We start from the raw sequence: 57,671 nt of genomic DNA, 5'->3' as shown, positions 1-57,671 counted from the left end.
CCGGGACACCTACCTTCTTGACCATTTCTCGAGCACGTATCTTGTCCCCTATAGCGTTGATAGCTTTGGACCCTGGCCCTATGAACTTTATATCGCAGGTTTCACACATCTCGGCAAAATAAGCGTTTTCTGCCAAGAAACCGTATCCGGGGTGGATGGCATCAGCGTTAGTAATATTAGCAGCAGCCACAATATTGGGTATATTGAGGTAGCTCCGGGTGCTGCTGGCCCCCCCGATACACACGGCTTCGTCTGCCAACTTTACATGAAGTGAGTTACGGTCGGCTTCTGAATAGACTGCCACCGTCTTGATCCCCAGTTCTCGGCAAGCCCTGATTATCCTGACTGCGATTTCTCCCCGGTTTGCCACCAGCACCTTGGTGAACAATTCCATCACCTACTCCTTCGCTATCAAAAACATGGTCTGCCCGTATTCAACCGGGTGAGCATTATCTACCAGAATGTCCACTACTCGGCCTTTGACTTCGGACTTTATCTCGTTCATCAGTTTCATGGCTTCGACAATACACAAGGTCTGCCCCGGTTCGACCCTATCCCCTATCTCCACGAACGGCGGTGCGTCTGGAGCCGGTGCGCGGTAAAACGTTCCTACCATAGGGCTTACTACTGCGACCAGGTCCTCTTCCGGTTCTAGCTCCTCATATCTGGGGGTTTTTGCCGGTTCTCTATCTCTTGTCTCCCCTTCGCTAATCGGTTCGCGGGCAGGGGAACTGGCAGAACGGCTACTCTTGCGCAAAGTCAACTTGTACTCAGGCCCTTCCAACTCCAACTCTGCGATGCTGGTATCGTCGAACAACAGCATCAACTCCCGAATCTCATCGATGTCCATGTCTTGTCCCCCCTTGCCAGTCACTCTCTTTTGTGCTTTCCTTGTTGGTTGTCTGCCAGCAGGTTTCTCTGTTTCTCTCTGACTCGCATTCTTTTCGTTGAATAAAGGCTTTTCCTCAGTTTCGCTTTGAGTCTGTCCAGCCTGATCGCGGTAAGCGAAAAACTTGAGGGCTACTTGCGGGAACAAGGCATAACTGAGAACATCTTCCTCGTTCTTAGCCACGTCTTTGGTTTCTTTTAGAGCCTTTTCCCAGCCCGGTTCCAGCAAATCAGCAGGTCGAACAGTTATGACCTCTTCCTCGCCGATAATCTTCTTTCTTACTTCGGGTTCTATAGGCGCCGGGGACCGACCGTAAAGCCCCCTCACGTAATCCTTTACCTCCCCTGGGCACAGCTTGTACCTTTCACCCATCAAAACATTGAGCACCGCTTGTATACCCACTATCTGGCTGGTAGGAGTTACCAATGGCGGGTATCCCAAATCTTTTCTGACTTTTGGAATCTCCTCCAATACCTCGCCCAGGCGGTCGGCTGCTTTTTGCTCCTCCAACTGAGCCACAAAATTAGAAATCATGCCCCCCGGAACCTGGTGCTCAAAAACTTTCATATCCGCGATGCGGGTAACCCCCCGCTCAAAACCCTTTTGCTTTCGAATCTCCTCGAAATGGGAAGCGATTTCAAACAGATCGTGCAGGTCGAGTCCTGTATCCCACGGAGTGCCCTGCAGGGCCCTGACGATGGTCTCAACCGGAGGCTGAGAAGAACCGAAAGCCATAGGACCACTCGCAGCATCCACGACGTCCACCCCGGCCTCAGCTGCTTTCAGGCAAGCCCCTACTGCCAGTCCTCCTATGTAGTGGGTATGCAGCTGAATCGGCAACTCGACTTTTTCTTTGAGCAAGCTTACCAACTCGTAGGCCTGGTAAGGAGCGAGCAGGCCAGCCATATCCTTTATACAGACGGAGTCAGCTCCCATGTCTTTAAGCTTCAGAGCAGTCTCAACAAAATAGTCCATGGTATGAACGGGACTGATGGTGTATACCACGCAGGCCTGTACATGTTTGCCTGCTTTCTTTGCAGCCTTCATCGGAACGGCTAAGTTTCTGACATCGTTCAAAGCATCGAATATCCTGAATATGTCTATACCGTTTTCCGCCGCCTTCTCCACAAACTTCTCCACTATATCATCCGGGTAATGACTGTACCCGACCAGGGACTGCCCGCGCAGCAGCATCTGCAGCTGTGTTTTCTTGACGTACTTCCGAATAGTACGCAACCGTTCCCACGGATCCTCGTTGAGGTAGCGCAGGCAAACATCGAAAGTAGCTCCACCCCAAACTTCCAGCGAATGGTAGCCTATGTTGTCGAGCTGTTCCAAGACCGGTATCATGTCCTCAGTAGTCATCCTAGTGGCCCAGAGACTTTGGTGCGCGTCTCTCAGGCTGGTATCCGTTATTCTCAATCTCTTCATTTTAGACCTCCCCGGAACTGCAGTTGTAGGGGCTTGCTGGCTAAAAATTAACTCAGGCCTTGCCGACCTGAGTATTACGGGCTTCCATCCTACTCGTCCCCCGTACGTTTAGATGACCATCACTTGTTTATCCTCGGCTACGCGTTCAGGTAATCATACTGATGCAAAAATATTAAGTATATATAGGGCCTTAGCAACCTTCTTATATTATAGAGAGACCGAAAGTCAAATTCAACAGCTTGCCATGGTTTCGAGCAAGTATACACGCTTATCCACGCTTATCCCCAAAACGCAAATTGGGGACGGTTCTCATTTTGCACGTGCAAAACAGAAATGGTTCCGAATTTGGGTGGGAACTAGCGGAGATACAGGGAACGGTTACCATGGGTTAGATTCTCATTTAACTGAAGCCCTTGTGATAACGCATACGTGATCGGGGCGACACTGGATAACGCTGGCCACCTGTTTCTTTAATTCGTTTTCCTCATCCAGAGGAATGGCCGCTCCTTTGTAGGATACGATTACCGTAGTAAGAGAGGGTTGTACGATGACCACGCAATCCTCGTACCCCCTGGCTTTGACCAAGGCTTCCGCTTTCATCTCCCGGTCTATGGTCATAGATATCTCCACCAAACGGGCCGCAGCCTTTTCTCGGGATTTTTGGTCCAGGTTGGCGTTATTGAGCATTTCCCGTAGCAGTTCCACCTGCTGATCTCGGGTTCGTTCCCTTTCTAACCTGTACTCCGAGAAAAAACCCTGGTCTCGCCCCACCGTCACCGGCTTCTTCGTAGATACAGAACTAGTAACTGGAGTGGTCTCCTTCTCACGTTCGGGTACTGACCTCCCCGCCAGTATTACCCAACTGCAAATTGCCAGTAAGAAAAAACCTACCACCAGGTAAATAGCCTTTTTATCCAACTTAAGAACCATTGGTAGAATCCCCCCATTCGTGTTCCTCCGTTTTTTATTCTCGGGGTAAAACTAGCACCCGAGTAGCAGGAAGATCCAGCAAAGTCTCGACTGCTCTGGTGATTTGCTCTTTGACTGCCGGGTTCGCCGCCCCGTCAGCCACCACTAAAACCCCCTTCACCTGCGGAGCCTTCTTTTCCACGAGCAACGGTGATTGACTGCCCATAACTACCAAGTCTTGGGATGTATTGGTGTCTGTGGTCTTGCGTACCCCCCCGTCCTTGTCGGTTTCCTCGGACGATGTCTTCTGTTCTTTGGTGTTAACAGCGTACGAATTGACTCCTTCCGAAACCAAAGTCAGGCTGACCTCGACTTGCCCTGCACCTTCAATCTGCGATAAAATACCGGCCAGTTCCCGCTCCATATCTGCCTTAACCGATGTCCCTTTCCCCGAAGACAACGCGCTTTGCTCCGGCTTTGTCGTGCCCTGGCGACTGCTTGATACCGGCCACATCAGGAGTATTATCCCCAAGACTGCCAAACAAGCCAAGGCCCAACGTGACTTCAAGTAAGTTTGAATCTTGTTCCCCGAACCACCTAGAGGCAGATATCTCTTCTTCTCCTTAACTGCTTCTCCCGACATGTTAACCCCCCTCAAACTCCACTTTAACCTGTTCCGGTTCCAGCCCGTAGAGATTCTTAACGAGGTCTATGAGTTTTTGTTCAATGCCCTTTTTCTGTTCTCTGTCGCGTCCGCTGGCTATAAACGCGTCGACCTGGAATGTTTCCGACTTGTCCTGTTTTGGCTTGGAACCGACGATTAGGACCAGGTGAGATATTTTGCCTTGGTCATCCAGTTTGACCTCGGCCCGTAATGATTCAACCCCAGGAACCAAAGAAGCTATAGCAGCTACTTGTCCCTCGGTCTTGGCTTTTAGCTGGTTCGACGCCTCCTTTAACATCTTGTTTCGCAAAGCTTCCCCTTGATGTACTGCCATTTCCGTCTGCTTTTCTGGGTACTTTACCTCCCACGCTTCCATAGCCAAATCCTGGGTTTGGTTAACAAATTTCAAAGTCGGGTTTAGCACTGCTATGACCACGAAAAGGCCTATGGCAAACCTTACAAACGGGCGCAAGCTGCTAGAAGGTAACATGATTTCTAAGAAACCGGCCAGAAGAGCTATCGCCGCCAGGTTTCGCACCATGTCTGAAATAAGACTCAAGTCCAGCACCTCACTTGAGCAACAAAGGCTGGTTAGTGATACCGGCGAGCACCGTAATCATTATGAAAAACATTAAAGCGACGGCCACCACCGAGGCCAAGACCAATGTCAGGTGTTTAGCCATGATATCCAAGGCCTGGGCTGTCCTGGCATCACCCAGCGGCTCTACCAGAGCGGCCGACAGTTTGTAAATGAGAACGATGGCCCCTATCTTCAAAACCGGGAAGATGCAAATGCCGAAGACTATCACCAAACCGAAGATGGAAAGAGCGTGCTTCAAGATCGCCATATAGCCCAGCGTGTATTCCAGGGCCTCCGATAACAGTTTCCCGATTACAGGGAAGAAGCTGGTTGCAAACTGCGTGGTCTTGAGAGTTACTTCGTCCAATACTGCTCCGTAGACGGTTCTGAGTCCTAACAACCCTACGAAAACAGTCATGAACAGCCCTAACCCTACTATGGCCGCACTCGAAAGCAGTTTCCCCAGTTTCTGCACCTGCACTGTATCGGCTGCAGTGTCTACCAGGTGCAGCACTGCGGAAAAAACAACCAGCGGGAAGACCACATGCTGGATAGCACTGGCACACGCAGTGCAAGCAGTCATCATTAGAGGAAACAAGGCAGTAGAGGTGTTGATCCCTCCCATCCCCGCCACCAAAACCGTCATTTGTGGCAACACACTCACCATAAAATCGGACATATCCGTAACCGTTTGCTGTCCCAGGCCCAAGGCATAACGAAAAGATGCGATCCCTACCGCCATTAAAGCCATGAAGGCGGCCATATATGATATCCTGCTGGTTCCCTCTCCTCCGAAAGCCGCCTGAAAATTGACCAAAAGCGATGTAACCACGGACAAGACCATAAGCTTGCCCAGCAGTCCGGCGTTGGCAGCCACTTCTCCTAGAAAGAACCGCAGAAGGTTTCCCAAAACCTCTTTCACATTTAGCTCCCATTTGCCTTGAATAAAGTCGATGAACCACTGTTTCAACGACACCTTTTGTAAATAGGCTGATAACTCCCCGTCTATCTCGTTTTTGTACTTCTCCATTTCTCGGAGATCCAGACTATCTAAACCCTCCTCCCAGGTAACCGATGCTGCCTGCGATGAATCTCCGGCTAGCACGGGCCTGCTCCAACTTAGAAGAGCAAGTATTAACGTTACTCCGATAAGCCACAACTTCTTCACCTTTAGCACCGGGTCCCACCGCCTATCCGGGCATAATGTCCATAATGGATTCGAGTATCGCCACCAGAATCGGCAAAGCCAATACTGCAATGATCACTTTGGCCGCAAACTCGACTTTTTGGGCAACGGCTTGCTCACCGGCATCGCGGCAGATTACAGAGGCAAACTCGGCCAAATAAGCAACCCCCAAGATTTTGAGCACAGTCGAAACAAAAAAGAAATTGACTTCTGCCTTCCGAGAAAGCTGGCTCACCACCTGAACCACAGAAAAAAGCTTCCCTATAATCATAAAGAAGACAACGATACCAAAAGCAATACTAAGAAGAACCGCTATTTGTGGTTTTTCTTGGCGCAAAAACATCAGAAATACGGTGGTAACCAATGCTATCCCGACTAGCCGGGCAATCTCCATTAACCTTTTCCCCTCCGCTAACAAGCCGGTTTAGTACAACGGCTTAAAGGTCAAACACGGTCCTGACCATGGTGAACAGCTGGCTCAAAAGCTGGACCAGAATAATCAAGACAACTATCACCCCGGCCAGGGTGAGCATCTGGGCTTGCTCCTCTTTTTGCGCCTGTTTAAGAACTATACTCAGAACGGAAATGAGAATGCCAATGCCTGCAATCTTAAATATTATAGCGGTATCCACGAACACCCACCCCTTTACAGCAATAGAAGTACAACCAGGGTTCCCAGAAGAAACCCCCCGTAGGTCCATAGTTTTTTTTCTGTAGCCGCAGTCTTAAAAGCTGAATCTTCCAATTGTTTTATCTCTTCACCCAGCAGTTGGAAAGCTTTTTTTTGCTCTTCAGTATCGGACATTCCCAGGCGCGAAGCGAAAGATTGTAATAAGAACAGGTCAGTCTCGCTCAGATCCGAGTTTTCCTGAAGGGTCTTTATTCCCTCCAGCCACGCTTCTTCGGCGGTTACGCCTCCTCTACGTTCAAGGCATCCTGCAGCAACCGCCAGGAACTGACGGGTAGGAGGCTCTGCCAGTAGAGCCGTTTTCTGCAATGCGCGCGGAAGAGGGTTCTGCAGATAAGTAATCTCCTTTTCTAAAATTGCGAGAGCAAAACGGATTGACTTTAATTGCCTCACGCGGTTGTCCAGACTTTTGGCACCGGCCAAACCATAAGCCCCGCAGGCCAAAAACGTCAACAAACCTCCCACGATTTTTACCAGCATAGCAACCAACCCCTTAACACCTGCTGTCAAAATGTGGTATAATTTTCAACAATCTGTGTTAATCTGCGTTAATCCGTTGTCTATCCGTGGCCCGTTTTGGAAACAGAATTACCGCCTGAACTCGGGTTGCGATATACCGCCTCAACCGTACCCGGACCCTTTCTTCGAGACAAGACCACTAGTGCTTCGAACACACCGCTGGCTAATAGACCAGCCATGATCGGGCGGCGGCTTATATCTTCGAGGTCAGTACCGTGAGCGGTGGCAATAACCGATACTCCGGCGTTAACGCATTCTTGTAGAGCCTCCGCATCCGCCGGGCGTCCGATTTCGTCCACCACGACGAGGTGAGGCGAAAGCGATCTTACCGCCATCATCATCCCCAATGCTTTGGGACAACCATCCAGCACATCGGTGCGGTTTCCGACGTTGAGCTGTGGAATTCCCTGGTAACAGGCTGCTATTTCTGAACGCTCGTCGATCACGACCACGTTGAGATTGGCCGGCCCGTCCGAATACAACCTGGTCAAATCCCGCAACAAAGTGGTCTTGCCGCAGCGAGGCGGGGAAACAATAAGGGTATTTAATATCCTGCGCCCGGTTACAATCAAACGGCTTGCTATCGGCTCGGCGCAACCTACCATCTCTCGCGCCACCCTGAACGCCAGCCCCGAAAAATCCCGCATCGTTTTAATCTCTCCCTGGGCCAGCACCACTCTCCCCGCCAGACCAACCCGGTGTCCACCCCTCAAGGTGATAAACCCTCGCTTTAATTCTTCTTCCAGGGCATAGATCGAACTCTGGCTAACGGAGGCCAAGGTACGCTCCAGGTCTTCTTCTCCTACCGTGTATCCGAGGTTATACTGCTTGGTGAGTTCGCCTGTGACTTTGACAGCATACTCCTCATCTCCCAACCTGACCAGTAAAGGACGTTCAACCCTCAATCGTATCTCTTCCAATTTCCTTAGCCTTTCTGCGGGCAGCGCCCCTACTATCTCCTTTATCGGCCCCGACAAATATGGAATTATTTGTCCGCGTATCTTGTCCTCAATTTTCGCCAAGCACAACTCACCTCCCGTATTTAATACTTATTGGCTTAAGGGTGAAATTATGCCAAACAGAAGAAACACTGGAATACCTGGCTGGCACTGGCAATCAACAGCTACAGAAACACGGGCAAACTAAAACGGCTCTGCCAGTTTGAACCGACAGAGCCGTTTGAAATAGTGTTGGATCCCCCGGGGATTCACACTCCGTTGCCCGGCATATCCCCTGATTTCTTGCTATCCTTCCATGTTGCAATGTTGCCCGCATACCCTTTCTCCAGTTCATATATGTAGAGTAGCGAAGCTAAATAATCGCAAACTCCATTGACCGCATTTAGCTCCATCTCATTCATGGAACCGTGCAAACAAAGCCAGCCAATCTCTTGTCCCCTAGCCCTAAGAAGAAACATATGTATATCTTCTTGCCGGCAACTGTATCCCATACCCCTGACCAACTCCTCAAACCAGTACAAGCATTCATCGCTTGTTTTGGCCACGTCTTTGTCCGAAAGAGAATTCATAAAGCCCTGTACCATGTCATCGGTTGCGGCAAAACCTTCACTGGCTACTACTCTTACATTTGCGCCTTCCCATACCAGCAATAAACCTCTTCTCGCCTGCGACTCCGAAACTAGTACGCTGAGCATTCCCTTGAACACATTGTCCCAATCTTCTCTTTCGCTGTGTATCTTGGTAAGCAACATAAGAAAATACAATTTGTTGAGGAATTCACTCTGTTGTGCTGCCCTAAACATATCGACAGTATACCTTATGATACGCCCAAAACCAGCGGGAGGCACGAGGTCACTCAGGTAAAGCCGATGTTGCCACGAATAAGACCACATCTTCTCTTCCAGTTCCCAAGGCCTAGGAACCACAACTATCACCCCAGCAGCCTGCCTTGCCAAAGACATGATATACTGCTCGTAAGCCTTCACTTCATCTGAATCTTTATAACAACCGATAAAGATTTCGTCTATATCGACCTCATTTACCTGAGGATGATGCTCGACTACGCGCAATTCAGACTGTGAGGCCAAAGCTTTCAGTAAATCGTTGTTAACAACTCCTCGATTCTGCCATACTACAAGCCGCACCATCTCACCTCATCCTTATCCTGCGTTCCTCATCCATCCAGACCACCAGGCCCTCGCGAGGCTCATCTATTCTTACCGAATGTCTTCCAATTCCAATAAGAACGTTACCCAACACGCGCTCGCAGACAACCCTGCGATTCTCCGTTACATTAACCCTGGTCAAAGCCCCTACTTCAGAGCCCAGTTCTCTCACGTAGACGTCGTTAGCCGCGATTATCTGCCCTCCCCTGAATACCCCAGGCGTTCCCTTTACGGTAACCCGTTCAGCCGATGAGAGCAAGGTGTTGAAACACCCTTGGCCGTCTACAGTTATCGAGCCCGTAGCATAAACCTCGCTGTTCAAGGCATACCGAAGATAGACCTCGGATTTTCTCTTGATCCGGGATTCTGCGTTTGATATCCAGTCTTTTAGATTGTTTACCAATTCAGACACGTTATGATTGCCGGGAACAGCAACACTCGAAACCGGATGAAGCACCATATTTGTTATCGATTTGAACATGTTGACTTCAGTCTCTTCCAGACTAAGCCCCTTCTCTTCGCACACTTCGAGCAACTCTTTGGCCATGCGTGGGAGATCTCGCAGCTTCCTTTCCAGCAGTACTTCTACTATCCTCCCAGCTGCAACCGGTTGTTTTCCCCGCCATTGGAGGCGCAGGTTAATTTGACAAATAGCGTCTTCGACTATCTCCAGGTCATGGAGGATGCGTTTGGCCATAGGCAACACTTTGCTAAGCTCGGCCGTCTCGCCCCCAGCCTGTACCCTTGAGTTTACTACTGAATCCAGGCAAACCACCCCGTCTCTAGCCGTGACCCGAGCTTTTTCTACGATGCCCAAGACCTTGATCATACCTTCTGCGCTTACAGTCATGCCCGAAGTAACGTTGCCTTTAATCAAGACGTCGCCCGAAAACCTGATGTTACCCGTACTGATATCAACATCGCCTTCAATCAATAACAATGGCAAGACTTCGACCAGGTTTCCCGTGACCTTGGGCCTCCCGCTTATCGTTGCCACCAATCGGTCATCAACCTGCCTAACTCCTTTTCCAACTCTAAAATGAGCGGCTCTAGGCAATTTAACTCCTATCTCTTTCCCCGTCACCGTCATCCCCGGCTGCCCCTGAACCGGTTCTACTATTCTGGCCACTACCTCGCCCGCCTTTACCGACTCGAAAATGTTCAGTTCTCGAAAATCAACTTTTTGTTCATCCTTTGCTGCGGTTGTGTCTGTATGCCGCTCATAAACTAGATCAAGGTATCCGTCCTTACTAGGTACCGCAGGCCTGCCGAAAGCTACGGCCACACGCAGCCCATTAGCTTTAAGCACCGCTGTCCTCACTTTCTCCTCATCCACCCCGTATACTACTCCTTTTTCTCGCAGGGCCTGCAGCACTTCGTCGACAGACAGAGGAGGTAAAGGCTCTTCAAACTCTTCCACCGCTAGCTCGAGCTCAGCTGCCGGTTCCGCGTCCCGAAGCCTTCTAACCTTCCTGACTGGAGGATATACAGTAAGATAGGCACACAGACCGTCTTTAGAAATCTCGATCTCGTATAGTCTCTGATCTTCCGGGGCAATTACCTCACATACGATCTCGTCCTTGTCGGTTACTACGGTTCTCTTGGTATGCGTTATTCCGTTAATTCTCAGCTTGATTTGGGGGCACGGCGCAACAGTCGGATAACGCCCGTTACCCCTAGGAGGAATAACGACTATTGTTCCGTCCTTTACCCCTACCAAGCCGTCTCGGTCCTCTGTCGCCTCTCTTGCCAAATCAAGTACCAGGGCTTCTAGGACCCGCTCGTCGTCATCTATCCCGTCTCTTTCCTGGTCAATCATTTTTACCTTTATCACAGCCGGAGCACGACCGAAGCCGAGGAACCCACGACTTCCCTTATATATCACCTCGATTTCCATCCTATCCCGGGATATCTTCAAAGCACTCTCCGCCTTGGCGATAGCTTCAGCAACGTTGCTTCCCTCAAACCAATGTGTTTTTGTCATCTCCGGTCACCCTGCGGCAGCCGGCATACTTTAAAATCAGTTTTCGCTATATTCAGAACCATCCACCTCGCCCCGTGAGAACAATTAATGCCTGCTATCGTGCTAATTCCGGTAAGTGTCCGTTTTTTAAGACATATTCGACGTTGCTCGAAATTTCCCTGCTCGCTTTCAAATCCGTCCAATCCTGGTTCTCGAAAACCGGTTACGGTCGGGAAAACAGGAACAAGTAAACGTAAAGAACTTGTCCCATAAAAAAACAGACAATTACGACGTTTCAGCCAAAGTTTCCCTACTGTGCTCAAGTGACGACTTGCCGCATCTATCGCCGGGAAAGATTCTTGGTCACCATTGCTTGCAAAACAAAAGTACCACTACCCACAATGTAGTGGTACTTTCGGATCTAATCACTCATACTTCATACAGCTTTTCAAAGCTTCCCAACGTGAACCTGACTATCCTTCATCCGTACCCAGTTGGGAAAGTTCTAATTACCAGCAGATCCAGAATTCCGGCCGTCTGGACTCGGACTGTTCTCCCCCTCGATCCCGCTTTCCATCACCGAGGGTTCAAAGTCAAAGGAACCATCGTTGACGAAAACAACCTCGTTGCACTTGGGACATATGATCTCAATAACGTCGTCATCTTCCAAAACGTCGGCATCGAAGTACACCTCTTCTCCGCACTTCTTGCAGGTCATATAGATGCAATCGTCGCCGTATATGTCTTCTTCCAGCAGGTTCAGGTCATCATCAATGCTTTGGACATACTCCTTAAACTCTTCCATTTCCGTCCGCAAAACACAAATGTCGTCTATTACCCCCTCCAGCACGTCCAATATGCCGTTCATAATCTTGCCCTGCGGGCCAAGCTCGGCCACGTTTATGCCTTCGCTCAACCCTTTCAAATAGCTAATCCTTTCTGACAAGTTTTTCAAACACGATCCCCCTTCTCGCGCCTGATCTCTGCCTCCGGGACCAGGTCACAACTCATTTATATAGTATTATTCCGCTCCAAAGGGGGTTTTATTTCAAACGCGTTCAATATACTCTCCGGTTCTGGTGTCGATCCTGACTCGATCCCCGACGTTCACAAAAAGAGGAACCTGAACCGTGGCCCCGGTTTCGAGTACTGCTGACTTGGTCCCACCGGTGGCCGTATCGCCCTTGATTCCAGGCTCTGTTTCTACGACCTCTAATTCAACAAAGTTGGGCATTTCTACCCCCAAGATCTGTCCCTGATAAAGTAACACCTGAATTACCATCTGCTCCTTGAGGTACTTGATCCCGTCGCCAATTTGGTCCTTACTAAGCGATATCTGGTCGTAGCTTTGGGTATCCATAAAAATATAGTCCTCACCGTCGTTATACAAGTACTGCATTTCTCTCTTGTCTAGACGGGCTCGCGGCACCTTTTCTCCGGCTCGAAAAGTCCGCTCTATGACCGCTCCTGACCGGATGTTCTTCATCTTGGCCCTAACAAAAGCAGCTCCTTTGCCGGGCTTAACGTGCTGGAATTCTACCACCTGCCAAACATCGCCCTCTACTTCGATGGTCAATCCAGTCCTGAAATCATTAACAGAGATCAAGCCCTTCCCCTCCTACTGAATAATAAGCAACTTCTTTTCTGCTTTGGTCAAAACTTCACAACCTGTTTCTTTTACTATTACGACATCCTCAATCCTAACTCCTCCCCAACCGGGGATATAAACCCCCGGCTCAATCGTTACAACCATGTTCTCGGCCAGGATTTCCTCACTTTTCGAACTGACCGCCGGTTCCTCGTGCACTTCCAAGCCCAAACCGTGGCCGGTAGAATGGACAAAATGCGGCCCTAATCCGTGTTTTTCAAGATATGAACGGGCCGCTCTATCAACTTCTCGGCACGCTACGCCAGCCCTCACCGTCTCTATGGCCGCAACCTGGGCCTCCAAGACCCGATAATACACCTCGCGTAGGCGATTAGAAACCGTTTCAATAGCCACCGTGCGGGTGGTATCTCCAGCATAACCCGAGTAAAAACCACCAAAATCCAAGGTCAACATGTCGCCCGGTTCGATGCGTTTATCGGTAGGTTGACCGTGAGGTAGGGAAGCCCGGGGCCCGGAAACCGCGATGATATCGAAAGCTTCCTTTGTACAGCCTCCGCGGCGCAGAAGCCTCACCATTTCCCAAGCAATATCTCGTTCTGCCCAACCTGGCCCAATGTTAGCAATCAGGTTCTCGAATGCCCAGTCACCGATCCTGATAGCCTCGGCAATGTAAGCTATCTCCGACTCATCTTTCACCTTCCGCAACTCCTCGACTAGCCCGCTTTGCGGTTGTAGTCTATCGCCGATTTCTTTACGCAGTCGTAGGTACTGATCATAAGTAAGGTGCCGGCTCTCAAATCCAACCCGCCCGAGACCTCGAGCCAGCTCCCCTATCACCCGCAAGTAATCGGATTCTGCCTCGACTACCTCCCAACACCGGCACTCGACCGTCGCCTGCTCAGTATATCTTCGATCGGTTACTAAGTATACCCTGTCTCCGGTAACCAAAACTAAGCCGTCTGTACCAGTAAAACCGGAAAGGTAAAGACAGTTTTCCCTTTTGGTGACCACCATCGCTTCTATTCCTTGGCGTTCCATCAACCGTCTTAGCCGCTCTACCCTGCTCAAACCTTCTACAGCCACCCTCTGTCCGACACCCCCCATCCTGACCGATATTTTTACCTAACTATCTTATCCCACGCCGAAGAAACGAAACTCATCGTCTCGCCATATGATTTAGACGCTGATTTACGCAGATTTTTTAAAAAACATAATCATACGTGATTTCACTGCGAAAAGGGTAAACCATATAGTCTTAACCTAACATATTATGGCTATTATTGGTCCTAGCGCTACATACGGGCAAACAGACAAGCACCGGCCAACCTGAAGGGGTTTTTGCAGTGAAATCACCATATTATTCGGTTTTTTGAAGCCTCATACTATTGAGACTTTTACATAGTAATAATCGCTTCGAATTCTATCAGCGTAAATCAGCGTCAAATATCAAGTGTTAATCCGCGCCTCGTTCTCGCAGCAAAGAACATGCCGCCTCGACCGCTAAACGGTAACTCAAGGTTCCCAGCCCGAAGACACCCCCCAGGGCGACCGGTGCCACCAAAGACCGGTGGCGAAACTCTTCACGGGCGTAAGGATTGGTCAGGTGTACTTCGATAACCGGCAGCCGCACGGCCTTCAAGGCATCATGCAGGGCTATACTATAATGGGTCAAAGCCCCGGCATTCAGGATGAGAAAATCGGCTTTCCCTTTGGCTGCATGGATGCAATCTATAAGCTCGCCTTCGTGATTGGATTGGTAAAACTCTATGTTTACCCCCCATTTCCGGGCGACAGTCTCCAGCTCTCGGTTCAACTCTTCCAAAGTCACGTTTCCGTATAGCTCCGGCTCCCGGCTTCCTAAAAGGTTTAAGTTAGGCCCGTTTATCACCAGAATCGTCCGCATTATCTCATTCCCCCGCGATGCTCAAGCCCTTCACTCTCAAGGTGGGCGCTCCAATCCCGCCAAAGAAACGGAGGTCTTCTCCGACGCCCTCCACTCCCTGCAAAAACTCCTGTAAATTACCGGCAATAGTAATGCTTCGCACCGGTCTGGTCAGTTCCCCGTTTTCAATCAAGATGCCCGCAGCTCCGACTGAAAAATCTCCCGAAATCGGATTCGCGGTGTGTATTCCCATAACTTCGGTCACGAAGAGCCCTTGAGATACCTCTTTTATCAGCTGTTCGGGTCTGCTCACACCCGGAAGAACAAATAAATTGGTGATACCTACCCCGGGCAGGCTGCGAAACGATCCCCTGACCCCGTTCCCGGTCGACTTGGTATTCGCTTTATTGGCAGTGTAGGTATCGTACAAGAACCCTTTCAGTATTCCACGATCGATCAAGACCGTCCGTTGGGTGGCAACTCCTTCCCCGTCGAACGGGAAACTGGCTATTCCTTGCGGTGAAGTTCCGTCATCGACAAGAGTAAAATTGCCGGCAGCTACTGTTTGTCCGATTTTGCCAGCCAGGAAAGACTTGCCTTTCTGCACGGAATCCGCGTTGACCGAGTTAACCAGAACTCCTAGAAAGCTAGTAACAACGTAGGGTTCAAATATACACGGTACCGATCTAGAAGTTATCGTTTTCGCCCCCAGCATGCGCACCGCGTTATGCGCCGCTTCCCTTCCCACCCGGGCCGGATCTAGTTCTTTTACCCGCCTAGCAGCAGCATACCCAAAGCCGGTCTGGGCATCTCCCTCTTCTTCTGCCACCAGGTAAGCGTACAGGGTACAAAAAGCCCCCCTTTCAAAAGCTTTGATTCCGTTGGTATTAAAGACGGCTAGAGCAAACTCGGAATCTTCGTAAGCTGCTTTTTCAATGACCTTGATTCTGCGATCGTAAGCAAGTGCCGCCGATTCCAGATCCCGGGCCATCTGAATCTTCTCCTCAACGTTAACCCGGCGCACTTCGGGATCGTATACATTGAGCTCCGGGTACTGGTATCGTCCTGCCGGCAGGCTGTTGTTTTCATCGCTCGCGGTAAATTTAGAACTTTCGACAGCCCGGTCCAGAAGCTGGTTCAAAGCCTCTGGACCGAGATCCGTGCTGTAAGCGAACCCTACCCTGCCTTCTTTGATAACCCTAACTCCTATCCCTAATTCTTCTGCTTCTGCCAGGGTCTCGACTGTTCCTTGTGCCACCTCTATGCCCAGTTCCCGGTTATAGAACAGAAACGCCTCCGCCTCTACCCCTTTTTGTCTGGACATCTCCACGACCTGTTCTCCTGTCTTCACCAACTCGTCCCGCATCAGCGCACCACCTTTTTCTGCCTTAGACCTTTTTATAGGGCTGTTCCTCCAACCGTCAATTCACGGATACGAATGGTAGGTTGGGCATCGGAAACCGGTACCCCCTGCCCATCCTTACCGCACTGCCCGATGGCAAACTCTAGGTCTGATCCAACCATATCGATGTTATTGAGGGCCTCCGGCCCGTTGCCGATAAGCGTGGCCCCGCGAACCGGGTATTTTATCTCTCCGTTTTCGATGATATAACCTTCCTGAACCTCAAAAACAAAATCTCCGTTGGTAGTGTTTACCTGTCCGCCGCCCATTTTGCGGACTAAAAGACCTCGAGAAGTGCTCTTTACTATCGATTCGGGATCATCGCGGCCGGGGGCTATAAATGTGTTGGTCATGCGAGGGATCGGTTTGTATTGATACGACTCCCTGCGCCCGTTGCCGGTCGACTGGCGGTTCTCCTTTCTCGCGGTTAGCCGATCATACATGTATTCGACCAAAACCCCGCGGTCAATCAACACCTTGCGAACGGCTTTTACTCCTTCATCATCAAAGCAAAAACTGCCGTAGTTACCCGGCAAAGTAGCGTCGTCGATAACGCTGACGCATTCTGAAGCCACCTTTTGCCCTAATTTGCCCCGGTATACCGACAACCCTTTCTGCACCAAGTCGGCTTCCAATCCATGTCCACAAGCCTCATGCACCATCGTCCCACCGGCTTCGGAGGACATGACAACCGGCATCCTTCCCGCCGGGCATGGCCGTGCCTCTAGCATCAGCAAGGCACGCCGGGCTGCTTTTCGAGCCACCTCGGTTGCAGACTTTTCCTCAAGTAGTTCCCAGCCCTTGACCGCGCCCAGGGCTTCGTACCCGGTCTGAATCAGCCCGTTTCTCGCCGCCACTGCATTGACCACGAAACGCACCCTGGCAGTTTCGTCCTCCACCCAGTCACCTTCAGAGTTGACGATCAGTACCTTTCGTTCAATGTCGGCCAAACCGACCGTCACCTGTTTGACGTTGGAACCCAGCTCCCGTGCCGCTTCGTTGGCAGCCAGGACCTGCTCCATCTTGAAATCAAACCCCACTGCTGACGGACGTCGAACAATCGCCAGCCTAAAATCTGGCTTCAATACCTTAAAGTCAAGCGATACATCCGTCTTTTCGCTCGCGTTCTTCACCACGTGGGCTGCTACAGAAGCCGCGCTTATAAGGCTTCGTTCGCTCAGATCATTAGTAAAAGCGTAGGCGGTGTTGCCTTGGCTGATAACCCTAATCCCCGCTCCCTTCTCGCTCCCGCTATGCACGCGCTCGATCTTGTTGTCCTCGCAAAAAACGCTAGTAACCGCCCGGTTCTCAACATACAGTTCCGCAAACTCAACCCCACGGCTCATCACCGCCCGTAAGACCTTTTGCACCAGCTCTCGGTCAATCATGACGCCTCTTTGCTCCTCTCGTCGTATTGTAGACCCGTAGCCACAGATGAATATCGCTCATTAGACGCAGATTTACGCTGATTTTGTAATGTAATCTTCATAACTTATCCTTGTGATTCCGGTACTTAAGGCTGCTGAGGAAAAAGACTCCTATCCCTGGTATTTGGGGCCGTAACAGTCTTCAAACTTTTCTCATTTTCTAGTTTTTGCAAAGAAGGATCAAAATACACGACTATAGTACACTCGCACACCATAAGACCAGACTTTTCCTGTAGCATAGTCTCATCCGTCTGCTCTCCCTGGTCAGTGCTCCCCGGTGACGGCACCAGTTCCCGTTCAGCCACGCTTGGCGCAAGGTTCAGTCTTCGAGAATTAGCTTCCACTTGCTGGTACAGCCTGATTTTTTCGACCGACAAAAATCGTTTGCCCGTTTCCACACCTTGCAAAAACGACCACAAGTCTTCGTATTTTCCCTCTAGCCGGCATCTCAACGCGTAGCTGGGGAAGGGCTCCTCTTTACCAGAAACATGGGTTACACGTTCCACTTTCGACAGTCGGATGCCGCTAGCCCGTGCCAATTCAGTAAGGTACAGCAGTAACTCGTCCCTCCCTGGCTCATGAGGCACCTGGGCATCGTTCTCCCGGCCAAGTGCTGCTAATTGGGTTCTTGTAGCTTGAAGGCTTGACGGTTTGTCAGACCCGGCCTTTGTCTTTTCTAATTCTTTCTGCAGCCCGGCGTTGCATATCTCAATTTTTGCCGTCTCTTCCCGTAGCGGCTGGTAGAAACAATTATAGAATAAAATCCAAGACACTACTACTATTACCAGTACAGAAAATTCCTTGATCCTACTTATACCCATGCTCAGCGATCGCTCTCCCGAATAGAACTGCTCAGTTGCACCTGGATATGAAAACTCACTCCACCGTCCTCCGTTTCTTCGCACCTCACCAGCTCTGCTTCTTTAAAAAACGATTGTTCAGTAAGTCCTTTTAGAACCTGAGCAACGGCCGCATAGCCTGGCCCCAGTCCCTTCACAGCCACGCTATTTTCGTCGATTGAAAGCTCAGAAAGGCACGTGCCGGCAGGCAGCAGCTTTTCAACCCTAAGCAAAACCTTGGTCATCAATATGCGGCTCTCTTCCAGTTTCCTGATTTTTAAGGCCTTTCCCTTCACCACTTTTTGCGAGGCCGCTATATCGGGCACGACGAGCGAAACGTTTTCTTGGCGCCTAATGCTCTCCAATAAGAGTGCATTGCGCTCCTGGGCCTGCTGCCTGGTCTGGTAAATACTGTACCCCATCGCGATCATGACACCGTAAGCTACCACCACCATCAAAGCCGTCCAAAACCATGTGTTGGTCCATAAACGTGTTTTTAGCGGCGAAGCTAACAAGTTTATGCGCGCATCCGTCTCCACTTAACCCATTACCTCCCTCCACGCCATCCCCAGAGCGGGCAAGTATGATGGCCCAGGTAGAGCGACTGAGTCTGATATTGCCGGAAAACCCGTCAGCGACAATGCATCCGAAATCTGCCAGTAGGGTAACAGTGATTGGAGCTTTTCCCCCATCCCTTCTCTCTCGGCTCCGCCTCCGGTAATCACCACCCGAGTGGGCTCAACCATAACCTTCTGTACCTGAGCGTATTCGAGGGTTCTATGTATTTCCCTAGCTACATCCTCTACCACTGGCTGTCTTTGATACTCGACGTAACCCAGGGCTAAGCTCCTAACCAGTTGTAGCCTTCCATAAGCGAAATAGGCGAACTGAACTCCGCTCGCCCCTAAATCAACCAGCAAGGTCCCCCCGCTATCGCACTGAGAATGCAACAAGCGATAGGCAGACAACGGTTGAATCTCAACCACCACCGGGGTGAGACCAGCTTCCTGGAGGGTCTGATTCAAATCCAGTACTATCGATTTTTTCACTCCCACCGCCAGCACTTCTGTTTCCCGGCCGTCTGGAGATCGCCCATACACCGCCACATCCACGACCGCATCTTCCCTCGGCCAAGGAAGGGAATTCTTTATCTGTAAATTTGCCGCCTGCTTCAGCTCTCTGGTCCCCAGAGAAGGTAAAACCATGCATTTGATATAGCAAAACGAAGCGGGTACGGCCGTAACCACCCTGCGGCTCCTAATCCCTTTTTCCTCAAGCAGCCTCCGTATGGCCGCCGCAATCGCGCCCTTGTCCCTGATCAATCCCCGGTCGACTGTTCCGGGGGGAACCGGTCCCCTACCCCAAGCCTCTATGACGCACCTTCCCCCCGCTCTCTTCAACTGCACTACTTTTATACTTTCGCTCCCCAGGTCAAGCCCTACCCCGCTCGACCGACCCCTCAACCATTTCATTACCCTATACAGCGACCTCCTGGTACGATACCATGCTTCCGAGTACAGTGTCTTTTAAGACTTCGTTAGCCAACAAAACGCTTCTTCCCTCCCTGATAACAAACTCACCGTTGGTGTTGACCGTTACTTCATCGGCCGCGATCACGCCGTCAAAGGTCAGCGGTCCCTCTGCGGTTCCCACGTCAAAAGCTATCTTTGTGTTTGAATGGAGATAACCGCTAGGGATCAAAACCGCGTCTTGGTTAGCCGAGATTGACAAATCTTGGGCACAGATGATACTCAAACCGAAAGTGCTGTTCCCTTCTTCCTGTGCTGGGCAAACAGTAACCGATCCGGTCGAAACCAATAAGCTACCTTCACGACACGCCCTTATACTGTTGTCCAGGATCACGTCACCGTTAACTAGAACGTTGCTGCAAAATGCAAAATCATCCGCTGTCAATACCTTGGGCCCAGAATAAACCTGCCACTCGTCAGGGCACATCTGAGCTAGTTGCTTGAAAGTGTTTATGTCGATGTGCAAAACCGCGAATCCCGTGTATCTGTTTCCTACCTGCCGGTACATTCCTTCCGCCTGTTGAACGGCGGCATTTCCCTGCACGGTACAAAGACCGCTTCCGGATACAGCAACCCGTTTGGCTGAGAGCCCTACATAAGGGCTAATACCGAATTCCGCAGTCATAGTTTTTTTGGCCCCGTTATTCAGGACCGCCTGGGAGCGTGCTTCTATCATACCGTTTCCGTTGGGAGCGGTAATTACAACCGAAACCGTACCTTGGCCTAATTGCATGCCAAAACTGTGCTCGGTCAATATGGCTGAAACGTCGCGGGCCAACCCAGCTCGTGCTCTCTCTATTCCACAATCAGCCAACATTAAAGCCTGTTGCGAAGCCAGGTGATAGCTAGCCATCATTTTTTCACAAAACACGATGTTGGTAACCGCGCTTCCCAGAACCAGAAGGACTAAAACCAGGACCAGTGTAACCACAAGAACTGCCCCTTGGTCTCGAGAAAACCTGCACCCGGTCTTACCGCGACCCGACCTGCATCCCAACGCGGTTTCCCTGTGTTCAATTTCCAAGGTAAACCACCCTCATGACCTCATCCAAGCTGGTCAACCCTTCTCGCGCCTTCCTTATACCATCTTCCAGCAGGGTTGTCATTCCTTGTTCCCGGGCAGCGGTTTCCAGCTCTTCCTCTGTAAACGAATCGCTCATAACCATACCCCGCAAGTCGTGATTGAAGACCAGTACCTCCTGCACTGCCACCCTGCCTTGATAACCGGTCATACGGCAATAGTGACAACCCCGTCCCCGACGAAACCGCTTTCCTGTCAATTCCGGCATGCCGATCCTGACCGCAGTAAACTCATCCAAGAGGTATTCTTCGGCACACAGAGAACAAATCATCCGCACCAGCCTCTGGGCCACAACCCCTCTCAAGGAAGAACAAATGAGGTATGGCTCTATTCCCATGTCCAACAATCTCGTTATGCTGCCTACGGCGGTGTTGGTATGGAGGGTTGACAGTACCAGGTGACCGGTCATTGCCGCCTGAACCGCGAGGTGCGCAGTTTCGGTGTCCCTTATTTCCCCCACCATGATGATGTCCGGGTCCTGACGAAACACCGCCCTGAGACCATCGGAAAAAGTAAGCCCGATCCGCGGGTTCATCTGAATTTGGGTAATTCCCGCCAAAGAGTACTCGACCGGGTCCTCAAGGGTTATTATGCAGCGGTCTGGAGAGTTGAGGAAACGAAGCATCGTATAGAGCGTAGTGGTCTTTCCGCTCCCGGTCGGTCCGGTAACCAGCAAGATGCCGTGGGGACAAGCGAGTAGAGACATGAAACGTTCAAAGTTCGAGCTTTCCAACCTCAGCCCTTCAATATCGAGTATTCCGCGGGTCTGGTCTAAAACCCGCAATACCACTTGTTCACCGTATACGGTTGGAATAACAGCCACCCGAAGGTCAATACTGTGCCTCTCGATTTCTAACTTGATCCGTCCATCCTGGGGCAAGCGCTTTTCCGAAATGTCTAGATTGGCCATAACCTTGATGCGGGAGACCAAGGCCGGTCCTATGCTAACGGGCAAGTGTAAAACGTCGAAGAGCGAACCGTCTACTCTAAACCTTATCCTTATCGCTTCAACCTCAGGCTGAATATGAATGTCACTGGCCCGACACTGAAAGGCTTGAACAAAAAGCGAATCGAGAACCCGTACGACTGAAGTCTCATCCAAACGCGCTTCTTCTCGCCTCATCCTGCTGGAACTGGAGAACACGCACTGTCCTGCCGCCCAGGTCAAATCGCTCTGCCTAACTACCACTGGAACTACTTCCAAGCCCGTAGCATTCTGGACCTCTTCTATAGCCTTTTCATCCAGGGGATCTACCATGGCTAGAGTCAAATGTTGACCTTGGCGCGTTAAAGGAAGGATTTGATAATGCCAAATCAGGTAGGAGGGCAACATCCCCATCGCTTCAGCCTCTACCATGCGGGGATCTAAACGGGTGGTAGGAATGCCCAATGTCGCGGTTAAAGTATCCACAATTTCCTGTTCCGTAACATAACCTTTTCTTATCAGGATTGTTGACAAGGGTTCGCCGGTCTTGTTCTGTTCCTTCAAACTGGAAACGAGCTGACTGGCCGTGATCATTCCCGCTTCCCTTAGTACGTCACCCAAAGTTCTGCGGACCTGCATGACACCTTTCTCCTCACAGTCTAGGAATATTATACCAGTCCCGCAGCCGATTTGTAACCACAGATTTACACAGATTTTCACTGATAAACACTGATATTCGTTGATATATAACCACAGATTCACACAGATTCTGACTGATGGACACGGATGCTCCAGGCGTTTTACTCCTAGATCGGTGCTGTTCGCGTCCCAAGTACGCCCAACCATAAATACCCTGGTGCCAATTAACCAAGCTCAGTCACGTATCTGGATACGAAATCGCACCTTATTCTGCGATCGCAGGCGTGCTCAGAAGATTAATTCTTAAAAAATCAGTGGAAATCGGTGACAATCAGTGTGCATCTGTGGCTTGACTTTGATTACAGAGCACCTTCAGTATAAGTTCGTCGTCTATGTCATCCCTTACTACTGCACGACCGATTCCGCAGGGCAAGACCAACCGCAGTTTTCCGCCCCGGGTTTTCTTGTCACGGTACATGGCGTTCAAAATCGAACGGGAATCGAGTTGGGGTAACTTCACCGGCAGCCCCAACTCCACCAGCATACCGGTAACCCTTTCAACCTCTCCTGCCCCCATCAGCCCCAGATCTCGGGCAAGAGAACAAGCCAGTATCATGCCGATGGAAACCGCCTCGCCGTGCCGGTATGCACTGTATCCCGTCAAAGTCTCAACCGCATGGCCGAAAGTATGACCTAAGTTAAGGACGGCCCTTAGCCCCCGTTCGGTCTCGTCCTCCTCTACCACCATGGCCTTCAGTTCACAGCAGCGTTTGACTATGGATTCCATAACCTGTTCGTCTCGGTCTTTGATATCAGAAAGACGGTTTTCCAAAAAAACAAAGAAACTTTCATCGAGTATGATCCCGTATTTAACCACTTCAGCCATCCCCGCCGCAAACTCCCGTTCGGACAGAGAAGCAAGGGTATGCACATCCACGATGACCGTTCTCGGCTGGTGGAAGGCGCCGATCATGTTTTTGCCGGCCTGGTGGTTGACTGCCACTTTACCCCCGACGCTGCTATCGACCTGAGCCAACAAAGTAGTGGGTATCTGGACAAAATCTATGCCTCTTTGGTACACCGCAGCCACGAAACCGGCCAGATCTCCTACTACCCCGCCACCCAGTGCCACCAACAGGCTTTCCCGGTCAATTCCCCGGCGGATGGCTTCGCCGATTACTTCTTCGGCTTGACCCATAGTCTTGTATTCCTCTCCGTCCGGGATCAGTGTTGCTACCACCTTCAGCCCCGAGTCTTCGCAGCTTTTTATTACGGCCGCTCCATAAAGTGAAAAAACGGTCGGGTTGCTGACCAAGAACAGGTTCTCGCTTCGAGCTCCCTCTTTTATGATCTGCCCGCTTTGCTCTAACAGGTTTGCCCCGATGTGGATGTCATAGCTTCTCGCTCCTAAGTTAACACTAACCTTTGCCATAACAAAACTCCTTCAGATTCAGGATTATCTTATGAACTAGTTCTTCGATGCCGTGGGTACTGGTGTCCACCGTAATGTGAGCACACTGATAATATTTCTCCCTCTCTGCCATCATCGCCCGCAAACGCTCCAAGGTCAGTTCACGATCGATGAGGGGACGGTGATGCCGTTTTCTCATCACCCTCCTGAACACGTCTTCGGGACTTGCTTTTAAGCCTATGATCACCCCGTTCTCTCCCAACACCTTCATGTTCTCCGGATCTAAAGGCATGCCCCCGCCGCAGGATATGATGAGGCCTTCTCTTTGGGCAAGTTTGTGAGCCAGCAGTTTCTCTTCGGAACGAAAACGTTTTTCTCCGTGTTTTCTGAAAATCTCGGCCACTGTCATACCTGTAATCTTTTCGATTTCGCGATCCGTATCGACGAAAATCATTCCCAGCTTGCGGGCTAGGCGTTGCCCGATGGTCGACTTGCCGGTTCCCATGAACCCGATTAAAACGATGTTCTTTCCCATTTCCAAACCCTTCTCAAGTATTCAAGATAACGCTTGTAGCTGGTCTTGATTTCTTGCATGGTATCACCGCCGAACTTCTCCAAGAGAACCCCAGCTATGACCCATGCTGCTACCGCCTCCCCGATAACCGCAGCTGCCGGAACCGCACAGATATCGGACCTCTCCACCTGCGCTTGTTCCTCCTGCCAGGTACGTATGTTGACGCTAGTCAAAGGATTGTACAGAGTCGGTATGGGTTTCATATAACACCGGACCCAAACCGTTTCCCCGTTGCTTACCCCGCCCTCAATGCCCCCTGCTCGATTGGTAGAACGTCTAATACCTCCTTCAGCTTCATAGTAGATCTGATCGTGAACTTGGGAACCAAACCTCCCGGCAGCCGCCACCCCATCTCCTACCTCAACCGCCTTAACTGCCGGGATACTCATTAGTCCTCCTGCTAAGCGGCTGTCCAACCTCCGGTCCCACTGGGTATAACTGCCCAAGCCCGGCGGAATATTCAGCGCCCCTATCTCGAAACAGCCTCCGAGTGACTCTCCCCGGACACGGGCCGTGTCTATCTCGGCCATCATGGCCGCTGCCGCTTCCTCATCATAACAGTGAACGGGGGAAGCATCGATTTTCTCCATCAATTGCGGCAAGCTCTCGTGGTCGACCGGCATCGATTCTGCCCTCACCTGACCGATGGCCACTACCTGGCTGTAGATCATGATGTTCAGCTCTTCCAAAAGCCGGCGACAAACAGCCCCAACTGCCACCCGCATGGCCGTCTCCCTGGCGCTGGCCCTTTCTAGTACATTCCGCAAGTCCTCATGGCCGTATTTCATCCCACCGGCCAGGTCCGCGTGCCCGGGGCGAGGCCTGAATACTTGCCTTTCTCCGGTCCCCGGTCCGGAAGCTGACATGATCTGCTGCCAATTAGAATAATCCCGGTTTTCAACAATCAAAAAAACGGGGCTTCCCAGCGTCTTGCCATGCCTAACCCCAGAAAGAATCTTCACTGTATCGGTCTCGATAGCCATCCGTTTGCCCCGCCCGTGCCCTTTTTGCCGGCGGGATAACTGGCGGTTAATATAATCTTCGTTTATTTCCAGACCGGCAGGAAGCCCATCTATTATGCCCCCCAAAGCCGGTCCATGAGATTCTCCCGCAGTTAAAAACCTTAGCATGACCGCTGCCTCCCTACTTCTTTATGTATCCACCTCGAAAATACTTGGGCTCCATGAAAACTATAAACGCGTTCGGGTCTACCTCTTCTATTTTCTCTGACACCTGTTGGGCAAGATTTCGTTTCACAAAAATGTTAATAACCAGTTTGGGGCCCTCACGACCGCTTCCTTCCCATGTCGTGACTCCAAACCCCTGGTCTCGCAGGTATTCAACCAACCTATCATTGTTGTAATCGGTTATAACCTGTAGCCCCCTGTAGCCGAGCGCCAGTCTTTCCTCTATGACAATACCCACTAAAACGCCGCTGGCAAAACCTAAACAGTAGGCAATAAGCCGGGGAGGTTCATGCAGGCTGTTAATCACCTTGCCCAAAGCCACTACATATACCATTATTTCGAAAAACCCGATACCAGCTGCCAGGTACCGTTCTCCGCGAATAGTAAGGATCATGCGTACCGTTCCCAAAGAAACGTCGATGATCCGAGCAAAAAATATGAACATCAGATCAAATACCAAGGACACCCCCAGCACCGCCTTTATTTAGCAAGATTAGACGCTGATTAACGCAGATTACTATACATAACAATATAGATAAAAACTTCCCATTTCTCTCATCGCAATAACCGAGACAACTCCAACCACCCACTAACTCACTCCACCGGAGGCGTAGAAGACAGCCGAACCCGGCCCACCACGGGATTGACCACCACGTACAAGCGCTGACCACGGCGGTTCTCCAAAGCCACCGTACCCCCTGCTGTAGGAACTCCCAAGGGACTGAACTGGCACATAATCCAACCCCGAGGGTCCTTGGGAAAACTGACATAGAGAAATCTGACCCCTGAACTCAACATGTAGGTCTTGGTAGTAGGCTGGTAGACCCGGTAATACTGGTAGTCGGGGTAAAAGCGAACCTGGTTCGATTGCATGGTTGCCACTGCCCGGTGACGGGCCAACCGCAGCTGTCTGGATATTTCGATTGCATCTTTTCTTAGTTTTATGTAATCCGAAAGGACGCTAAACTTGGGAACGGCTATCAGTACCAGAACCCCGATAATTGCCAGAACGACCCCAAGTTCCAGTAAAGTAAAACCCCTGACCGTTGTCCTTATCCTACCCCTCTGCATTACCCTCGGTGAGTAAATGGATGACCACCTCGCGCATTACTTCCAAAGGAGCCGCAACGCCGGTTAGCAGCTGGAAAGCCAAAGCGCCTTGATGAACAAACATGCCTACCCCGTTTACAGTCTTAAGCCCCCGCATAGACGCCTCCATCAGCAACCGGGTCTGAATCGGATTATACACGATGTCGCACACAACCAATCCCGGATGGAACCACTCGGGGTCTAGAGGCGGCATTTCTCGGATCCAAGGGTACATCCCGATAGAGGTGGTATTGATCAACAGATCGGCCTCCTCAATCGCCTCTTGGAGGCAAGCCCTTTCCCAGCCGACTGCCTTAACGGGAACGTCACCGATGGCCTCTAACTCCCCGGCCAGAGCCTCGGCCCGGTCTACGCTCCGATTTATCAACACCAGCGACTCGACTTCAGCTTGAACCAGGTGGTAAGTAATAGCCCTAGCTGCACCCCCGGCTCCTAAAACCACCACCCTCTGTCCACCCGGCAACACCCCTTGCTCCTGTAATGAAGCCATAAAGCCGGCTCCATCGGTGTTGTACCCGACCAGCTTCCCTCCACAGTTTTTGACAACATTAGCGGCCCCACACCACCGCGCTTCTTCTGATAAATCATCGAGGTACCCGATGACAGCTTCTTTGAAGGGGATGGTGACGTTGACTCCATCGATCCCGAGGGCCCGTATGCCATCGACCGCCTCTTTCAGAGCATGGTTGTCCACCACGAAAGGCACATAAACGTAGTTCAGCCTGAGGTGCTCGAGAGCCCGGTTATGCATCTGCGGAGAAAGCGAGTGACCGAGAGGATTTCCGATTATCCCTAGCACCCTTGTGTCAGCCTTAACCTGCATTATAAACGTTCCACCTCTTAATAGACTATCATCAATCCGTCATGCTTCAACACCGAAAAAACCAGTAAACCACCACACCCAGGCCGCTTAGTGCCGGATGGAACCACGGAGTCTCGATTCGCCTGTCAACGTATCGACTCTCAGCAGTCGCGGCATTGCATGGTTAGAGAGTACGGCTTTCTATTTTCATCTTTGGTCTCCTTACTAACCTTTCCAAGTTTCTTAGGAAAATCCTCGTACCGAAGAACTCCCGCGGGTTGAGGGGAGACACTAGTATGGTTAGCATCCCCATCAAGTTTCCTCCCAAGACATCTGTAAACACCTGATCCCCCACTACTGAAGTCTCCTCAGGTAGAGAACCTACTTGCTCCAGAGCCCTCCGAAAAGCCCGCCGCAGAGGCTTCCCGGCACGGCAAACGTACGGAATGTCCAAAATATGAGCTACAGCCTTCACCCTGCTTTCCTTATTGTTAGAGACTATACAAGCCTTGCCACCCGTTTCCTTAAGCTTATCCACCCAGGCTATAATCTCTGGCCTTACCTCGTTGCTGTTCCATTCCGTCATGGTGTTGTCAAGATCCAAAATAAACGAGGTTATACGGTTCTGTCGCAGCTCTTCCACCGGAATGTCTAAAACCGAATTTACACACATATCTGGGTGCAATATCTTAAACACCGGCTCCTCCCTCTATTATTTAAGAGTTGAGAACTAAACTGAAAGAACATCCAGGTTAATTTCCCGTATGAGCTTTTTTAAGGCTCGTTTTTCTATACGCGAAACATAGGAGCGAGAAATTCCTAGTTTTCTGGCTATTTCACGTTGGGTAGCTTTGAGGCCTGAAAACAACCCGTAGCGCATTTCGATAACCTGGCGCTCCCGCTTGCTCAAGGCCCCCAATTTCTGCCTTATCTTTTCTTCCTGTAGCCTGGTTTCTACAACATCGACTATCTCGTTGTCCGTAGTCAAGATATCCAGGAATGTAATCTCGTTCCCTTCCTTATCATATCCTATAGGCTCATAAATAGAAACTTCCTGCTTAACTTTCCTGCTATTACGAAACCACATCAGCACCTCGTTTTCAATACAACGGGCTGCATAAGTAGCGAGCCGGGTCCCCCTCGCATAGTCGAAAGTGTTGATGGCTTTGATAAGACCGATGGTTCCAATAGAGATGAGGTCTTCCGTGTCCTCCCCTGTGCCCTCGAACTTCTTGATCACGTGGGCTACGAGGCGCAAATTGTGCTCTATGAGGATGTGCTTTGCCTCCTCATCTCCTTCCCTGGTCTTTTCTAAATAAATCCTTTCCTCTTCCTCGCTTAGCGGGTGGGGAAAAACCAGGTTATTGAGATAAGAAAAGAGCATCAACATGCCCTTCGTTAAAGAAAATATAGCCAGAGCCCACCCCAGGATGGTCATTATCCCACCTCCAAAATTTTCGGGCTATACATCCTATGGGGCTCTGGTCGAAAACGTGCTTGTCTTAGAGAGGGAATATTTTGGAAAAATTAAATAACAAACCCCGCGATATTCGGCCAGGTTACCGCTAGAAGGCCCAAGTGCTTGCGAATTTCGCGGAGACTCGATGCAGATTAATACACTATTAGGATTTACTTTATCTAATTGGAACCTGCATCAGGCTAGCAGATCCGTGGGAGTTGGTCGCTTTCCAACATATTCAATATACGGTGAGCTCCGAGCTCAGTTTCCAATAAAACCAGTCCCGGCACCTCATCCTTCACATACCCGATAACTGCGCTATCCCTGCTTTCGGGGAGCTGGCGTAGGTCTTCCACTATAGCCTGCGCCGCGTCTTTGGCAACCACCACAACCATTTTTCCCTCGTTGGCTAGGTAGAGCGCGTCCAGCCCTAACATTTCACATGCTCCCTGCACAACCGGATCGAGCGGAATATCCTCTTCTCTGACAATGAACCCCGTCCCTGACTGCTGAGCCAACTCATTTAAAACCGTGGCTACCCCTCCCCGAGTGGGATCGCGCATGCACCTCACCTCTTGGCCATACCGGGCCAGCAATTCACCCACGCGGTGCAGTGGCTGGCAATCGCTGGTTACCGGGGTGGAAAAACTCAAGCCCTCCCGCTGAGCGAGCACAGCTAAACCGTGTTCTCCTACCTTCCCCGTAACGATAACCGCATCACCGGGCTTAATACGATCCGGCCGGTAATCCACTTCGGTTCTTATTATTCCTATCCCGGTCGTGTTGATGAAAATACCATCTGCCTTCCCTTTCTCCACTACTTTGGTATCGCCCGTCACCAACTGTACCCCTGCCTCAAGAGCAGCTTTGCTCATGGAAGCAGCTATTTTCTCCAACTCCTCCACCCCGAATCCTTCTTCAATGATTAATCCCGCGGACAGGTACAATGGCCGCGCCCCGCACGCAACCAGATCGTTAACCGTTCCGTAAACCGACAGTTTTCCGATGTCTCCCCCCGGAAAGAACAGAGGGGTTATTACGAAGGAGTCCGTGGTCATGGCTATGCGTTGACTACCGACCTTCAAAATCGCCCCATCCAGCATCTGGTCGAGATACGGGTTAGCCCACGTCTTCTTAAACACGCTGTTAACGAGTTCTTGGGTCATCCTTCCCCCGCTTCCGTGTCCTAGCAAAATCTTTCCCGTTCTCATCTTCCAGCTCCTTCACCTGTTTTTTGGGAATAGCCACTGATGGACACAGACCCGGCACTCAGCCGACTGAAGTTGTAACATGACAGTAGGTCCCAAAATGCTAGTCGTTAATCAAGACTTGAGCTGAGTGCCGGGTCTGTGGCTTCAGGCCCGTTTCCGACCGTAGCGATAATACGCGGCACAAGCCCCTTCCTGTGAAACCATGCAAGGTCCCACCGGCTTGACCGGGGTGCAGGCCTGGCCGAACAACGGACACTCATAGGGCGTGATCACACCGCGTAATACATCCCCGCACCTGCATCCTTTAATGATCCGCTCTTCCACCTCAGGAATGTCGAATCTGCGCTGCGCATCCCATGCTCCGTATTCTTCCCTGATTTCGAGACCGCTGGCCGGTATGATCCCTAAGCCCCGCCAGCTAGCATCCGTCGCAGTGAACACGCGTTCGATGGCCGCCTGGGCTAGCGGGTTACCCTCCGGCCGCACGATTCGCCGGTACTGTATCTCGATCTCCGCTACCCCCCGGTTTAACTGGCGCAAAAGCAGCCATATACCCTCCAGGATATCCAAGGTTTCGAATCCGGTTATCACGCAAGGCTTGTGGTAACGGGAGACGACCGGCTCGTACGGCTTTACTCCGGTTACGGCCGAAACGTGTCCTGGACAGATGAGCCCGTCGACTTTAACCGACTCGTCGGAAAAAACCGCGTCCAAGGCCGGCCCCACCAGCTTGTGCAGCGACCAAACGGAAAAGTTGGCCAAACCAGACGCAGCCGCCTGCTCGATGGTCAGGGCTACGGCCGGAGCTGTGGTTTCAAAACCTATGCCCAGAAACACCGTTTCCCGTTCCGGGTTCTGGCGGGCGATCTCCAGGGCGTCCGAGGGAGAGTATACCACCCGCACGTCTGCCCCTCGTGCCTTCTCCTCCTGCAAGGAACTTTCCGACCCCGGAACCCTCATCATATCACCGAAAGTGACCAGTATGACCCCTGGTCGTCGCGCCAGTTCGATAACAGCATCGATGTCAGATTGGGCGGTGACACACACCGGACAGCCCGGACCTGAAAGCAGCTTCAGGTTAGGAGGGACCAGGCTTCTCAGCCCACTTCTGGCAATGGCCACGGTATGGGTACCGCATACCTCCATCAATGAGACTTCACGTTTCTCTCTTTTTATGTCTGCTAACAAACGTTCAGCGTATTCCCTAGAGTTGCGCATATTGCCGAAGCTCCTCCAGTATGCCCAGGGTTTCCTTAGCCCAGGCTTCGTCTACTATCTGCATGGCAAACCCCGCGTGAATAAGCACATACTGACCCACCTTCACCTCGGGGGTAAGCCTGATGCTGATTTCCAGCGAGTTCCCGCTCACATCGACCCTCGCCCTATCGTTCTCCAGTATTTCTTCTACCCTTCCTGGAACGCCTAAACACACTATCGTTTCACCTCGCTCGCAACGTAGGCCTGCCCCAGGGATATGCCCCCATCCCCGGGTGGAACCTGGGTATGTTGGTAAACTCTAAAACCTTGTTTCTTCAACTGTTCCCTCACCTTTTCCAATAATATCTGGTTGTAAAAAACCCCGCCGCTCAACACTACCCGCTCCAGGCCGGTTTCGTCTCTCATCCTCTTCAGGGCATCGGTCATCGCAGCGACAAGAGTCAGGTGGAATTTCATGGCCGTTTCCCTAGGATCCTTCCCGCTCTCACAGTCTTTTATCATTTCTACCCACATGGGAAGAATATCTAGCTGCCAAATTTCGCCTTCCTTTTTAAGAGAATAGGGATAGTGCCCTGCAGTCTTGGTGTCAGCAAACGCTTCCAGCTCCACCGCTGCCTGTCCTTCGTACCGGTTTAGGTAGCACACTCCCAGGAAGGCCGAAACCGCATCGAACAGACGCCCGCAAGACGAGGTTTTCATGACATTACCTCTTTTTCGCACCTGATGACCCAAAATCTCTATCTCTTCCCCTGTCATGACAGGCAAGTACCGTCTCGCCACCTCGCAGCCCCGGTCGCCCAAAGCCTCCAGTAGGTAAACCAAAGCCATCCGGTACGGACGTTTAGCCGTCGCGTCCCCGCCGGGAAGAGGAACGTAGCGCAAATGGCCGAGGCGCGTGAAACCACGGCGGTCTCCTTTCAGAAATTCGAAACCCCAGACTGCACCGTCAGTTCCCCAACCGGCACCGTCACAGATAACCCCAAGGACCTCGCCCTCCAAGCCGTTTTCGGCCATGGCCGCAGCCAGATGGGCATGGTGATGCTGCACCGCTACCCTGTCAATCCCTAACTGCTTCTCGGCCCAAATCGTCGTTTGATAGTCCGGGTGAAGGTCATGGGCGATGACCTCCGGTTCAACCGCCAGCATCTTTTTGAATCGCGGTATTCCCTCCAAGAATTTTACCCAGTTGGAGTAGTTATTCAGGTCACCCCAGTGCTGGCTCAAAAAAGCCTCGTCACCCCTGGTCATGCAAAACGTATTCTTCAACTCACCGCCGAGAGCCAAGACCGTACGGGTATTTCCGGGCAGCTTGATTCCCCGCGGCACAAACCCCCGGGCCCGGCGCAAGAACTGGGGATTCCCTACGGGCGTGACTCTCATCACCGAGTCGTCACACGGGTTGTAAATGTCCCGGTTATGCACGACAAAGTAATCGGCTATCCCGCGCAGTTTGAACAAGGCTTCATTGTTATCGGTAATCAGAGGTTCGTCCGTGACGTTCGCACTGGTCATGATCAAGAGTTCCAGTTCATCGTCGAAAAGCAGGTAGTGAAGGGGAGTATACGGAAGCATGACGCCTATGGTGTCTATACCGGGATGAATCAGGTCATCAGGCAAAAGCCCGTCCCAGTTTCTCTCCAGTATGACAATGGGAGCCGAAGGCGAGGTTAGCCATTGCTCTTCGACGGGGTTTATGTGGCAGTACAAGCGGGCTGCTTCTACATCCCTCGCCATTACTGCGAAAGGTTTAGCCTCTCGTTTCTTGCGCTCCCTTAGGCTCCTAATCGCATCGCAATTCTTAGCATCCGCGGCCAGGTGGAATCCTCCCAGCCCCTTGACCGCTAGTATATACCCCGCTTTTAACAGCTCGATGGGGTCCCTATGCACTTCTCTCCCCTCGGAGTCGAGAACATAAAGTCGGGGTCCGCACACCGGGCAAGCGTTGGGCTGGGCGTGAAAACGCCGGTGTCCCGGGTCTTCGTATTCCCGGCGACAGTCTTCACACATGGGAAACGGAGCCATCGTGGTCTTATCCCGGTCGTAAGGTACGTCTTTGATAATGGTAAAACGAGGACCGCAGTTAGTGCAGTTCGTAAAAGGATACCGGTACCTTCGGTCCTTCGGGTCCGTCACCTCCCGCTTACAGTCCTGACAAACGGCGATGTCGGGAGAGATCATGACCCCCTTTTCCGATTCGTTTTGGCTGTGCCTAATGGTAAAGTCGGTAAAACCTCGTGGTGTTATTTCCTTCACATCGCAGGTTTTGATAACCGCCAAAGGAGGCGGCTCTTCGACCAATCTGCGGGTAAAATCGTGCAGAGACTCGGCATACCCCTCAGCTTCAATCAATACCCCGTTGGACGAATTCAAGACCCACCCTCTTATACCGTGTTCGCAGGCCAAACGGTACACGTGGGGCCGGAATCCCACCCCCTGTACTATCCCTGTGATTCGAATGCGAAAACTCCTCACCTCTTCCTCCATATCCTTCCCTGCCCGCTGCCGTTGGCTTTGCCATCGTTGACAAACGAAGCCCCGGCAAGATGCCAGAGCCTCAATCTGAAAATAGCCTTTCAATTTCCTGCAAAACTAATTCTACCACCCTGGGCAAACGTCTTTGAACCTCAGGTGAAAGGTCTGTTCCCCAGTCGATGGTTTTAGGTTCAATCCCGATAACCGTGATCTCAGGACAACATCCCATCATCTTCGCCATCTCGACCGCTTCGTGAAACTGCAGTTGATGTGAAGACAACAGCTCCCCCTTTCGTTTCAGCTCCAGGTTTTCAAAGGAAACCCGGTAGATGGTTCCGGGCTCCCCTCCTCCCTCCATGGCATCGATAACGATAAGTTTATCCGATTCGCACAAACAATCGACCAAGTCATAGCTGTTGGTTCCTATATCTACTGCTTCTACCCCTGGCGGAAGCCCACTCTCCCTCAACTCTTGCACTGCGTGGACTCCAACTCCTTCATCTTTCAACAACAGGTTTCCGATGCCTACTACGAGAACCCTGTTCAAACATCTTCCCCCTCGGTTAATAGCTTATGCTCTTGGGAGCCCAACAGGCTCAGTGTCCTTTCTCGGCGTGATGGAAACCTTTAGGCATTTTGCCGGTAAACATGGACATCAGCACCGGTATCCCCTCGGACACGTCGAGATACACGTGTACGAGCACCGACAGGGCAAACAACCAGGTGACTATATAGTGAATAACCCGAACTGCTACCAGGCCACCCAAAAGGGCACCCAAAGACGGGAATAAATCGGGCTTATAGAGAATAAACCCGGTAACGATCTGAATCAATGCCATAAAAAGCCACCCAGAATACATCATCTTCTGCCCTGGATTGTACTTGCCGTAGTAAGGGTGACTGTCTGATAGAAATAGATAGTACTTAAGCATGCTGGGAAAGTTCTTGATGTCTTTTTTCGGGTTGAAAAGGATGTTCTTCCAATCACCCGTGACTATGGCGTAGTACACGCGTCCGACCACCCCTACGCACAGGACATAAGCCATGGCAAAATGCAGCATTCTGGCCTGATCCATGCTGCTGAAAACGCGAAAATGCAACGGTGCATGGATATAATAGCCCGTGAGTATCAGAAGAGTAATGGCTATCATGTTCATCCAGTGAAAAACCCGGATCCAGATGGGATGCCTGAGCTCCATTTCTTTCATCTCATCATCCCCCTCAGTCAATAACGAATTCAGCCAGAGTCTTCTTATCGGGAGTCATCAGATGAATGGCACACCCGAAGCAGGGATCGAAGCTCCTCACTACGCGTACCAACTCCACTGGATTGTTCGGATCCGCCACCGGAGTTCCAATCAGGGCCTGCTCCATGGCTCCGGGTTGGTTCAGCCCATCTCGAGGCGACGCGTTCCAGGTGGTAGGAACCACCGCGTTGTACACCGCGGTCCTCTGGTGCTTGATGCGGTGCCAGTGCCCTAGAGCACCTCGCGGTCCTTCGGTCAACCCCATGCCATAAGCTTCGCCCGGTATTTCATAGGGTGTGGCAACCGGTTTACCCGGCTGCAGCTGCAATACCCATTCATCCATGGCGTGAGCCACCAGGGAACACTCGATGGCCCTGGCAAAATGCCGTCCCATTACCGAGAAGGCCTTTTCTCCTAAGTCCGTAACCTCTTTGACTTTCTTTATCCACATCCGGGCCAGCGGTCCGACCTCCATCACTATCCCGTTGTAGCGCGGGGCTTTGAGCCAAGAATACGCTCCTTCCTTCTTCGGGTCCGGAGTCACCACCGCTTCTGTCGGTTTCTTGCCGCCCGTATCGTCCTTGTACCAAGAGTACTTCACTTCCTCAGCCACTAGGGACGGATCGAAAGGCCGGTATTCCCCGCGTATATACGTACCGGAAGGGAAAAATTTCTTCTTCTTCACGTGGTCCTTGCCTTGTTCCAAAGGCATTCCCCCGTAAGCCAGCAGGTTCATGCAGCCGCGCCCAATGTCAAACCAGTCAGAATAAGCCTCGGCCACGGCCTTAACCGTCGGTACATAAACGTTGTCGATAAAATCGATGAGTTCAGCCAACCTCCATTTGAATTCCACTATCTTTTGCGTATCCGGCTGTTCGGTCGCTCCACCAACCACGATGCCCTGCTGGTGAGGCATTTTACCTCCCCATATCGCCAACATCTCATGGGCTTTGCGCCTCATGTCCAATGCTTTGATGTAATTATCGACTGCCTGCTTGTTCACCGCATCCGGGAGACGGTAATCGGCCTGGTACCGAGGCACGAACGGGGGCACGTCCGGCCCTTTCACATAGTCTAAGGCCGCAAGATGGAAAAAATGAAGAATATGCGACTGGATGTAATTCGACCCCAGAATTAAGTTCCTGATAATCCGCCCGTTATCTGGGGCCTCAATTCCGAAGGCATCATCCAAAGCCAGGCTTGCAGCCGTACCATGGACCACCGGGCACACCCCGCATATTCTCTGCATTATCTGGGATGAGTCCCGTGGATCTCTCCCCTGCATGATCAATTCCATTCCCCGAAACATGGTTCCGCTGGTACGGGCGTCCACAACTTTACCGCCGTCGATCTCGACCTCTATCTTCAGATGCCCTTCTATGCGGGTTACGGGATCAACTACAACCTTTTGCGCCATTATTCCTCACCTTCTTTCGCATCTTTCTTGCCACCGATCCGCCCGGTCAGAATATTACCGGCCAAGTGCCCGCCGATACCGAGCACGGCTGCTCCTCCCAGAATCATTCCGAGCTGGTCAACTGTGGCAGTCATAGCCGGCCCTACCGGCATTTCCGGCATCCGCTCGTAAATCGGCCACCCTGGGAACTGCGGTTCTGTACAGCCTATGCAGACCCCGCCGCACTTAACGCACCAGTTGACCCCTCCGTTCCATAACCGGGTAGTCGCGTCACAGTACGCGATCGGGCCTTTGCACCCCAGTTCCAACATGCACCCTGGATCCCCGAAATTCTTGGCAAAAATCGCGTTATCGAAGTACTGTCTTCTCTGGCAGTTATCGTGGATAATCTTGGAGAAGAACATCTTGGGACGTCCGAATTCGTCCAGTTCAGGATAGTCGCCGTAAAGTATGATGTGCGCAATGGTTCCAACCATCCAATCCGGGTGAGGAGGACAGCCGGGCACATTCACTATCGGTACGTTTTTGATCACTTCCGAAACCGGCTTGCAGTCTGTGGGATTAGGCGGAGTCGCGGGAATGCCGCCGTAGGCCGCACATGTCCCGAAAGACAGTATAGCCTTGGCTTTGCTGCCGATATCGTTAAGCAACTTCATGAAAGTAATAGGTTCCCCGTTTTCCTCACCCACAGTGCAGTACAAACCATCGGCCCCGGTTGGTACAGCCCCTTCGACCACTAGGAAGAATTTCCCGGGGTTTTCCTCAGCCACCTTGTACATAGCGTCTCTGATGGCCAAGTCACCGGCAGCAGCCATAACATTGGGATGATAACGGAGGCTGATGACTTTCAATAACACTTCCTGGATAGAAGGGTGAACCGTGTTGAGAAGCGAAATTGAACAACCTGTACATCCCGCTCCTTGGATCCATATCACCGGCGGGGCTCCCGCTTCCGCCGCCTCAGCCATGAACGGTGCCAAAAACGGCGACATCGATATGGCCGCCGCCGAACCGGCACACAGGCGGATAAACTCGCGACGACTGAGCTTAGTAGGCATTATGCTAGTCCCTCCCAACAACTAGTCTTCCTGACTAACCTGATCCTTGAGAGCTCAACAACGACACATTTTAAGCAGGCCTGCTGGCCCTCACGTCATTTCTTATGACTCTTTTCCTGCACCTCCTTTGCCCCGTCTCTGCAATCACATGTGCCCCCCTTTTTCTCACGACCGTTCAGCCGCAAGTTCCATTTCTGACCTCAGGACGGCACCGTTTGCCCCGTTTAGCAACACCGGTTTTTGCAAACACATCTTGCACCGCACCCAAATGTTACACCAAACCCGGATGCCCTCGACCTCTTAATCTCGGCACCGATTTATGCGTATCCCTTCCTAATGTCAGGGCCAACTGTTTTAGAAAGCCGCTTGCCCCGGGCCAACGCCAGCGGCAAGCGGGAAGAAAAAGATTGGGATTGGCTAGCTACAAGCAATCTTCTTCTTGTGAACTTCCTCTTCTAACCAGCGGCACCACTCGTTTATGCCCTGGCCGGTTCGTCCCGAGACGAAAAATATCTTGGCTTCAGAATTTATGCTGGACAACGCTTTTTCGAACTCCCTCACATTAAAGTCAGTCTGGGATAAGAGGTCCATCTTGTTTAAAAGAATGGCCCTGGCTTGTTGGAACATCAAAGGATACTTCCAGGGCTTGTCATTGCCTTCGGTCGTAGTACAGACTACCACCCGGAAGTCCTCACCCAGGTCGAACTCGGCCGGGCAAACCAGGTTGCCCACGTTTTCTATAAATAGGGTATCTATCTCTCGCAGCTTCAATCGCTCGAAAGCGTCTCTAACCATCCGGGCATCGAGGTGGCATCCACCACGGGTGTTTATCTGGTAAACCGGCACCCCCGTGCTTTCAATGCGCCGGGCATCCCAATCCGTGTACAGGTCTCCTTCGATAACCGCCATGCTCATCCTGGGTTTTAGCTCCAAAATAGTCTTTTCCAGTATCGTGGTCTTGCCTGCCCCAGGCGAGCTCATTATATTAACTGCCAGCACCGACCGTTGGGCAAATAGTTTGCGGTTCGCGGTGGCCATCATGTCATTAGCTTGCAGAACACCGGTCTTGAGCTCGATCCTTTTCCCCATCTAGCGATTCTCCTTCGAAATAATCTACGAGTAGTTCCCGCCCGTGTATGATTTCCACGCTAGCCGCTCCACACTCCGGGCAACTGAAAACACCCAAAGGCAAACCGCCAAAACATCTACCACAGGCCCTGCATCTACACTCCACGTCCTTTTCTTCTATTTCCAGTTTCGCATCTTTCCACAAATCATCATCCGCAACCAGCACATCAAAAGCAAAACTGAGGCTTTCAGGTAAAGCCATGGTCAGTTTGCCCACCACAATCTTAATCTTCGTAATCCTGGTTATATTATGCGCAGCTGCACTTTCCTGAACGGCAGCTATAATTCCTTCCATCAAAGCCAGCTCATGCACTTGTGTTTACACCCACCTAAGACAATCTTCCCTTCTTATCCTGAGCGCGGACGGCAAAAAACCCGTGCGTACTGCTTGCCAGCTTATTGATTAATATACCGCCAGCCCGTCTTGCTGTTAAGTGGCCCTCGTCTATTATCTCGGTTATGCTGCATGAAATCACGGGTTATCGACTGCAAATTTCGCAGCAGGCAATTAACCTGACGGCTAATCTGATATAATATGTTTAGAATGCCATAAGAAGCAGGTTTGTATACTTGTATACTAAAGACACAAAAGCCTATCGAGTGCAGGTGATAATGATGGCTCGTTCGTCTAAGCAAATTACGGTGTTAATCGCTGAAGATGAGCCCAGCATCCAGGAAATGCTGGAAAGTTGTCTAATGGCTATCCCTGGGGTTAGGGTTGTGGGTAAGGCGTCAAGCGGGAGCGAGGCTCTGTCCTTGGTTGAGGAGCTGAAACCGGACGCGCTTTTTCTCGATGTCAAAATGCCAGGACTAGACGGACTATCCTTAGCTTCCATCGTAAAGACGGCTAAGCCTGAAACTTGTCTGGTTTTTGTCACCGCTCACCCCGGTTACGCGGCCGAGGCTTTCCAAGTCGACGCCACTGACTACATCGTGAAACCGATTACCGCAGAAGCGGTGGCAAAAGCGATTACTAAGGTCCGTAAACAATTAGAAGCTGAAAGAATGACGCATTTGCACAAACAGAAGCTGACTATTCGTGACCACCGTGAAGTGGTTTTTATCGAGGCCAATGATATCGTATTTGTGGAAAAACTTGCTCGGAAAACTATAGTCCATACTATCAAAGGCCCATACACCACTACAGAACCGTTGTCTTCTCTGGAAAAGCGGCTACCGCCAAATTTCTTCCGTTGTCATAAAAGCTTTATCATTAACATGGACAAAGTAGAAAAGATTTCACCGATAGCAGAAAGAATTTACAGGGTATCATTTTATGACTACCCGAAACACGTAACTATGGGCAAAGACAAGCTGAATGAACTGTATGACATTATGTCTTTGGTGCTTTGAACCGCGTAGCCTGGGAAGCTGGAAGCTCCCGTTGAACCGACAGGAGGTTGGTTTTGTCTGTTCAGTTGTAAACCCGCCGCTTGGCCATCGTGGCTGAAGGCAGCGGTACCTGTCTACCTTTTAGCTGTATACAAAGCCCATCGCATCCGAGGTACATTCGGCTTCTTTTGGAGTAAAATTAACCAAAGGCGAAAATTTTATCAGTGGAATTCCCTTTTCTTCGCGGTTTTGTTACAGGCCTTGCTGTTAGGCAGCTTTACCTTGACCGTAGCTCAGGGTTTGAGTTCCAGGACCCACCCTGTGGTACTGGGGTTGTTTTTTCTCAGCTTAATGGGTTTAAATGTTTATATACTGTTGCGTTCAGCCCATGTGGTAGAGGCCAAGATACTGGCCGAAACGCAAAACACTATCTCGGACGACATCATGAACCTTATCACAGCGCTCCGAAGCCAACGACACGACTTCTTACACCATGTTCAAGTCATAAGCTCTCTCTACCATATGGGAAACATGGAAGCCCTAGGACAGTATCTATCTCAGGTCACCGTTGACGTGTCTAGGCTCAACAACCTTCTTAAAATCACGAACCCCTTTATCGCCGCTCTGCTCAACATCAAGCTGTGCCAGGCTGAAGCTAAAGGGGTTAGGCTGGATGTGGAAGTGGAAGGACAGGTTTTTGGAAGTTCTACTAGGGATTACGATTTGGTCAGGGTATTGGGCAACCTTATCGACAACGCTATTGAGGCTGTGGAGACGAAAGAACCGCCTGATAAGTGGGTAACCGTGGTAATCAGAGGCAGAGGTCCGTTTCTGGTGTTCTCCATAACCAATCCTGGAGAAATCTCACCACAGCTTCGCTCGGAAATCTTTAAATCCGGATTCACCACCAAGGGCAACCAACACCTCGGTCTGGGACTTCGCATATGCCAGGACTTGACCAAGAAACTGCACGGCCGGCTGGAATGCCGGTCCTGGCGGGAGGGGCAGGTCACATTTACCTTAACCCTTCCGCGAAATGGGTGAAGGCTTGCCCTCAACCCAAGCTTTAAAGAAGTTTGAAATTGGCAATAATGCTGGGAGCAAAGCGGGCAAGACAAAATTTAGCGTGTTCATCATTTGATTTATGGCTGTGAGGAAGGTGGACTGCAAAGTGCCTGCACTGAAAGTAGCAGTGGTAGATGGACAGGGAGGAGGAATCGGTCGCCTAATCGTCGAAAAGTTGCGTCAGGAACTGGGCGAGGAAGTCACGATTATGGGGCTCGGTACTAATGCGGTTGCAACTTCCGTGATGCTCAGGGCGGGTGCCAATGAAGGCGCAAGCGGGGAAAACGTGGTAGTCCAGTGTGCGAGCAAGGTTGACGTTATTGCCGGGTCGGTGGCCATTATAGCCGCTAATTCGTTTCTGGGGGAGCTGACGACGCGCATGGCGGAAGCCATTGCCAGTTCACCCGCGGTCAAGGTGCTGTTGCCGATAAACAGGTATGGTATCGAAATCGCCGGTGCCCTGGACGAGCCACTCCCCCTTCAGGTGGAAGACCTGGTACGAAGAATCCGAAAGGTGTATGATAACTTTGGTCGCGTTTGACTGAGCAAAGAATAGGTTATACATATCAGCGAAAGGCGGCGATAAACCGTGTGTCAGGACATGTCCCCTTTGGAGAAGGCGGTTCAGTTTCACGGGCACATCTGCCCCGGATTGCTTAGAGGCGTTCGGGTCGCCGAGTTTGCTCAACACTACCTGGGAATCAACCGGGATGAGGATGAAGAGCTCGTAGCCGTTGTCGAGAACGATGCCTGCGGGGTCGATGCTATTCAGGCCATTCTGGGATGCACTTTCGGTAAAGGCAACCTCCTGTTTAGAGATTACGGCAAGCAGGTGTACACCATTATCAGCCGCAATCAGAACCGAGCGGTTCGCATAGCCGAAAAGTTCGGGGCTCTGGTTGGCCCCGAATTCACGCGCTACCGGGAATTGGCGAATAAGAGCGGGCTAAGCCGGGAAGAACAATCGGAAAAGGAACAACTGCAGGCCGTGATGTTTGAGGCGATTATGACCCGCCCCTTCGAAGACATGTTCGACTACCGGGAGGTCAGTCCGGCGGTGCCCCCGCGGGCAGTCATCAGAAAAAGCGTCCGCTGCGACGGGTGTGGAGAAGCAGTAATGGAAACACGGGCTACTCTAACCTCCAAGGGCTGGTTGTGCCGGGAGTGTTTAGAAGAGCGAGCCGGCTAAGATTTTTTGGGGAAGGTTTCGGAAGAAGCATTTTCGCCTGCTGCTCGTGACAGGGCAGGTTTTACAGAAAGGTGGGGTGATGAAGGTGTGCGAAGCTAACGTTTACCTGGTGCGCCATGGGCAGGAAGAACTGGTCATGGAAAAGGTGGACCGGGTAATACCGAAGGCGGACTCGATTTTTATGGAAAACGTCTTCGGTGAGCGTAGGGTAATCAAAGCCCGAATAAAAGAGATGGAGCTGGTTCATCACCGCATCGTGTTGGAAGAGATCGAAGTGGCCGCAAGACAAGAGGAAACCGAGATCTGGCTGGAACCGATGACGGATCACGGCCATTTTCACCCAGGAGAAGAAGTCAGGTTAAGACTTCTCAAAGGTTACAACCTGCATCCTGTGATAGAGCCGGCTTATTCATCCTTGCAGGCTTTCGTGGTGGAAGGAGGTGAAACAAGAGAAGTAGAGCTGGAAAAGAAAGGAGCTGTTGTTGAGCTTACCCTGGGAAAGGGGGCAGATGGTTTAATAACCGCCTACGCCGTAGAAAAAGCCGACATCAAGCACTGCTATGCAAAAGTCATTGTGGAAATTGGTCATCACCATCACCACCAGTTGATGCCGGTGGGAATACCGCTGGAAATCGTTCCCGCCAAATACAGCCACGTACATCTAGGTGACCCTTACGAGTTTCAGGTCCTCTACGAGGGCAGCCCTCTACCCGGGGCTGAAGTGAAGGCTTCGTACCCTGGGGTATCCGGGCGGGACTATCCTATTCAAATGACTACCGACGATGGGGGTAAAGCCCGGGTCTTTCTCATGGCCCGCGGTAACTGGTTGTTTTCCGTAACTTACGAAAACCTCACCAGCACCTTTACCCTGGTAAAAGACTTTTGAGCAAAAGAGCCCAGCCCGCCCTTTTTCAATCTGAGGAAAGGAAGTGAGCAGAATGAAGGCTGTGTTGGTACTTATTGGGGACAGACTGGACAGCGCTGTAAAAGTTCAAGAAGTGCTGACCAAGTACGGCGACTACATTCGGACCAGATTGGGCTTGAATTTGGAGTTGTGCGAAAATGAAAAGAATTCCGGTTTCCTGTTTCTTGAGGTGTGTGGAGAACTACCTGTAGATCAAATGTGTCAAGAACTCAACTCCATTGGTAACGTGAAGGCCCAATGCGTTGAACTTACACTCTAGGAACAGACTAACGGGGTATACAAGCAAACTGGACCGCGAAGGTGTCGCCCCCGCCTGTTCGATGGGAGAAATCCCGAACCGTTGCAACGTATCGGGAGCCGGACCTGACGATTCGGTAAACGTAAAAAAAATTAAATCATAATCAAGAGCGAATAAGGCCATGAAGGCTGAAAACCGATGCGAATATCGGTGATGATGCCTCATGGTTTTTTTGTTGGGATTCCGGGTTAACGGGGAACATCCGTTGTAACAGCCGATCTCTGTAGTTAAGAGTAATGAAAAGGAGGAGATGGAAGTTGCATATACCTGACGGTTATTTGAGCCCGCATACGGCTGTGCCCTTCATCGGGGCCATGATTCCGATCTGGGGCGTGGCCACCAAGAAAGTGAAAGCCACTCTGAAGAAAAAAGAGACTCCGTTAATTGCTCTGGGAGCTGCGTTCAGTTTCGTTATCATGATGTTCAATGTCCCCATTCCGGGAGGAAGCTCAGGCCATGCCGTAGGCGCGGTACTGCTGGCCATACTCCTCGGGCCATGGGCCGCCTGTATCGCAGTCTCCACCGCTCTCATCATCCAAGCCTTGGTCTTCGGCGACGGCGGCATACTGGCCATCGGCGCCAACTGCTTTAACATGGGAGTGGCCATGCCTTTCTTTGGGTATTACGTGTATAAGTGGATCAAAGGCTCTGCCCCTGGTCTGTCCCGTCGAGCACTGTGGGCGGCAGCTATAGCCGGTTATTTAGGAATTAACCTGGCAGCCCTGTTTACGTCGGTCGAATTCGGTTCCCAGTACCATCTTTTCCGGGCTGCGGATGGTACCCCCCTTTACTTTATGTACCCCTTGAAAGTCGCAGTCAGCACCATGATGACAGAACACCTCCTCATCGCCGGGCCGATCGAAGCTGTGATTACGGCCTTAGGCTTGGGATTTGTAGCCAAGAGCTATCCTTCCCTGATCAGCGAAAAAGACCCGGTTCTACCGAACAACTCCCCGGAGGTGAGCATCAATGGTTAAAGGTTACAGACGCTTGTTGGCAGCTCTAATTGTACTGGTTATATTATGTCCGCTAGGACTGCTGGCTACGGGCACAGCCTTCGGAGAGTGGGGAATAGATGAGCTGGTAGATGAGGTGGGCTATATTCCGGCCGGCCTGGCCAAGTACGCTGATTTGTGGAAACACGCGCCCCTGCCCGACTACAGCATCCCGGGCTTTACATCCAGCTTTCTTACCCAAGCTTTCGGCTATATCGTAAGCGCCGTCTTGGGAATGGTTTTGGTTGCCGCCGTGGTGACGCTGTGGGTTCGGCTGGCAGGTACTGGTGAAAACAAGTAGTAGCTTTTGATCATGCTAACCTTCGTGCCACTCTGAAAACTTACTGGTCGCTAGGCAGAACACGCTTCTGTAATTGTCTATGGTTCATATCAGGGGGAGGAAGAACTGATGGCAATCCCCAAATGGATGGTAAGCCCTGCAGAAGTAGCTACCACAAGCAAAAAGGGCGGCAGTTTCACGAAAACAAACTTCATCCGCAAGACCATGAACCAGCTAAGAAAAGCCGTAGTGGAGGAACTGGCAACCGAAAAGCACGCTCGGGGAACCGGTCTCTGGCAGGGGCTGGACCCCCGGGCCAAGCTGGTATGTGTAGTGCTCTCTATCCTGTCCGCCGGTATGTCTTCTTCCATTTGGGAGTTAGTAACCATAGGACTCGGCACGGCGGTAGTAATGGCGCTGTCGCGCCTGCCGGTTTGGACTCTACAAAAAAAGATATGGGGGTTCATCCCCCTGGTCACCATAGTCATCTCCCTACCGGCAGCCCTGAACCTGTTTACCAATGGTACACCCTTGCTCGTACTGGCCCACCCCGGGTGGTCAGGTACTGTCTGGGGTATGACTCTCCCTGCTGAGATATACCTCACCCAAGAAGGTATGCTGGCCGTAGCCCGCCTGGGATTGCGGGTAGGGGTCTCCCTGTCGCTGGCGGCTTTGCTGGTCTTGACCACCCCTGTAGGCGAAATCTTCAAAGCCCTGCGTGCTTTTCGTTTCCCTTCCCTGTTGGTGACGGTCCTGGAGATGTCTTACCGCTATCTGGTGGTGTTTTTGCAGTTTTCGCTTGAAATGTGGGAAGCTCGGTTCTTACGGACGGTAGGTCGTATTCCCCTTGGCCGCCAGCAAAGACTGGTAGCTTCTTCTATGGGAGCCTTGTTTGCCAAAAGCATGGCCTTTGCCGACGAAGTCTACCTGGCTATGAGATGCCGCGGTTACAGCGGTGAACTGGTCTTCCCTTATAACCGTTCTCTAAAAGCGATAGACTGGGGATGGTGCTTGGCTTCGGCCGGCACGCTCCTGGCCGTACTATTGTTATAAGAGGTGCAGGCAGTGGATAAGAAACCTTTGTTCAAACTACGAGAAGTCAGTTTCGGTTATCGGCAGGGCGAGCCGGTTTTTTCTAATCTCTCCCTCGAAATAATGCCTGGGGAAAGCGTCTGTATCCTGGGTGCGAACGGCGCTGGCAAATCTACTCTTCTAAAAATGCTGGCCGGGCTCGTTTTTCCCTTTGCTGGCGGCTTAGAAGCTTTCGAGGAACAACTTACAGAAAAGCGGATGGAAAACGACAGGTTCGCTCAAGAGTATCACCGGCGGGTCGGATTTGTTTTTCAGAATCCCGATGCCCAGTTGTTTACCACCAGAGTTTGGGACGAGATTGCCTTCGGTCCGCTTCAGTTGGGACTGAGCCCTGAGGAGATTACAACCAGGGTTGAAGATGTCATAAAAATGCTCTCTATATCCAACTTAAAAGACAGGTCCCCTTACCACCTCAGCCAAGGAGAAAAGAAAAAGGTGGCTATAGCTTCCGTCCTGGTTATGAATCCCCAAGTCCTTATATTGGATGAGCCTACTACGGGTTTGGATCCCAAGACCCAGCGCTGGCTGGTAGAACTCCTTTTAGAGCTAAACCAAAACGGTCGAACGATAATCACTTCTACCCATGACCTGAACCTGGTGCACCTGCTGGCCGACCGGGTTTTATTGTTGTCCGAAGACCACCGTTTGGTTTACGACGGTCCCAGCCAAAAAGTTCTTGCCAATCGCCGGCTTTTGGCTTCGGTCAATCTTATCGATGAATACAGCCACACCCATGACCAGGGCCAGCACTCCCACCTGTACGTGCACGGGTGAGGTTTATTCTAGCCCTGAAACAACAACTGAGGCGGGCCTAACTAGAGCTTGTCAAACGGCCCGCCTCAGTTGCCTACCACTTTTTTCCTCGACCTTGTCCTCACATTCAACCGGTTCAAGTCCAACGCTGGTCAAAACCTCCTCGATTACCCGGTCTTTTTTATGCCCCCGATCCCGTTTCCTGCGGGGCAACGGTTCAAACGGTTGCATGGGTTCCAATCCTGCCCTGGCCAAGGTTTCTTCGATAACTCTCCTGTCCATTTTCCACCTCCTAGACTTCTACTTAATCAGAATCATGCCACCTAATTCTATAGTATATGACAGAAATTATAACATGATAACTTCCACTCCGTACACCCCACATTTCCGGCTAATTCTTCATTCTTCATCCTCAATTTCCCTAGCGTCTCTGTTCTCGGGCCATCCGGTTGATGTCTACCCTTTCTCCCGATATCGCGAATATTATCATTTCGCCCACGTTGGTTATGTGGTCCCCTATTCTTTCCAGATGACCTGCCGCCAGTAATAGGGAAGTTGCCTGGTTAATAGTCTTGGGATCAGCCATCATATAAGCCAAAAGCTCCCGGAATATCTGATCGTACAGGGCGTCCATCACCTGCTCGTCTTCTACCAGGGTCCAGCACATGACCGGGTCTTCTTCCAGCATTGCCTGCGTGCATTTTTTCAACATTTCCCGCGAGATTTCACCCATACGGGGAATATCGATGAGCGGTTTCATATACTCCTGGTCTTTGAGCTTTATGGTTATCTTGGCCAACCCTTCGGCATAATCACCGATCCTTTCCAAATCCACGATGATGCGAAGAACACTTCCAATAGTGCGCAAATCCTTGGCCATAGGTTGCCTCAGGGCTATGAGCGACAAACACCTTTGCTCTATGTCCACCGTCATCTTGTCTACAATGTCATCAGAAGTTATAACCTCTTCGGCCAGCCCGACATCTTTAAGTACCATAGACCTCACCGCTTTATAAACCAACTCCTCCAGAAGGGTGGCCATCTTGACCACATCGCCCTTAAGCTGAACCAGTTCTCGATTGAACTCATCCCTGCCCATACCCTTCGCCCTCCTTTAGCCGAACCGGCCCGTGATATAATCCTCTGTCCTCTTATCCCGGGGATGTATGAAAAGTTCCTTAGTTGGCTGGAATTCTACCAGATACCCGTTCAAGAAAAAAGCGGTAAAATCAGACACCCTGGCAGCCTGCTGCATGTTGTGGGTGACAATAACAATCGTATACTCGTTCTTTAACTGGGCAATAAGATCTTCCAGCTTGGCGGTGGAAATCGGGTCCAAAGCCGAAGCCGGCTCATCCATCAAAATAATTTCGGGATTTACCGACAGAACCCGGGCAATGACCAGGCGCTGCTGCTGTCCCCCTGAAAGCCGCAAAGCCGAGGAATGCAGCCGGTCTTTGACTTCATCCCAGAGATTGGCCTGTTTAAGGCTGGTCTCTACTATTTCATCGAGGACGGTTCTCTTCTTGATGCCGTGAATGCGCGGTCCGTAGGCTACATTTTCGTAAATAGACATAGGAAAAGCACTCGGTTTTTGAAAAACTATTCCCACCTTTTTCCTAAGACCGACGACATCGACCCCGGGATCATATATGTTGACCCCGTCGATCACAACCTCGCCTTCAGTTCTGGTTCCTTCTATGAGTTCGTTGAGCCGATTGAGACTGCGCAAAAAAGTAGATTTGCCACACCCGGATGGCCCGATGAGAGCAGTCACCTTGCGGGCTTTTATCTCAATACTCACATCATGCAGGGCATGGTAATCCTGGTAGAATACGTTCAGTTCCCTAACTGCAATTTTCACCTGGCTGAGTCCTTCCATTGTGCCGGCAAAACCTTCTTCGGCAGGCAACCTCTCATCCTTGTAATGGCAGCCCAGCTCTCGTGACACAGCTGTTATCTGGCTCATCCCGTATCACCCCTTAAGTTCTTAAACGGCAGGAAAACCGCTGCAGGCTGCGGTTAGCCGCATAATTGACCATCAGTATAAGAACAACCAGCAGAAGCGCGGTGCCAAAAGCCCGTTCCATGCTTATCCCCTCAGAGGCCAGTACATACAAATGCACGGCCATGCTTCGGGCCGGGTCTGTCGGCAAAACAGGGGTCCCCAAAGCGCTCCCCGCAGTCAGCAAAACCGCGGCCGTTTCTCCAACACAGCGACCTATTCCGAGTATTATCCCCGTAATTATTCCAGGCATAGCCGCAGGCAAAACCATCCTGCTCACGGTCTGCCACTTGGTCGCTCCCAGGGCGAAGCTGTTCTCTCGAAACTCCGGCGGGACTGCCGCCACCGCCTCCTGGGCCGTCCGGATAATCGTGGGCAAGATCATGAGGGATAACGTCAGGCCCCCGGACAGCACCGACCACCCTAATCCCAGAAACAGCACAAAGAATACAAACCCGAACAGCCCGAAAACTATGGAAGGAGTTCCGGCCAAAAGCTCGGCCGAGATCTCGATCAACCTGGTAAACCGGCTCCGACGCGAGCTGTATTCGGTCAGGTAGATGGCGGTTCCAACCCCGAAGGGGACGCTGATGAGCAAAGCCGTCAACGTTAGGTAGACTGTACTTACAATAGTCGACGATATACCGCCTTCCTTTCCCATGCGCGAAGGTACCTGGGTTACAAACCCCCAGCTTATGGTTCCAATTCCTTTTACCGCCACGTAAGCCACCATGGCCACTAACATCAGGGCTACCAGGCATGCTCCCAGCCAAATGCCGGCAAAAATAAGTCTTTCATATAGGCGAAGCCATGATCTCACCTATCTCCCCGCCTTCATGTTCAGAGTGACGACTAGGTTCATCAGCAGTATAAAAGCAAAAAGAACCGTAGCCGTTGCGAACAAAGCCAGTTGGTGATCTCCATGCGCATAACCCATTTCCAAGACCACGTTACTGGTCATAGTTCTGGCCGGATCCAATACCGACGTCGGAATCCGCGCCACATTTCCGGTAACCAGAACCACGGCCATGGTCTCCCCTATAGCTCGCCCCATCCCCAAAACCACGGCCGCTATAATACCGGAACGGGCTGCAGGCAGCATTATCCTGGTGATAGTCTGCCAGTGAGTAGCACCTAGAGCCAGGGACCCTTCCTTGTATTCCCTGGGCACGGCCAGAATCGCATCCCGCGCTACCCCCACAATAGTAGGTAGGATCATGATTCCGAGAATCAAAGCCCCGGCCAGCACGCTGAACCCCCAGCCCCCCAGGTTATCCCTGATGAAGGGAACCAGCACTACCAACCCTATAAACCCGTAGACCACAGACGGTATACCTGCCAGGAGGTTGACCACCTCGCCCATTACCTGCCCCATCCAGCTGGGAGCTATTTCCGCCAAGAAGATACTCAAGGCCAGCGCCAGCGGTACCCCCCACACCAGAGATCCGAAGGTCACCGCTATGGATCCCACCACCATAGCCCCGATGCCGAAGCGCCCGTTAGTGGGATCCCAGGTGGTCGAAAGCAAGAAGTCGGACAACCCCACCTTCGCAATGAGCGGCCCACCTTTGCTGCAAACAAAGCCGATAATGAGAACGATAGACAGAACCGAAACCACCGCGCTCAAGCCCAGCAACCTCTCAATAAAAAGCTCAAAACTGAGCCCCGGCCGCCGGCTTGAGGTTGCCCTATTGACGGTATTACCTTCCACAGTCATGGTCTCAACCTCTTTTCCCACCCGCTTGAGCTTATGCCTTACCTTAACTCTAACCCGAAATGGTTAACCGACCAGGAGTAATTTGTCAAGCCCGTATAAACAATTTGTAAAATAAAAGTTAACACCGGCTTTCAGCTCAATCTTGGCCGTAGCCACCTTTTACCAGGGGCCATCACTGGCTCGATTTCTGCGGCAGGCTAAAATAAAAAACGGATCCGCTTCCGGGAACGCTTCGCACCCCGACCCTACCCCCGTGTGCCTCGACTATGTGCTTAACGATAGCCAGGCCCAGTCCTACTCCCTGTCCCCGGGTCCTGGCCTTATCTACCCGGTAAAAACGCTCGAAAACGCGCGCTGCCTCCTCCTCCGGAATTCCGGGGCCTTCGTCGATAACCTCTACCAGTATCTCTTCCGGTAGCAGGGTTCCGCGAACTGTGACGGTTCCATCTGGAGGGCTGAATCTGGTGGCGTTATCCAGCAGGTTCATTAAGACCTGCACTATTCTGTCCCGGTCGGCCCGCACGACCAAGCCGTTTTCCGGCAGTTCAACCTCCACCTTCAGTCTCTTCTCGCTTAACCGCGGCTCGAATCCCTGTAGAACTGTACCCAGGCACTGCCCTAAATCGAATTCCTCCAGGTCCAGTTCCGCCCCGACCGACTCTAGCTTTGACAGCTGCAAGAGGCTGTTCACCATCCGGGTCATTCTCTGGGCCTCGTCGTATATTATCCGCGCAAATTGCTGGACAGCAGGATTGTCGGAGTTCTCCATCATTAAAGTCTCGGCAAATCCGCTGATAGCAGCCAGAGGTGTTCTCAGTTCATGCGAAACATTGGCCACAAAATCTTTGCGTATGGTCTCAAGCCTCTTCAACTCGGAGATGTCGTTCAACACCACCAGTACTCCCTGTAACCCGGCTTCCTGCTTGACCGGAACGATGTTGGTTTCCACGGCCTTGCCTCCGAGGTTGTGGAGCACGAACTCTTTCTTGAGGGGTTGTCCCCCTTTCAACACAAAGTCCACTGAATCGGCTAAAGCGTAACTCCTGGTAACTTCGACGTGGTGCTTGCCGGTCACGTCTTTTTCTCCTACATCGAGCAACCTTCGTGCGGCCGGATTAATGTAGAGGATATCTCCTCCTTGTCCGATAAAGATGACGCCGTTAACGGTGTTGGTTAAAACCGTTTCCAGACGGTTTTTGGTGGCGGCAAGCTCGTTCATCTTTTCATCCAGCTTCTCGACCATCCTGTTCATTGCCTGGGCCAGAATCGCGACTTCGCCTGAGTCCCCCTGTCCGCGAATCCTCCGTTTCAAATCCCCTTCAGCCATGGCCTGGGCCACCTCAGTAATTTCCTCTATGGGCCTAGTCAGTCTCCTAGCAAACCACCAACCCACCAAAACCGAGAGTAATCCAGCAGCCAGCATCGCCAGTAACGTCACCGCCCACAACTGCCTCAACAGAGAGTTAATAGCGGCCAGGGGAAGCGAAACCCTGACCACCCCTTCAATTTGTCCTTTTTTGACAATCGGCACTGCCGCGTAAATCATGTATCGATGGAGAGTGCTGCTGTACCTTACAATGGAAGTTTTTTCTCCGTTTAAGGCCCCCCTTACCTCGGGCCTGGCGCCGTGATTGGCCATGGTCTTCGGGTTCTGGCGAGAGTCGGCCAAAACCTCGCCGGTTCGCGCCACTATTGTGATGCGAGCCTGAGTATCCTTGCCGGCCACCTCTGCAAGCGCTTGCACGGCATCACTGGGCCCAGATAAATCCTGGCTGGCGGCAAGCTCGGCAACCAACCCGGCCTCATAGAAAAGGTGGCGAGTCAGGTTTGCCATGTAAAAGTTGTCTACTCTTTTGATCACGACTATCCCCGTAAAAAACATGAACAAAGACACTATAACAACGTATGACAGGATAATTCTGGAACTAAAGTTATTCTTCATAACCTTTCTCCTCAAACTTATAGCCGATGCCCCTCACCGTCTCGATACCCCCGCCTTTCAGGCCGTAGCTCGCAAGTTTCTCTCTCAGCTTGCTTACGTGTACATCCAAAACCCTAGTCTTAACTGTATCACCGTAGTCCCACAGCCTCTGCAGCAAGTAGTCTCTTTTCAAAACCCTTCCTTTGTTTTGAACCAGCAAGGTAAGGAGCTCGAACTCTTTGCGGGTCAGATCTACCTTTTGCCCCTTTAAGAACACCTCGTAGTTTTCTGGGCGGATGAGTATCGGACCGGCCTCTATCTCCGGTTTGCCTTCATAGAGGTCGAGGTTTCTGCGCCTCAGTATGACCTTTATTCTGGCCATCAGTTCCCGCACGCTGAAAGGTTTGGTAACGTAATCATCGGCCCCTATCTCCAAACCGACCACCCGATCGATCTCGTCATCCCGAGCCGTTAACATTATGACCGGAGTATAATTTTTTTCCTGCCGCAGTTGTCGACATATTTCCAGCCCGTCACGATGAGGCAACATCACGTCCAGGAGGATAACATCCCACTCGCCTGACTGGATCTTGCGCCAGGCTTCCTCCCCATCCATCGCCACCCCCGTTTCATATCCCTCCCGCTCTAAATTATGTGTTAGCAAACTCACGAGAGCATGATCATCTTCAACTACCAGTATCCTGGCCTTCACTTTATCAGCCCCCAACCTGTAATGCTAAAACAACGGCCGGCTTCTTCTTCTATGTTAACGCTCCCAGCTCCACCTGAACACCTTTCTCCACGGTTTTAACAATCATATGCCGCTTAAACCGCACAATGCCTCTCCTATTTCCCTGAAAACGGGAGCCGCGGTCTCTCCACCACTGATCCCGTTTTCCACTAGCACTACGATAACCCAACGAGGGTTCTCTGTCGGCAGGTAACCGGCAAACCAGGTATCGAGTATTTCTTTTCCTGACTGGTCAAATCTTCCGGTTTGGCTGGATGCGGTTTTCCCTGCTGAACCGGTCCATTTTAGTTGTCCCTGTTTGCCCGTCCCACTTTTGACCGCCAGTTCCAGCATAGCTTTCAGTTGTCGGGCTGTCTTGGAACTGATTACCCGTTCCTTAGGCAGGGTATCAAACCTGCCTTCCCATCTCCCGTCAGCCCGGCGTATGCCTTTCACCAGGCGGGGAGCAGTCCACCTGCCATCATCAGCAATCGTAGCCACCAGGGATGCCACCTGCACCGGGCTCAGCATGACGCCTTCCTGTCCGATGCTGGCATTGCCCATAGCCACTGGACCTGGTTCCACTCTCACATGCCCCTCGGGCTCAACCCCTGGATAACCGATTATTTCCGTATCTGTCACGCGAAGCCGCTGCACGTAATCCAGCAGTTTTTCTCGACCTAGCTTGAGGCCCACCTGAATCAACACCGAGTTGCAAGAATTAGCCAAGCCTTCAGCCAGGTTCAGCCAACCGTGCCCCTCTTTTTTCCAGCAGCCGATGGACACCCCGTTATCAAAGGCGTAACTTCCTGTACAGTTCCAGGTATCGTTTACAGACACCACTCCGGCCTCGAGGGCTGCAGCCGCGACCACCAGCTTGAAAACTGACCCCGGGTGGTACAAGGCTAAAGCCCTGTTCAAAAAAGGGCTGTCTTTTTCCTCCTTTACGGCTTCGGTCTCCCCGTCGTATCTAAATTTGGGCCGGCTGGCCATGGCCAGTATATCCCGGCTGGCCACATCCATCACCACTACCGCCCCTTTTTGAACCCTGCGGTCCATTACTTTTTCCACTGCTTCCTGCAACCTCTGATCGACCGTCAATACAACGTTGTTCCCCTGACCGGAATCTTCTCTTTTCCGCACTTTTGGAGGAATACCGGGAATGGGATTACCTCTGGCATCGACCATTACTGCCACCTCGTCCACGGGTCCAGGGGGAACGCGGCGCAGAACCTCGTCGTATCTCTTTTCGACACCGGAAACTCCGGACCACTCCTCTGCATGAGGCGCGCCGAGCAAGTCCTCTTTCAATTTCACCTCGCCCAGGAGATGACAGGCAAACCCGTCATCGCCGTATCGCCTTTGTACGGGCAGCAGGTTCACCCCGTCAACCGGGCTCCGTTCAAGAATGTCAAGCTCATACCTGGCTACCGGCAGTTTGAGCAACACCAGGGCCTGCCCCTCTTTTTGGCCCCGGATGAAACGGTTCTCGACCGCCGCCACTTCTTTATCATCCCAACCCAATCTCGCGGCCAGTTCTTCTGTCGTGTGTCGAGGGTCTTTTACCAGTTGCGGCCAGCCGTATAGCCCCCATACCGTGTACTTGCCGGTTAAAGGCACACCGTTGCGGTCCAGGATATCGCCCCGTGGTATGTCCCGCAGCCCCACCGTTCGGCTGTGCATTTCCGCCGTTTGGCCTGCGGTATGTGAGGCCTGTAAAACCTGGTAGTAGAACAGGACGCCACCCAGCCCGAGGTACACCCCTAGGAATGAACACATCAACTGCAAGCACCTGTTTTTGTCCATGAAAAACAATACCTCCGGAAGGCCTTTTTCTTAGGTTAGGCTCGTCCGGAGGCTGTTATTCCCAGCACTATTACTTTACGGCGACAGCTCCTTCACGCTCGATAATTTTCTGGCCTTCTTCACTCAGCACAAACTCGATGAAAGCCTTGGCCAAACCGGTTGGCTCGCCTTTAGTCACGTATATAAACGGTCGCGAAATCTTGTACTGCCCCGACTTTACGGTTTCTCTATCTGGCTTAACCCCGTCAACCGCCAGGGCTTTAACCCCAGAGTCGATGCTTGCCATCGACATGTACCCGATGGCGTTCCTATCTCCGGCTACCGTGGTTCTAACTGCTCCCGTAGAATTTGCCACCAGGGCCTTGTCGCTGATCGGCTCTTTGTTCATGACCAGGTTCTCGAAACCGTCCCTGGTCCCCGAACCGGCTTCCCGGGTGACGAGGGTAATCGGGGCATCCTCTCCTCCTACCTGCTTCCAGTTGGTTATCTTGCCGAGAAAGATATCCCGCACCTGTGCCACCGACAGCTCGTTAACCTTGTTCGCCGGGTTTACCACTACGACAATACCGTCCTTGGCAATCACAAACTCCCGCATCCCTTCCTTTTCTTCCGGCTTCAGGTCTCGCGAAGAGGCCCCGATCTCAGCTGCGCCGCTTCGGGCTGCCTCTATCCCCTGGCTCGACCCTCCTCCTTGCACGTTAACCCTGGCCTTAGGATTCTCGGCCATGAATGCTTCTGCCAAGACCTCGGAAAAAGGCTGAACCGAGGTTGATCCCGCCACCGTAATGGTACCTTTCAAACCCTCCTCGGTTTTTCCTGCCCCATCTTTCGGTGCTCCCGCTTTCCCGCCACATCCAGATATGAGCACCGAGAACAAAAACACCGCAACCAACGTTGAGACGATTCTCCTCATGATCCACCAGCCTCCTCTCAATTTGTAAACTGTTCTTTCTGGTTCTACAGTATCAAGGCAAAGTCAAGTTGACATTATGCCAATGTTAATGCAGGTACAATTTCGGTTAAAAACAAGTAAAAAAACCGCCGGCCAAGACAGGTGATCTCAGTCTGCCGGCGGTGTATCTTCATCGTCTGAACTACCCTGGGTCGTCTATAAGTATCGGGCGCCGTTCCCCGTAGAAGGGGATAGCATGCTCGTAGTTTCCTTTGCCCAGTATTTCCTGTGCGGGAACCCCGGTCATTTCTTCCATTGCCCGGTTCCAGAATATCACTTTTCCTTCCCGGTCGATAACCAGGGTAGGGTCGGGGAGAAAATCGATGACCGCCTGCATCTGCTTCTGTGACCCGCGGAGTTCTTTTTCGGTAGTTACAAATTGGTACCGAGCTCCCAAGTCATTATTTTCCAAAAAGTTGACCAATAACCTGTCTTCCTTCAATTACCTCTTCTCCTTATAAATGTCGATAAAATAAATAAGGGTAATGTTCGCAAACATTACCTTAACAGAACTGTGACAACCGCGCAAGAAAAAACAGGTCTGTATTCCTATTTGACCCTAAAAGTTCTCACCTGATAAGTCTAAACATTATCTCCATTCCTGCTTAAGTGCACTGGGCTCAGGAACCCAGGATACTCGGATTCTCATCCAGCACCTCTGCCGGAAAAGGAAGAAACCTAACAACGTTTAACAACTCCGGTTTAGTGTCAGGGGTTACCCGGATCACGACCAGGCCCTGGTCACGGTCAAGAGTTGATACGATACCGAGACCATCCCAACCTTCCACGATGCGATTCAGAAAATCGATGTTTTGGGTTTCAACGCGTAAAAAAACTTGATCACCGGGGTCAACCACGGTCATCCACCCTTCGCAGTATGTTGAAATATTGGACCGGCTCTTTAACGGGTATCCACACCCTTTGCTGGGCGTGACGGGCCCGCTCCAGGGGAACCAGGTCCATATCCAGTATCTCCTCTAGTTTCATCCGCAAGGACTCGAGCCCTGGGCGCAGGATCTCGATAACATCACCCACACCAAAAGGAGCTCTCTGTTCCACCAAGGCCAGCCCTTTTTCCGGCCAGTAATCCCTGACTATCCCGCAGAAGGCCACGGCTGCGGGTTTCGATAGTTTCAGCACATCCTGCCCGGCCACGGGCGGCCCCAGCAAGAACCCGGTAGTATACGGCCGGTTGGCGATTTTATTCAGCTCCTCCCACCATTTGTCTAAGTCACGTCCGGGGCTGCCTTCCATAACCGCCTCGATGGCTTCCCGGTAAACTTGAACCGTGGTTGCTACGTAGTGCGGGCTTTTCATCCTGCCTTCGATCTTGAAAGCATCGATCCCGATGTCTATCAGCTGCGGGATATACTCGATAAGACACAGGTCTTTGGAGTTGAGGATGTAGGTTCCGCGGTCATCTTCTTCAATCGGAAAGTATTCTCCTGGCCTTTTTTCCTCCCTCAAATAGTATTGATAACGGCAGGGATGAGCGCACTCTCCCCGGTTACCGCTGCGACCGGTCATGAAGCTGGACAACAGGCATCGACCGGAATAAGCAACGCACATGGCCCCGTGTACGAACACCTCCAGCTCCAGCTTCACCTTTTCCCGGATCTCTTTCAATTCTTCCAAAGTCAGTTCCCGAGCCAGTACTATTCGCTTTACTCCCAGGGATTCATAGAAACGGGCGGCCAGCACATTGGCTACGCTGGCCTGGGTACTGATGGTAACCGGGATTTCCGGCGCGTACCTTCTAGCCAGTTCGAGCACCCCGGGGTCCGACAATATTATCCCGTCGACCTTCAACTCTCGAAGAAAAGCCAGGTATATCGGCAAGCGATCCAGATCCCGGTTGTGGACCAGTATATTGACTGCCACGTAAACCCTTTTTCCTTTAGCCCGGGCCATGGCCACGAGTTTTTCCATCTCTTCATCTGAGAAGTTGCCAGCCTGGGCTCTGAGGCTGAATTCCCTACCCCCGACGTAAACGGCATCAGCCCCATAAAGAAAAGCAGCCTCCGCCTTTT

At 51.6% G+C, this 57,671-nt stretch carries 63 protein-coding genes (2 of these 63 running past the window's edge); 10 read left to right on the top strand and 53 right to left on the bottom strand.

The genetic code is table 11. The features are described 5' to 3' along the window. The 41 genes from accC to HPY90_RS00985 all read right to left on the bottom strand — a co-directional run. Nucleotides 1-388, bottom strand: the beginning of a protein-coding gene (gene accC, locus HPY90_RS01185; RefSeq protein WP_287190184.1) for an acetyl-CoA carboxylase biotin carboxylase subunit. The gene continues 965 nt to the left of window position 1, outside the view; 388 of the gene's 1,353 nt are visible here — the first part of the coding sequence; it begins with the start codon at nt 386-388; its stop codon lies off the left edge, out of view. Nucleotides 389-397: 9 nt separating this feature from the next. Beyond that, entirely contained in the window at nt 398-2,320 is a 1,923-nt protein-coding gene (gene accB, locus HPY90_RS01180; RefSeq protein ID WP_287190115.1) for an acetyl-CoA carboxylase biotin carboxyl carrier protein, read from the bottom strand. 396 nt (nt 2,321-2,716) lie between these two features. Beyond that, complete coding sequence (locus HPY90_RS01175; RefSeq protein ID WP_287190112.1) at nt 2,717-3,250, bottom strand: SpoIIIAH-like family protein; 534 nt, start codon at nt 3,248-3,250, stop codon at nt 2,717-2,719. Nucleotides 3,251-3,284: 34 nt separating this feature from the next. After that, nucleotides 3,285-3,872, bottom strand: coding sequence for a SpoIIIAG-related protein (locus HPY90_RS01170; RefSeq protein WP_287190109.1), 588 nt, complete (start codon nt 3,870-3,872; stop codon nt 3,285-3,287). A gap of 1 nt (nt 3,873) precedes the next feature. Continuing rightward, complete coding sequence (locus HPY90_RS01165) at nt 3,874-4,452, bottom strand: stage III sporulation protein AF (protein WP_013174605.1); 579 nt, start codon at nt 4,450-4,452, stop codon at nt 3,874-3,876. A gap of 10 nt (nt 4,453-4,462) precedes the next feature. Then, entirely contained in the window at nt 4,463-5,650 is a 1,188-nt protein-coding gene (spoIIIAE, locus tag HPY90_RS01160; RefSeq protein WP_287190106.1) for a stage III sporulation protein AE, read from the bottom strand. 13 nt (nt 5,651-5,663) lie between these two features. Continuing rightward, nucleotides 5,664-6,053, bottom strand: a complete 390-nt coding sequence (gene spoIIIAD, locus HPY90_RS01155; protein WP_013174603.1) for a stage III sporulation protein AD — start codon at nt 6,051-6,053, stop codon at nt 5,664-5,666. A 43-nt stretch (nt 6,054-6,096) separates the two neighbouring features. After that, complete coding sequence (gene spoIIIAC / locus HPY90_RS01150) at nt 6,097-6,291, bottom strand: stage III sporulation protein AC (protein ID WP_013174602.1); 195 nt, start codon at nt 6,289-6,291, stop codon at nt 6,097-6,099. A gap of 14 nt (nt 6,292-6,305) precedes the next feature. Then, nucleotides 6,306-6,827, bottom strand: coding sequence for a stage III sporulation protein AB (gene spoIIIAB / locus HPY90_RS01145; RefSeq protein ID WP_041432627.1), 522 nt, complete (start codon nt 6,825-6,827; stop codon nt 6,306-6,308). 80 nt (nt 6,828-6,907) lie between these two features. After that, nucleotides 6,908-7,888, bottom strand: a complete 981-nt coding sequence (spoIIIAA, locus tag HPY90_RS01140; protein WP_287190097.1) for a stage III sporulation protein AA — start codon at nt 7,886-7,888, stop codon at nt 6,908-6,910. A gap of 185 nt (nt 7,889-8,073) precedes the next feature. Beyond that, a complete protein-coding gene (locus HPY90_RS01135) occupies nt 8,074-8,973 on the bottom strand; it encodes a hypothetical protein (protein WP_287190094.1) in 900 nt (299 codons plus the stop codon). 1 nt (nt 8,974) lies between these two features. Continuing rightward, nucleotides 8,975-10,975 carry a flagellar assembly protein A gene (locus HPY90_RS01130; protein WP_287190091.1) on the bottom strand — a complete coding sequence of 667 codons (2,001 nt, stop codon included), beginning with the start codon at nt 10,973-10,975 and terminating at the stop codon, nt 8,975-8,977. A gap of 484 nt (nt 10,976-11,459) precedes the next feature. Next, nucleotides 11,460-11,909, bottom strand: coding sequence for a CD1247 N-terminal domain-containing protein (locus HPY90_RS01125; protein ID WP_287190089.1), 450 nt, complete (start codon nt 11,907-11,909; stop codon nt 11,460-11,462). 93 nt (nt 11,910-12,002) lie between these two features. Continuing rightward, the gene (efp, locus tag HPY90_RS01120; RefSeq protein ID WP_013174596.1) at nt 12,003-12,560 is read right to left on the bottom strand and encodes an elongation factor P; all 558 of its coding nucleotides are present in this window, start codon (nt 12,558-12,560) and stop codon (nt 12,003-12,005) included. Nucleotides 12,561-12,572: 12 nt separating this feature from the next. Then, nucleotides 12,573-13,646, bottom strand: a complete 1,074-nt coding sequence (locus tag HPY90_RS01115; RefSeq protein ID WP_287190085.1) for a M24 family metallopeptidase — start codon at nt 13,644-13,646, stop codon at nt 12,573-12,575. Nucleotides 13,647-14,016: 370 nt separating this feature from the next. After that, nucleotides 14,017-14,466, bottom strand: a complete 450-nt coding sequence (gene aroQ / locus HPY90_RS01110; protein WP_287190081.1) for a type II 3-dehydroquinate dehydratase — start codon at nt 14,464-14,466, stop codon at nt 14,017-14,019. A gap of 4 nt (nt 14,467-14,470) precedes the next feature. Next, a complete protein-coding gene (locus HPY90_RS01105; RefSeq protein ID WP_287190078.1) occupies nt 14,471-15,811 on the bottom strand; it encodes a TldD/PmbA family protein in 1,341 nt (446 codons plus the stop codon). A gap of 32 nt (nt 15,812-15,843) precedes the next feature. Continuing rightward, nucleotides 15,844-17,235 carry a TldD/PmbA family protein gene (locus tag HPY90_RS01100; RefSeq protein WP_287190075.1) on the bottom strand — a complete coding sequence of 464 codons (1,392 nt, stop codon included), beginning with the start codon at nt 17,233-17,235 and terminating at the stop codon, nt 15,844-15,846. A 125-nt stretch (nt 17,236-17,360) separates the two neighbouring features. Continuing rightward, a complete protein-coding gene (locus HPY90_RS01095) occupies nt 17,361-18,095 on the bottom strand; it encodes a type IV pilus inner membrane component PilO (protein WP_287190072.1) in 735 nt (244 codons plus the stop codon). A 2-nt stretch (nt 18,096-18,097) separates the two neighbouring features. Further along, the gene (locus HPY90_RS01090) at nt 18,098-18,652 is read right to left on the bottom strand and encodes a PilN domain-containing protein (protein WP_287190070.1); all 555 of its coding nucleotides are present in this window, start codon (nt 18,650-18,652) and stop codon (nt 18,098-18,100) included. Next, the gene (pilM, locus tag HPY90_RS01085) at nt 18,653-19,585 is read right to left on the bottom strand and encodes a type IV pilus biogenesis protein PilM (protein ID WP_287190068.1); all 933 of its coding nucleotides are present in this window, start codon (nt 19,583-19,585) and stop codon (nt 18,653-18,655) included. A gap of 4 nt (nt 19,586-19,589) precedes the next feature. Then, entirely contained in the window at nt 19,590-20,666 is a 1,077-nt protein-coding gene (locus HPY90_RS01080) for a PilX N-terminal domain-containing pilus assembly protein (RefSeq protein ID WP_287190066.1), read from the bottom strand. Next, on the bottom strand, nt 20,656-22,287 hold the full coding sequence (locus HPY90_RS01075) for a GspE/PulE family protein (protein ID WP_287190064.1): 1,632 nt from the start codon (nt 22,285-22,287) through the stop codon (nt 20,656-20,658). Before HPY90_RS01075 ends, HPY90_RS01080 begins: the two co-directional genes overlap by 11 nt. A 331-nt stretch (nt 22,288-22,618) precedes the next feature. Further along, nucleotides 22,619-23,719: a 3-dehydroquinate synthase gene (gene aroB, locus HPY90_RS01070; RefSeq protein WP_013174586.1), complete on the bottom strand. Its 1,101-nt coding sequence runs from the start codon at nt 23,717-23,719 to the stop codon at nt 22,619-22,621. After that, entirely contained in the window at nt 23,706-24,233 is a 528-nt protein-coding gene (locus HPY90_RS01065) for a shikimate kinase (RefSeq protein WP_013174585.1), read from the bottom strand. Before HPY90_RS01065 ends, aroB begins: the two co-directional genes overlap by 14 nt. Further along, nucleotides 24,212-25,402: a chorismate synthase gene (gene aroC, locus HPY90_RS01060; protein WP_013174584.1), complete on the bottom strand. Its 1,191-nt coding sequence runs from the start codon at nt 25,400-25,402 to the stop codon at nt 24,212-24,214. Before aroC ends, HPY90_RS01065 begins: the two co-directional genes overlap by 22 nt. A gap of 13 nt (nt 25,403-25,415) precedes the next feature. Beyond that, on the bottom strand, nt 25,416-25,925 hold the full coding sequence (locus HPY90_RS01055) for a DUF2179 domain-containing protein (RefSeq protein WP_013174583.1): 510 nt from the start codon (nt 25,923-25,925) through the stop codon (nt 25,416-25,418). 128 nt (nt 25,926-26,053) lie between these two features. Beyond that, on the bottom strand, nt 26,054-26,530 hold the full coding sequence (locus HPY90_RS01050) for a pilus assembly FimT family protein (RefSeq protein WP_013174582.1): 477 nt from the start codon (nt 26,528-26,530) through the stop codon (nt 26,054-26,056). Beyond that, complete coding sequence (locus tag HPY90_RS01045; protein WP_287190058.1) at nt 26,517-27,392, bottom strand: shikimate dehydrogenase; 876 nt, start codon at nt 27,390-27,392, stop codon at nt 26,517-26,519. The genes HPY90_RS01050 and HPY90_RS01045 overlap by 14 nt, the downstream gene beginning before the upstream one ends. A gap of 163 nt (nt 27,393-27,555) precedes the next feature. Beyond that, nucleotides 27,556-28,068 (bottom strand): YqeG family HAD IIIA-type phosphatase, encoded by a 513-nt coding sequence (locus HPY90_RS01040; protein WP_013174580.1) that lies wholly within the window; start codon nt 28,066-28,068, stop codon nt 27,556-27,558. 33 nt (nt 28,069-28,101) lie between these two features. Beyond that, on the bottom strand, nt 28,102-28,809 hold the full coding sequence (sigK, locus tag HPY90_RS01035) for an RNA polymerase sporulation sigma factor SigK (RefSeq protein ID WP_013174579.1): 708 nt from the start codon (nt 28,807-28,809) through the stop codon (nt 28,102-28,104). A gap of 221 nt (nt 28,810-29,030) precedes the next feature. Beyond that, nucleotides 29,031-30,041, bottom strand: a complete 1,011-nt coding sequence (gene hypE / locus HPY90_RS01030) for a hydrogenase expression/formation protein HypE (protein WP_287190055.1) — start codon at nt 30,039-30,041, stop codon at nt 29,031-29,033. A 144-nt stretch (nt 30,042-30,185) separates the two neighbouring features. Beyond that, nucleotides 30,186-31,259 (bottom strand): hydrogenase formation protein HypD, encoded by a 1,074-nt coding sequence (gene hypD, locus HPY90_RS01025; protein WP_287190054.1) that lies wholly within the window; start codon nt 31,257-31,259, stop codon nt 30,186-30,188. After that, the gene (locus HPY90_RS01020) at nt 31,246-31,473 is read right to left on the bottom strand and encodes a HypC/HybG/HupF family hydrogenase formation chaperone (protein ID WP_287190052.1); all 228 of its coding nucleotides are present in this window, start codon (nt 31,471-31,473) and stop codon (nt 31,246-31,248) included. The genes hypD and HPY90_RS01020 overlap by 14 nt, the downstream gene beginning before the upstream one ends. Then, nucleotides 31,473-33,743, bottom strand: a complete 2,271-nt coding sequence (gene hypF, locus HPY90_RS01015) for a carbamoyltransferase HypF (protein WP_287190050.1) — start codon at nt 33,741-33,743, stop codon at nt 31,473-31,475. The genes HPY90_RS01020 and hypF overlap by 1 nt, the downstream gene beginning before the upstream one ends. 70 nt (nt 33,744-33,813) lie before the next feature. Then, nucleotides 33,814-34,278 (bottom strand): HyaD/HybD family hydrogenase maturation endopeptidase, encoded by a 465-nt coding sequence (locus tag HPY90_RS01010; RefSeq protein ID WP_287190049.1) that lies wholly within the window; start codon nt 34,276-34,278, stop codon nt 33,814-33,816. Between the two features lie 49 nt (nt 34,279-34,327). Beyond that, entirely contained in the window at nt 34,328-34,939 is a 612-nt protein-coding gene (cybH, locus tag HPY90_RS01005; protein WP_287190047.1) for a Ni/Fe-hydrogenase, b-type cytochrome subunit, read from the bottom strand. Nucleotides 34,940-34,952: 13 nt separating this feature from the next. Then, nucleotides 34,953-36,395, bottom strand: a complete 1,443-nt coding sequence (locus HPY90_RS01000) for a nickel-dependent hydrogenase large subunit (protein WP_287190045.1) — start codon at nt 36,393-36,395, stop codon at nt 34,953-34,955. Then, entirely contained in the window at nt 36,395-37,453 is a 1,059-nt protein-coding gene (locus HPY90_RS00995; protein ID WP_287190043.1) for a hydrogenase small subunit, read from the bottom strand. Before HPY90_RS00995 ends, HPY90_RS01000 begins: the two co-directional genes overlap by 1 nt. Nucleotides 37,454-37,870: 417 nt before the next feature. Beyond that, entirely contained in the window at nt 37,871-38,542 is a 672-nt protein-coding gene (hypB, locus tag HPY90_RS00990) for a hydrogenase nickel incorporation protein HypB (protein ID WP_287190041.1), read from the bottom strand. Beyond that, entirely contained in the window at nt 38,499-38,894 is a 396-nt protein-coding gene (locus tag HPY90_RS00985) for a hydrogenase maturation nickel metallochaperone HypA/HybF (RefSeq protein ID WP_013174569.1), read from the bottom strand. Before HPY90_RS00985 ends, hypB begins: the two co-directional genes overlap by 44 nt. Nucleotides 38,895-39,151: 257 nt before the next feature. On the opposite strand from HPY90_RS00985, the gene HPY90_RS00980 reads away from it, so the two are divergent. From HPY90_RS00980 to HPY90_RS00930, 10 genes are all read left to right on the top strand, one after another. Beyond that, a complete protein-coding gene (locus tag HPY90_RS00980) occupies nt 39,152-39,934 on the top strand; it encodes a LytR/AlgR family response regulator transcription factor (protein WP_287190038.1) in 783 nt (260 codons plus the stop codon). Between the two features lie 261 nt (nt 39,935-40,195). Continuing rightward, complete coding sequence (locus HPY90_RS00975) at nt 40,196-40,957, top strand: sensor histidine kinase (protein WP_287190036.1); 762 nt, start codon at nt 40,196-40,198, stop codon at nt 40,955-40,957. 136 nt (nt 40,958-41,093) lie between these two features. Beyond that, entirely contained in the window at nt 41,094-41,519 is a 426-nt protein-coding gene (locus HPY90_RS00970) for a DUF3842 family protein (protein ID WP_041433273.1), read from the top strand. 60 nt (nt 41,520-41,579) lie between these two features. Further along, nucleotides 41,580-42,167, top strand: a complete 588-nt coding sequence (locus HPY90_RS00965; protein WP_287190181.1) for an FmdE family protein — start codon at nt 41,580-41,582, stop codon at nt 42,165-42,167. Between the two features lie 79 nt (nt 42,168-42,246). Continuing rightward, complete coding sequence (locus HPY90_RS00955; protein WP_353733628.1) at nt 42,247-43,053, top strand: CooT family nickel-binding protein; 807 nt, start codon at nt 42,247-42,249, stop codon at nt 43,051-43,053. A gap of 52 nt (nt 43,054-43,105) precedes the next feature. After that, nucleotides 43,106-43,351, top strand: a complete 246-nt coding sequence (locus tag HPY90_RS00950; RefSeq protein WP_287190034.1) for a hypothetical protein — start codon at nt 43,106-43,108, stop codon at nt 43,349-43,351. A 296-nt stretch (nt 43,352-43,647) separates the two neighbouring features. Then, entirely contained in the window at nt 43,648-44,367 is a 720-nt protein-coding gene (cbiM, locus tag HPY90_RS00945; RefSeq protein WP_287190032.1) for a cobalt transporter CbiM, read from the top strand. Next, nucleotides 44,360-44,686, top strand: a complete 327-nt coding sequence (locus HPY90_RS00940) for a PDGLE domain-containing protein (RefSeq protein WP_287190030.1) — start codon at nt 44,360-44,362, stop codon at nt 44,684-44,686. The genes cbiM and HPY90_RS00940 overlap by 8 nt, the downstream gene beginning before the upstream one ends. A 108-nt stretch (nt 44,687-44,794) precedes the next feature. Continuing rightward, a complete protein-coding gene (gene cbiQ / locus HPY90_RS00935; RefSeq protein WP_287190028.1) occupies nt 44,795-45,718 on the top strand; it encodes a cobalt ECF transporter T component CbiQ in 924 nt (307 codons plus the stop codon). Between the two features lie 12 nt (nt 45,719-45,730). Continuing rightward, a complete protein-coding gene (locus HPY90_RS00930; protein WP_287190026.1) occupies nt 45,731-46,531 on the top strand; it encodes an energy-coupling factor ABC transporter ATP-binding protein in 801 nt (266 codons plus the stop codon). 51 nt (nt 46,532-46,582) lie between these two features. On the opposite strand, the gene HPY90_RS00925 is transcribed toward HPY90_RS00930, so the two are convergent. From HPY90_RS00925 to HPY90_RS00870, 12 genes are all read right to left on the bottom strand, one after another. Then, a complete protein-coding gene (locus HPY90_RS00925) occupies nt 46,583-46,792 on the bottom strand; it encodes a hypothetical protein (protein ID WP_273699380.1) in 210 nt (69 codons plus the stop codon). A gap of 139 nt (nt 46,793-46,931) precedes the next feature. Next, nucleotides 46,932-47,609: a phosphate signaling complex protein PhoU gene (phoU, locus tag HPY90_RS00920; protein WP_013174558.1), complete on the bottom strand. Its 678-nt coding sequence runs from the start codon at nt 47,607-47,609 to the stop codon at nt 46,932-46,934. Nucleotides 47,610-47,624: 15 nt separating this feature from the next. Next, entirely contained in the window at nt 47,625-48,392 is a 768-nt protein-coding gene (gene pstB / locus HPY90_RS00915; RefSeq protein WP_287190175.1) for a phosphate ABC transporter ATP-binding protein PstB, read from the bottom strand. A 100-nt stretch (nt 48,393-48,492) separates the two neighbouring features. Next, a complete protein-coding gene (gene pstA, locus HPY90_RS00910) occupies nt 48,493-49,335 on the bottom strand; it encodes a phosphate ABC transporter permease PstA (protein ID WP_013174556.1) in 843 nt (280 codons plus the stop codon). After that, nucleotides 49,336-50,232 carry a phosphate ABC transporter permease subunit PstC gene (gene pstC, locus HPY90_RS00905; protein ID WP_287190020.1) on the bottom strand — a complete coding sequence of 299 codons (897 nt, stop codon included), beginning with the start codon at nt 50,230-50,232 and terminating at the stop codon, nt 49,336-49,338. It lies immediately after the preceding gene. 172 nt (nt 50,233-50,404) lie between these two features. After that, entirely contained in the window at nt 50,405-52,174 is a 1,770-nt protein-coding gene (locus HPY90_RS00900) for an ATP-binding protein (RefSeq protein WP_287190018.1), read from the bottom strand. Beyond that, nucleotides 52,164-52,865: a response regulator transcription factor gene (locus HPY90_RS00895; protein WP_287190016.1), complete on the bottom strand. Its 702-nt coding sequence runs from the start codon at nt 52,863-52,865 to the stop codon at nt 52,164-52,166. The genes HPY90_RS00900 and HPY90_RS00895 overlap by 11 nt, the downstream gene beginning before the upstream one ends. Before the next feature lie 102 nt (nt 52,866-52,967). Next, a complete protein-coding gene (locus tag HPY90_RS00890) occupies nt 52,968-54,689 on the bottom strand; it encodes a peptidoglycan D,D-transpeptidase FtsI family protein (RefSeq protein WP_287190014.1) in 1,722 nt (573 codons plus the stop codon). Nucleotides 54,690-54,759: 70 nt separating this feature from the next. Further along, nucleotides 54,760-55,602, bottom strand: a complete 843-nt coding sequence (locus HPY90_RS00885; RefSeq protein WP_287190013.1) for a phosphate ABC transporter substrate-binding protein — start codon at nt 55,600-55,602, stop codon at nt 54,760-54,762. A 181-nt stretch (nt 55,603-55,783) separates the two neighbouring features. Further along, on the bottom strand, nt 55,784-56,083 hold the full coding sequence (locus tag HPY90_RS00880) for a PAS domain-containing protein (protein ID WP_287190011.1): 300 nt from the start codon (nt 56,081-56,083) through the stop codon (nt 55,784-55,786). 178 nt (nt 56,084-56,261) lie between these two features. Further along, nucleotides 56,262-56,504 carry a DUF4911 domain-containing protein gene (locus tag HPY90_RS00875; protein WP_287190010.1) on the bottom strand — a complete coding sequence of 81 codons (243 nt, stop codon included), beginning with the start codon at nt 56,502-56,504 and terminating at the stop codon, nt 56,262-56,264. Continuing rightward, nucleotides 56,491-57,671 carry the 3' portion of a peptidase U32 family protein gene (locus HPY90_RS00870; RefSeq protein WP_287190008.1) on the bottom strand. 46 nt of this gene lie beyond the right edge of the window, so 1,181 of the gene's 1,227 nt are visible here — the last part of the coding sequence; its start codon lies beyond the right edge, outside the window; it ends in the stop codon at nt 56,491-56,493. Before HPY90_RS00870 ends, HPY90_RS00875 begins: the two co-directional genes overlap by 14 nt.

Source organism: Syntrophothermus sp. (assembly GCF_013314835.1).
Classification (GTDB): domain Bacteria; phylum Bacillota; class Syntrophomonadia; order Syntrophomonadales; family Syntrophothermaceae; genus Syntrophothermus; species Syntrophothermus lipocalidus.
Note: the sequence above shows the minus strand (reverse complement) of the source record. Positions and strands in the feature narration are given on the sequence as shown.

Coding starts and splice junctions, on each gene's coding strand:
- accB (WP_287190115.1), bottom strand. CDS start 2,320: ATGAAGAGATTGAGAATAACGGATACCAGCCTGAGAGACGCGCACCAA.
- HPY90_RS01175 (WP_287190112.1), bottom strand. CDS start 3,250: ATGGTTCTTAAGTTGGATAAAAAGGCTATTTACCTGGTGGTAGGTTTT.
- HPY90_RS01170 (WP_287190109.1), bottom strand. CDS start 3,872: ATGTCGGGAGAAGCAGTTAAGGAGAAGAAGAGATATCTGCCTCTAGGT.
- spoIIIAD (WP_013174603.1), bottom strand. CDS start 6,053: ATGGAGATTGCCCGGCTAGTCGGGATAGCATTGGTTACCACCGTATTT.
- spoIIIAB (WP_041432627.1), bottom strand. CDS start 6,827: ATGCTGGTAAAAATCGTGGGAGGTTTGTTGACGTTTTTGGCCTGCGGG.
- HPY90_RS01135 (WP_287190094.1), bottom strand. CDS start 8,973: ATGGTGCGGCTTGTAGTATGGCAGAATCGAGGAGTTGTTAACAACGAT.
- HPY90_RS01130 (WP_287190091.1), bottom strand. CDS start 10,975: ATGACAAAAACACATTGGTTTGAGGGAAGCAACGTTGCTGAAGCTATC.
- aroQ (WP_287190081.1), bottom strand. CDS start 14,466: ATGCGGACGATTCTGGTGATAAACGGGCCTAACTTAAACCTTTTAGGA.
- HPY90_RS01105 (WP_287190078.1), bottom strand. CDS start 15,811: ATGCGGGACGAGTTGGTGAAGACAGGAGAACAGGTCGTGGAGATGTCC.
- HPY90_RS01100 (WP_287190075.1), bottom strand. CDS start 17,235: ATGATTGACCGAGAGCTGGTGCAAAAGGTCTTACGGGCGGTGATGAGC.
- HPY90_RS01095 (WP_287190072.1), bottom strand. CDS start 18,095: ATGGGTATAAGTAGGATCAAGGAATTTTCTGTACTGGTAATAGTAGTA.
- pilM (WP_287190068.1), bottom strand. CDS start 19,585: ATGAAATGGTTGAGGGGTCGGTCGAGCGGGGTAGGGCTTGACCTGGGG.
- HPY90_RS01075 (WP_287190064.1), bottom strand. CDS start 22,287: ATGCAGGTCCGCAGAACTTTGGGTGACGTACTAAGGGAAGCGGGAATG.
- aroB (WP_013174586.1), bottom strand. CDS start 23,719: ATGGCAAAGGTTAGTGTTAACTTAGGAGCGAGAAGCTATGACATCCAC.
- HPY90_RS01065 (WP_013174585.1), bottom strand. CDS start 24,233: ATGGGAAAGAACATCGTTTTAATCGGGTTCATGGGAACCGGCAAGTCG.
- aroC (WP_013174584.1), bottom strand. CDS start 25,402: ATGCTAAGGTTTTTAACTGCGGGAGAATCTCATGGACCGGCTTTGGGG.
- HPY90_RS01050 (WP_013174582.1), bottom strand. CDS start 26,530: ATGCAGAGGGGTAGGATAAGGACAACGGTCAGGGGTTTTACTTTACTG.
- HPY90_RS01045 (WP_287190058.1), bottom strand. CDS start 27,392: ATGCAGGTTAAGGCTGACACAAGGGTGCTAGGGATAATCGGAAATCCT.
- sigK (WP_013174579.1), bottom strand. CDS start 28,809: ATGACCATCCTGGGGTGGGCTCTGGCTATATTTTCTTTAACGAAGGGC.
- hypE (WP_287190055.1), bottom strand. CDS start 30,041: ATGAGAACGGGAAAGATTTTGCTAGGACACGGAAGCGGGGGAAGGATG.
- hypD (WP_287190054.1), bottom strand. CDS start 31,259: ATGCGCAACTCTAGGGAATACGCTGAACGTTTGTTAGCAGACATAAAA.
- hypF (WP_287190050.1), bottom strand. CDS start 33,743: ATGGAGGAAGAGGTGAGGAGTTTTCGCATTCGAATCACAGGGATAGTA.
- cybH (WP_287190047.1), bottom strand. CDS start 34,939: ATGAAAGAAATGGAGCTCAGGCATCCCATCTGGATCCGGGTTTTTCAC.
- HPY90_RS01000 (WP_287190045.1), bottom strand. CDS start 36,395: ATGGCGCAAAAGGTTGTAGTTGATCCCGTAACCCGCATAGAAGGGCAT.
- HPY90_RS00995 (WP_287190043.1), bottom strand. CDS start 37,453: ATGCCTACTAAGCTCAGTCGTCGCGAGTTTATCCGCCTGTGTGCCGGT.
- hypB (WP_287190041.1), bottom strand. CDS start 38,542: ATGGGGAAAAGGATCGAGCTCAAGACCGGTGTTCTGCAAGCTAATGAC.
- HPY90_RS00965 (WP_287190181.1), top strand. CDS start 41,580: ATGTCCCCTTTGGAGAAGGCGGTTCAGTTTCACGGGCACATCTGCCCC.
- HPY90_RS00955 (WP_353733628.1), top strand. CDS start 42,247: ATGAAGGTGTGCGAAGCTAACGTTTACCTGGTGCGCCATGGGCAGGAA.
- HPY90_RS00950 (WP_287190034.1), top strand. CDS start 43,106: ATGAAGGCTGTGTTGGTACTTATTGGGGACAGACTGGACAGCGCTGTA.
- HPY90_RS00940 (WP_287190030.1), top strand. CDS start 44,360: ATGGTTAAAGGTTACAGACGCTTGTTGGCAGCTCTAATTGTACTGGTT.
- cbiQ (WP_287190028.1), top strand. CDS start 44,795: ATGGCAATCCCCAAATGGATGGTAAGCCCTGCAGAAGTAGCTACCACA.
- HPY90_RS00925 (WP_273699380.1), bottom strand. CDS start 46,792: ATGGACAGGAGAGTTATCGAAGAAACCTTGGCCAGGGCAGGATTGGAA.
- phoU (WP_013174558.1), bottom strand. CDS start 47,609: ATGGGCAGGGATGAGTTCAATCGAGAACTGGTTCAGCTTAAGGGCGAT.
- pstB (WP_287190175.1), bottom strand. CDS start 48,392: ATGGAAGGACTCAGCCAGGTGAAAATTGCAGTTAGGGAACTGAACGTA.
- pstC (WP_287190020.1), bottom strand. CDS start 50,232: ATGACTGTGGAAGGTAATACCGTCAATAGGGCAACCTCAAGCCGGCGG.
- HPY90_RS00900 (WP_287190018.1), bottom strand. CDS start 52,174: ATGAAGAATAACTTTAGTTCCAGAATTATCCTGTCATACGTTGTTATA.
- HPY90_RS00890 (WP_287190014.1), bottom strand. CDS start 54,689: ATGGACAAAAACAGGTGCTTGCAGTTGATGTGTTCATTCCTAGGGGTG.
- HPY90_RS00885 (WP_287190013.1), bottom strand. CDS start 55,602: ATGAGGAGAATCGTCTCAACGTTGGTTGCGGTGTTTTTGTTCTCGGTG.
- HPY90_RS00875 (WP_287190010.1), bottom strand. CDS start 56,504: ATGACCGTGGTTGACCCCGGTGATCAAGTTTTTTTACGCGTTGAAACC.